The following is a 57,671-nucleotide window of genomic DNA, read 5'->3' as shown; positions in this document are numbered from 1 at the left end:
GAGACGATCTCCGTGCGCCACCACGGCGGGCTGCTCGGCCGGTTGATGGAGAAGCTCCGGCAGGCCGCGGACCTGGAGCACTGGGCGGCGTTCGGGCAGTCCTTCGAACGGCTCGGCGCCACGCTGCTCGCCGCCGGCCGGGGTGAGTACGGGACGCCGCCGGCGACCGCGCTCGTGCTGTCCGGCGACGTCCACCACGCCTACGCCGCGGAGCTGGTCAGCCCGGAGGACGTGGACACCCGGGTGCACCAGCTGACCGTCTCCCCGCTGCACAACGCCGCGCCGCACGCGATCGAGATCGGCTTCAAGGTCGGCTGGAGCCGGCCCGCCCGCGCCCTGACCGGCCTGCTCCGGCGGCTGGGCCGGGTGGAGCCGAGCGAGCTGGCGTGGCACAAGCAGTCCGGGCCGTTCTTCGGCAACGAGCTCGGCGAGCTGGTGCTCCACGACCGGGACGCCCGGTTCCTGCTGTGGGCCACGAGCCGGGAACAGGACGGCACGCCGCGCTTCACGCAGGTGCTGGACACTCGTCTCTCGTGAGCTCGGTACGGCTGGTCACCTTCAACATCCACCACGGCGTCGGGGACGACGGGCGGCACGACCTGCCCCGGCTGGCCCGGCTGCTCGCCGACGCCGACGCCGACGTCATCTGCCTGCAGGAGGTCGACCGGCACTTCGGGGACCGCAGCGAGGACGTCGACCAGGCCCTCCTGCTCGCCCGGGGGCTGGACATGGAGCTGGTCTGGGCCCCGTCGATCGACCGGCCGCACGCCGACCCCGCGACGGGCCGGCGCCAGTACGGCAACGCGGTGCTGTCCCGGCTGCCCGTGCTCGTCAACACGGTCCACCCGCTGCCCGGCGAGGGTGAGCCGCGCACCGCGCTGCGGGCGCTCGTGGCCCTGGACGGCGCCCCGCTGTGGGTGACCACCACCCACCTGTCCAGCCGGTCCGCGGCCGACCGGGCGGCGCAGGCAGCGGCGGTCGCGGCGCTCCACCCCGGGCCGGAGGAGCCGGGCGTGGTCGTGGGCGACCTCAACGCCGACGCCGACGCCCCGGAGCTCGGTCCGCTGCGCGAGCGGTTCACCGACGCCTGGCTGGCGGCGTCCGCGCGGACCGACCAGGCCGGCACCTTCTCGCTGCACCGGGACGCGGGGCTCACGCACCCGGCCCGCCGTCCCCGGGCGCGGATCGACCAGGTGTGGGTCAGCCCCGGGGTGGCCGTCCGGGACGCCGCCGTGCTGGACGGCGCGGGGACGTCGGACCACCACCCGCTGCTGGTCGACCTCGACGTGAGCTTCAGCCCCCCGCGGGGCTAGGAAGCGCGGAGCTCGCGGAGGCGCTGGCTGATCACGCCGGTGATGCCGTCGCCGCGCATGCTGACCCCGTAGAGGGCGTCGGCGATCTCCATCGTCCGCTTCTGGTGGGTGATGACGATCAGCTGCGAGGTGTTCCGCAGCTGCTCCACCAGGGTCAGCAGCCGGCCCAGGTTGACGTCGTCCAGCGCCGCCTCGACCTCGTCGAGCACGTAGAACGGCGAGGGCCGGGCCCGGAAGATCGCCACCAGCAGGGCGACGGCGGTCAGCGACCGCTCACCGCCGGACAGCAGGGACAGCCGCTTCACCTTCTTGCCCGGCGGACGGGCCTCCAGCTCGACGCCGGTGGTGAGCAGGTCCGCCGGGTCGGTCAGGAAGATCCGCCCCTCCCCGCCGGGGAACAGCATGCTGAAGACCTCCGCGAACTCCCGCTGCGTGTCGGCGAACGCCGCGGCGAACACCTCGTGGATGCGCGCGTCGACCTCGCGGACGACGGTGAGCAGGTCGCGGCGGGTGGCCTTGAGGTCCTCGAGCTGGGTGGCCAGGAACGTGTGCCGCTCCTCCAGCGCCGCGAACTCCTCCAGCGCGAGCGGGTTGACCTTGCCCAGCGCGGCGAGGTCGCGCTCGGCCCGGGCGGCCCGTCGCTCCTGGGTCGCCCGGTCGTAGGGCACCGGCTGCGGCTCGGGCTCCCCCGCCGCCTCCGCGGCGGCGATCTCGACCTGGGTCGGGGGTACCGGGGCGGCCGGCCCGTACTCCGCCAGCAGGGTGGGCAGGTCGACGCCGTACTCCTCGGCGGCCCGCGCCTCCAGCGCCTCGATCCGCAGCCGCTGCTCGGCGCGCGCCACCTCGTCGCGATGCACCTCGTCGGTGAGCCTGTCGAGCTCGGCGGTGTGCCCGCGGACGGTCACCCGGACGGCGAGCAGCTCGGCCTCCCGGCCGGTGCGGGCCTCGGCGAGCGCGTCCCGCTCCGCGGCGGCGCGGGCCAGCGACGTCGCCAGGTGGGTCAGCGCCTCCTCCGCGCCGGCGCGCACGCGGGCGGCGACCCGGGCCCCCTGCGCGCGGGCGAGCCGGGCAGCGGCGGCCCGTTCCCGGGCGGCCCGCTCCTGCCGGGCCTGCCGGCGCAGCGACTCCGCGCGTCCGGTCAGCGACCGGGCCCGCTCCTCCGCGGTGCGCACCGCGAGCCGGGCCTCGGTCTCGGTCTGCCGGGCGTTCGCGGCCTCGGCGCGCAGCCGGTCCCGCTCCTCGGTGGCGGGCTCCTCCTCCACCGGCGCCGCCTCCGCGGCGGCCAGCCGCTCCTCGAGCTCGGCGAGACCGGCCCCCGCCTGCTCCAGCGCCTGCTCGGCGCGCACCCGGGCGGCGTCCAGGCGCTCGGCCTCGGCGACGGCCGAGCGGGCCGCGGCACCGAGCTCGGCCAGCTGCGCGGCCGCGGCCGAGCGCGCCCGGTCGCCGGCCTGCCGCGCCGACAGGGCGGCGTCCACCTCGGCGGAGCGCCGGGTGGCCACCTCACGGCCGCGGGCGAGGTCGTCGGCGAGGGCGGCGGCGGCGGCGGTCGCGCGCTCCAGCTCCCCGGCCGCCTCCTCCACCCGCGCGCGCACCTCCAGGCCCGACGGCGCGTTCGCCTGGCCGCCGCCGGCCCAGTCGGCGCCGAGCAGGTCACCGGCGTCGGTCACCGCGCGGACCCGCGGGTGGGTGCGGACCAGCGTGACGGCGGCCGGCAGGTCGGGGACGACGGCGACCCGCTCCAGCGCCCGGGCCAGCGCCGGCCCGAGCTCGGCGGGGGCCTCGACCAGGTCCAGCGCCCAGCGCACGCCCTCGGGCAGCTCCGGCCAGCCATCCCGGGCCACCGGGGGCAGGCCGCCGGTGACCAGCAGCCCGACCCGGCCGCCCTGCTCCGCGGCGAGGCGGGTGAGGACGGCGGCCGCCTCGGCCACGCCCTCGACCACGACGGCGTCGGCCATCCCGCCGAGCGCGGCGGCCAGCGCGACCTCCGCCCCCGGGGCGACGCTCAGCCGGTCGGCGACCGGGCCGAGCACGCCCGGCAGGTCGATGGCCAGCACGGCGGCGGCGCCGTCGGCGGGGGCCAGCCCCAGGGCGAGCGCGTCGCGGCGCGCCTGCCAGCCGGCCCGGTCGCGCTCGGCGGCCCGCTCCGCGGCGGCGAGCTCGTTGACCGTCCGCACGGCCTCGCGGTGCGCGGTGACGGCTGCGGCGTGCGCGGCCGCGAGGTCGGTGTCGTCGCCGGCGTCACCGGCCAGCTGGGTGCGCCGCACCTCCAGCCGTTCCGCGGCCGCCTCCGCGCGGGCGGTCGCCTCCCCGGCGGCCACGGTGAGCCGCTCGATCTCCGCCTGCCCCGCCGCGGCGCGGGACCGCCCGGCGGCGACCTGCCCGGAGAGCCGGGCCAGCTGCTCGCGCCGGTCGGCGAGTGCCCGGGCGGCGGCCACCAGCGCCTTCTCGGCCGCGGCCAGCTCGGCCTCCAGCTCGGTGCGCTCGGCGACCGCCGCGGCCAGGCGGGCGCGCTCGGCCTCCAGCGAGGAGGCCAGCTCCCGCTCGGTGGCCTCGATCCGGTCGGCCTCGGCCTCCAGCTGCTCCGGGTCACGCCCGGGAGGGCCGGCCGGCGGGGCGGCGGACAGGTGCCGGTACCGCTCGGCCGCCAGCTGGCCGACGCTGCGGAACCGCTCGGCGAGCGTGGAGAGCCGGTACCAGCTGTCCTGGGCGGCGGCGAGGGCGGGCGCGTCGACGGCGAGCTGCCGCTCGAGGGCGGACTCGGTGCGGGACGCCTGGGCCAGCGCGGCCTCCACGACGGCGCGCCGGGCCCGCGCGGCGGTCTCGTCCGCGACGTCCTTGTCCAGGGCGTCGCGGAGCCCGACCAGGTCGTCGGCGAGCAGGCGCAGCCGGGCGTCGCGCAGGTCGGCCTGCACGCCGGCCGCCCGGCGGGCGACCTCGGCCTGCTTGCCCAGCGGCTTGAGCTGGCGGCGCAGCTCGGTGGTGAGGTCGGCCAGCCGGTCCAGGTTGGCCTGCATCGCCTCGAGCTTGCGGAGCGCCTTCTCCTTGCGCTTGCGGTGCTTGAGGACGCCGGCGGCCTCCTCGATGAACGCCCGCCGGTCCTCCGGCCGCCCGGACAGGACGGCGTCGAGCTGCCCCTGGCCGACGATGACGTGCATCTCGCGGCCGATCCCGGAGTCGCTGAGCAGCTCCTGGACGTCGAGCAGCCGGACCTTGTCCCCGTTGATCTCGTACTCGCTCTCGCCGGAGCGGTACATCCGCCGGGTGATCGACACCTCGGTGTAGTCGATCGGCAGGGCGCCGTCGGTGTTGTCGATGGTCAGCGTCACCTCGGCCCGGCCCAGCGCCGGACGGCCGGCGGTGCCGGCGAAGATGACGTCCTCCATCTTGCCGCCGCGCAGGCTCTTCGCGCCCTGCTCGCCGAGCACCCAGGCGATCGCGTCGACGACGTTGGACTTGCCCGAGCCGTTCGGGCCGACGACGGCGGTGATGCCCGGCTCCAGGCGCAGCGTCGTCGGCGACGCGAAGGACTTGAAGCCCTTCAACGTCAAGCTGGACAGATGCACAGGACCTCAGAGACGAGCGTCGCCACGTCGGCCGCCCTGCAGGGACCCGCCGCGAGCTGGCGAGCGGTGGGGGGCAGGGAGGTCCTTTTCAGGCCAGGGCGGGGGTGGCCGAGTCGTCGGCCAGGGTGAGGAGCTCGCGCGCGATCGCGGCGTCGCGCTCCTCGCGGAGGGCCGCCAGCTGCTCCTCCAGGCGGTGGACCTTGGCACGCAGCGCGGCGTTCTCCTCCGCTACTCGAAGCTCGTGGGGAGCGACGACGGAACCGAACAGGGCCTTGGCCATGGCTCAGCGGCCTTTCGACTGCAGGAGTGGGTCGTCCCGGCGCACCGCGGGGGGCGGTCTGCGCGGGCTGGTGAGTTCAGGGTGACACCCCTCGCGACCTGGGTCAACGTCTCGGGCGGCCCTGTCGGGTGTCGGTGGCGTGTCGTCTTGGTCACCCCACGGTGAACCCCGACGTCCCCTGCGCCCCGTCCTCCCGCGACTCGACCCCGGTCACCGTGCCGGGTGCCCGCCGGCCGGACAGCTCGGCGAGCACCGCGCGCACGTCCTCCGCCGGCCCCTCCAGCACCACCTCGACCCGCCCGTCGGACAGGTTGGTGGCCGATCCGGCCAGCCCCCGGGCCGCGGCGGCGCGGGAGACGAACCAGCGGTAGCCGACCCCCTGCACCATGCCGGAGACCAGCGCGACGACGCGCACCACGGCGCTCACGACCGGCGGGCCCGCGGCCGGGGCTGGCAGGCCGGGCAGCTGTAGCTGGAGCGGTTCATGAAGGACTCCCGCACGATCGGGGTGCCGCACCGCGGACAGGGCCGGTCCTCCTGCCCGTAGACGGCCAGGTGCCGGGAGAAGTAGCCGCTCTGGCCGTTCACGTCGACGTAGAGCGAGTCGAACGACGTCCCGCCCTGGGCCAGGCTCTCGCCGAGCACGTCGCGCACGCCGTCGAGCAGCGCGGCGACCTGCGGGCGGGTGAGCCTGTCGGTGGGGCGGGCGCCGTGCAGGCGGGCGCGCCACAGCGACTCGTCGGCGTAGATGTTGCCGACCCCGCCGATCAGCGTCTGGTCCAGCAGCGCCCGCTTCACCTCGGTCCGCCGGCGGCGCAGCGCCGCGCTGAAGGCGTCGGCGTCGAAGGAGCTGTCCAGCGGGTCGATGGCGATGTGCGCCAGCCGGGACGGCAGACCCTCCCCCTCGGCCTCTTCCACGGCGAGACCGCCGAAGGTGCGCTGGTCGACGAAACGCAGCTCCCGGCCGCCGTCGGTGAACCGGAACCGGGCCCGCAGGTGCACCTCGTCGGGCTCGGCGGGCTTCTCGACCAGCAGCTGCCCGCTCATGCCCAGGTGCGCCACCAGGGCACGGCCCGACGGCGTGCCGTCGGGCTCGGCCAGGGGCAGCCACAGGTACTTGCCGCGCCGGTGCGCGTCGGTGAGGGTCCGCCCGGTCAGCGCCTGCACGAAGTGCTCGGCGCCCTCCAGGTGCCGGCGCACGGCCCGGGGGTGGCGCACCTCGACCTCGCGGACGGTGCGTCCGGCGACCCACTGCGCCAGCCCGCGCCGCACCACCTCGACCTCGGGGAGCTCGGGCACGGTCAGGCCTCCTGGGGGGCGTCCTCGTCGGCCGCCCCGGACAGCGCCCGCCAGGCGGCCTCGGCTGCCTCCTGCTCGGCGGCCTTCTTCGTGCGGCCGGCGCCCCGGCCGTACGGCTTCCCGGCGAGCAGGACGACGGCGGTGAAGGTCTTGGCGTGGTCGGGGCCGTCGTCCTCGACCGCGTACACGGGGGCGCCCAGCGACCGGGCCGCCCCCAGCTCCTGCAGGCTGGTCTTCCAGTCCAGGCCGGCCCCGCGGGTGGCGGACTCGGCCAGCAGCGGGTCGAACAGGCGGTGCACGATGGCCGCCGCCGTCGGCAGGCCACGGCCGAGGTGGATCGCGCCGATCAGGGCCTCGAGCGCGTCGGCGAGGATCGACTCCTTCTCCTGGCCGCCGGTGGCCTGCTCACCGCGGCCCAGCAGCAGGTGCGGGCCGATGCCGCCGTCCCCGAGCGCCCGGGCGACCCGGGCCAGCGAGGTCATGTTCACCACGCTGGCCCGCAGCTTCGCCAGCTGCCCCTCGGGCAGGTCGGGGTGGCTGCGGTACAGCTCGTCGGTGACCACCAGACCGAGCACCGAATCCCCGAGGAACTCCAGGCGCTCGTTGGTGGGCAGGCCGCCGTTCTCGTAGGCGTAGGACCGGTGGGTCAGCGCCAGGGCCAGCAACCCGTCGGGCAGCTCCACGCCGAGCGCGTCGGCCAGCCACCGGGCGGCCGTCTCGGCGTGCTGCGGCCCGGCGGGTGAACGACGACCGGCGTCCCCGCCGGCCGGCTCCGGAGAGCCGGTCGGCGGGGACGCCGGTGCGGTGCCCGACCGCGTCACGCCGGGGAGCGCGCTGCCGGGGTCAGACCGCGACGGTCTGACGGCCGTCGTACTGGCCGCAGGTCGGGCAGGCGATGTGCGGGGGCTTGAGCTCGCCGCAGGCCTTGTTCGGGCACGGGGCCAGGGTGGGCGCGCTGGCCTTCCACTGCGACCGGCGAGCGCGGGTGTTCGCGCGGGACATGCGCCGCTTCGGGACCGCCATGATCAGTTCTCCTCGGTGTTGGTGCTCCCGGGGCCCTGCTGGGCTCCGTCGGCGCTGTCGGTCAGGTCGGCGAGGCGCGCGGCCAGCCCGGCGAACCGGGGGTCGATCACCTCGTGCGAGTGGTCGGGCGGGAGGTCGTCGAGTCGCTCGCCGCAGTCCACGCACAGCCCGGCGCAGTCGGGCGTGCAGGTGGGCGACAGCGGCAGGGCGAGGACGACGGCGTCCCGGACCAGCGGCGCGAGGTCGATGCTGTCGCCCTCGATCCGGCGCACCTCGTCCTCTCCGCTGGTGGCCTCGGTGGTGCTGCCCTCGTAGGCGTACAGCTCCTGGACGTCGAGCTCGAGGGTGTCCTCGACCGGCTCGAGGCAGCGGGCGCACTGGCCGGTGACGGGGGCCTCGACCTCGCCGGAGACCAGCACGCCCTCCATGACCGACTCCAGCCGCAGGTGCAGCTGGACCGGCGCGCCCTCGGGGACGGCGACCATGTCGACACCCCAGCGCTCGAGCGCGGGCACGGTCTTCTCCCACTCGCGCATCGAGCCGGCCCGGCGGCCCAGCTCACGGAGGTCGACCTTCCAGGCTCGGGGCCCCGTCTTCCCCGCGGGGTCGCCGGAGCGACGCCGGGCGTCGGTGGACGCGGCGCCGGAGGAGGGCGTGGAGGCAGCAGGCATGTCAGTACTCGTCGTCGTCTCGTGTGGGGTGACCGGGCGGAGGACCCCGCGCCGGGCGGCACGGAGCGGCCAGCGGGCCGGACAGACGTCCAGCCTACCCGATCCCGCGGGTGCCCCTCCGGCCCAGGTCGGGTCAGGGGGTACGCAGATTCGTGCGGGCCTTCTCCACCGAGCGCATCATGTGCGCCAGCGTGTTCCCGAAGTCGGCGAGCCGGGAGTCGACGTACTCGTCGACCTCGGCCCGCATCCGGGCCACCTCGGCCGCGGTCTGCGCGCCGAGCTCGTCGGCCCGGCTGACCGCGGTGCGGTAGACCGCGGTCTCGGTGAGCAGCCGCTCGTGCTCGGCCTCGCCCGCAGCGACCAGCCGGGCCTGCTCCGCCTGGCCGTCGGCGACGAGCTGGTCGCGCAGCCGGCGGGCCTCCGCGACCACCACCTCCGCCTCGGCCTCGGCCTGCGCGAGCACGTCGTCGGCCTGCTGCTGGGCCTCGGTGATGATCTCGTCGCGCTGGCGGCGGGCGGTGCCGATGAGCTCCTCGCGCTGCCGCCGGGCGGCGGCCACCACCTGGTCGCTCTCGGTGCGGGTGCGGCCGGTGAGCCGCTCGGCCTCGGCCTGCGCCTGCTGCAGGATCTGGGTGCGCTGCTCGACGATCGCGCCGGCCGCCTGCACCTCCTCGGGCAGCGACTCCCGCAGCTCGTCGAGCAGGTCGAGCAGGTGGTCGCGGGGCACCATGCAGGACTGCGACATCGGGACGCTGCGGGCGTTCTCGATGACGGTGGTCAGCTCGTCGACGGTCTCGTACAGCCGGTAGACCACGTCGGTCATGTGCCCTCACCCCCCTGCGCCTTGGCCACCAGCCGGTCGTTGACCGCCTTGGGGACCAGCGACGACACGTCCCCGCCGAAGCGGGCGATCTGCTTGACCAGGCTGGAGGACAGGTGGCCGACCTGCGGGGCCGTGGGCACGAACAGCGTCTCGACGCCGGCCAGCTCACGGTTCATCTGGGCCATCTGCAGCTCGTACTCGAAGTCGCCGACCGCGCGCAGGCCCTTCACCACCACCGGGATCCCCTGCCTGCGGCAGTAGTCGACCAGCAGGCCGGAGAAGTTGTCGACGACGACGTTCGGCAGGTCGACGACCGCCTCGTGGAGCATCGCCATGCGCTCCCCGAGGTCGAACAGGCCCGCCTTGCCGGGATTCACCAGCACTGCGACGACCAGTTCGTCGTACAGGGCGGCGGCACGCGTGATGACGTCGACATGGCCGTTGGTGACCGGGTCGAACGAGCCGGGGCAGACCGCGCGCCTCACGACAAGCGACCGTACCGGAGCACTGCCTCCCCGTACCGCCGATCACGGAGACCCGCCAGGGGTGTCGGCCACTCCCACGGCTCCTCCCGGCTGGACCGCTCGACCACGACCACGGCGTCCGCGGCCAGCCAGCCGCCCCCGGACAGCGCGCGGAGCACGTCCACGACCTCCTCGGCCGGGACCGCGTACGGCGGGTCGGCGAGCACCAGGTCGAAGGCGGCCGGGGCGGGACCGGCGACGACGGCCGGCACCGACCCGGCCACCACCCGGGCGCCGGGCAGGCCCACCGCGGCGACGTTGGCGCGCAGCACCGGCAGCACCTTCGGCCCGGACTCCACGAGGACCACCTCGGCCGCGCCCCGGGACAGCGCCTCCAGCCCCAGCGCCCCGGACCCGGCGTAGAGGTCCAGCACCCGGGCGCCGTCGAGGTCGAGCAGCGTGCCGAGGGAGTTGAACAGCCCCTCCCGGGCGCGGTCCCCGGTGGGGCGCACGCCCGCCGGGGGCACCTTGAGCCGTCGCCCGCCGGCGAGCCCGGAGATCAGCCGGGTCATGCTGTCGGCCCCGTCCAGAGGCTCGCCCCGAGCGTGCGAGGGGTGAGGAGGACGGGGTCCTTCGTCACGCCTTCTCCAGGTACTCGGCCCGCTCGTCGAGGCTCAGCGCCGCGACGGCCGCCGCCAGCTCGGGATGGTCGGCCAGCCCGCGCCCCGCCTCGACCAGCCGGGTGGCCTCCACCCGCGCCTCGGCGATGAGCTGCTCGTCGTCCAGGAGCGACAGCAGCCGCACGCCCGAGCGCCGGCCGGACTGGGCGGCGCCGAGCACGTCGCCCTCGCGCCGGGTCTCCAGGTCCAGCCGGGCGAGCTCGAAGCCGTCGGTGGTCGCGGCCACCGCGGTGAGCCGCTGGCCGGTGGCCGAGCTGGTGGGCGCCTCGGTGACCAGCAGGCACAGCCCGGCGTGCTGGCCGCGGGCCACCCGGCCGCGCAGCTGGTGGAGCTGGCTGACCCCGAAGCGGTCCGCGTCCATCACCACCATCACCGTCGCGTTGGGGACGTCGACGCCGACCTCGACCACGGTGGTGGCGACCAGGACGTCGACCTCACCGGCGGCGAAGGCGCGCATCCGCGCCTCCTTGTCCTCCGGCGCCATCCGGCCGTGCAGCACCTCGACCCGCAGCGACGACAGCGGGCCGGCCCGCAGCGCCTCGGCGACGTCCAGGACGGCCAGCGGCGGACGGCGGTCGGAGCTGCCACCGGTCTCCGGCGGCGGCGCGTCGGCGTCGTCCGGGCCGTCCTCGTCCTTGCCGCTGCCGCCCTCGACGTCCCCGATCCGCGGGCAGACGACGTAGGCCTGCCGCCCGGCGGCGACCTCCTCGCGCACCCGCTGCCAGGCCCGGTCCAGCCACGCGGGCTTCTCCCCCGCCGGCACCACCGCGCTGGACACCCCGCCGCGGCCGGCGGGCAGCTGGCGCAGCGTGGAGGTCTCCAGGTCGCCGTAGACGGTCATCGCGACCGTGCGCGGGATCGGGGTGGCGGTCATCACCAGCACGTGCGGCGGCCGGGCGCCCTTCGCGCGCAGCGCGTCGCGCTGCTCGACGCCGAAGCGGTGCTGCTCGTCGACGACGACCAGGCCGAGATCGGCGAACTCCACGTCCTCCTGCAGCAGCGCGTGCGTGCCGACCACGATCCCCGCGCTCCCGTCGGCCACCGCGGCGCGGGCCTCCCGGCGGGCGGCGGCCTTCTGCGACCCGGTGAGCAGCACGACCCGGGTGCCGGCCGGGTCGCCGTCCAGCTCCCCGGCCCGGCCCAGCGGGCCCAGGATCGCCGCGAGGCTGCGGGCGTGCTGGGCGGCGAGCACCTCGGTGGGCGCCAGCAGCGCGGCCTGCCCCCCGGCGTCGACGACCTGCGCCATGGCGCGCAGCGCCACCACGGTCTTGCCCGAGCCGACCTCGCCCTGCAGCAGCCGGTTCATCGGCTGCTCCTCGGACAGCTCGGCGGCGAGCTCCTCGCCGACGTCCCGCTGGCCCCCGGTCAGCGAGAACGGCAGCGCGGCGTCGACCGCGTCGAGCAGGCCGCCGCTGCGCCGGGGCCGGGCGATGCCGGGCTCCAGCGCCGCGGCCCGCCGCCGGGCGGCCAGCGTGGCCTGCAGGACCAGCGCCTCGTCCCACTTGAGCCGCTCGTCGGCGAACTCGACCTGCGCCGCGGACTCCGGCCGGTGCTTGTAGAGCAGCGCGGTGGCCAGCGCCACCAGCCCGTGCCGGTCGCGCACCGGCTCGGGGATCGGGTCGTCGAGCGCCTCCGCGAGCGAGCGGGGGTCGTCCATCAGCAGCTTGACCGATTTCTGGATCACCCAGCTCGAGACGTCCTTGCTCGCCGGGTAGATCGGCACCAGGGCGCGGGCCCAGTCGTCGTCGTCCCCGGTGATCACGTGGCAGTCGGGATGGGTGAACTGCAGGTCGCCATGCCACTTGCCGACCGTGCCGGCGAACAGGCCCCACTCCCCGACCGCGAGGTGGGCGTGCTTGGAGTTGAAGAAGACCAGGCGCATGCTGCCCGCGCCGTCGCCCACGGTGACCTCGGTGAGGATGCCGCGCCGCTGCCGCATCGGGCGGCTGCTGACCTTCTTGACCTGGGCCAGCACGGTCACCCGGTCGCCGACCTCCAGGTCGCCGAGCCTGGTCATCTCCCCGCGCCGGGCGTAGCGGCGCGGATAGTGCCGCAGCAGGTCACGCACCGTGTGCAGGGCCAGCTGCTCGGCCATGACCTTCGCCGTCTTCGGCCCGACGACCCGGCTCAGCGGGGTGTCCATCGTCAGGCTCACGTCACTCCACCCCCACCAGCAGGGGCACCGCACCGGCGCCGCCCGCGTAGCGGGTGACCTCGACCGTGGGGTGCGCGGTGGCCAGGTGCGCGCAGACCGCGTCACCCAGGCCCCGGTCCTCACCCACCACCACGGTGGTCAGCTCGCCCCCGGCCGACAGCAGCCGGTCCAGCAGGTCGGTGCCGACGCTCAGCAGGTCGGCACCGATGACGACGACGTCGCCGTCCGCCGCCCCCAGCACGTCGCCCGGCCGGCAGCGGCCCGCGGAGGTGAGCGCCTCGTGCTCGGCGACGGTGACCTCGCCCCAGCGGGTCGCGGCGGCGGCCTCGGCCATCGCGACGACGTCGTCCCCGAACCGGCGGCTGGGATCGGCGACGGCGAGCGCCGCCAGGCCCTGCACCGCGGCCCGGGTGGGGACGACGACCACGTCGCGCCCCTCCTCCCGCGCCCGCTCGGCGGCCCGGGCGGTGACCGTGAGCACGCCGGAGTGGTTGGGCAGGAGCACGACCTGCTCGGCGCCGGTGCTCAGCAGAGCCGCGAGCACGGCGTCCTCGGTGATCGCGCCGACCGGGGTGGCGACCACGGTGACCCCCTCGCCGGCGAACAGCTGCCCGAGACCCGCGGAGCAGGCCAGGGCGACGACGGCGCGGACGCCGGGGGTGGCCGCTGCCGCCCGCACCGGCGCGAGGGGGGTGACCGAGATGCGGTGCGGCCGGCCCGCCTCGATGCCGGCCTCGATGGCCGCGCCGACGTCGGCGACGTGCACGTGCACGTTCCACTCGCGCCCCCCGGGGGTGTCGACGCCGACGACGACCAGGCAGTCGCCCAGCTCGGCCAGCCGGCGCTGCAGCCGGGCGACGGCGTCCTCGTCGGAGTCGGCGAGCAGGAACTGGACCTCGCTGCCGGGGCCGGGCGCCGGCGCGGCCGGCGGGAGGGCCCGGACCCGGCCGTGCGGCGCGGGACGCGGACGCAGCGGCGGGCGGTCCGGCTGCTCGCCGGTGACCGTGCCGACCAGCGCGTCGAGCACCAGGCACCACCCGGCGCCACCGGCGTCCACGACGCCGGCCTCGCGGAGCGCGGCGAGCTGGTCCTGGGTGGCCTGCAGGGCGGCCAGCGCGCCCTCGGCGGCGGCCCGGACGACGTCGGCCAGCGCGGCGCGTCCCTGCTCCACCGCGGCCACCGCGGACTCGGCCCCGGCGCGGGCGACGGTGAGGAAGGTGCCCTCCTCCGGATCGGCGACCGCGCCGTAGGCCGTGCGGGCCGCGCCGGCCAGCGCCCGGGCGAACACCCGGCCGTCGACGCGGGCGACGCCGGCCAGGTCGTCGGCCAGTCCGCGCAGCAGCTGGGCGAGGATCGCCCCGGAGTTGCCCCGGGCGCCCAGCACCGCGCCGCGGGCGAGCACCACCCACGGCGACTCGGCCGAGCCGTCCGCGGTCGCCAGCGCGGCGTCCCCGGCCTCCGCGGTGAGGAGCAGGTTCGTGCCCGTGTCCCCGTCGGGCACGGGGAACACGTTGAGCTCGTCGAGGCGGGGACGAGCCCGGGTCAGGGTGTCGACGACGGCGCGGCTCCAGCGGCCCACCGCGGCCTCGTCCAGCGCCACCAGCACGTGCCGGAGGGTACCTGCGGGCACCGACACGACCGCCGTCGCGCACGTCACACCAGGGCGCCGTCGTCCGGGCGGTCTGACAGCCGCCCGGACGACGGGTTACAGTGTTCCCGAGCCTGCGCGGAGGCACTGGTGTGCCTTGTGTCGACCGACCGCGCGGCCGACGACTTCAGTTGAACGACTTCTGGGAGTGATCCACCGTGGCTGCCGTGTGCGATGTCTGTGGCAAGGGCCCCGGTTTCGGTATGTCGGTGTCGCACTCTCACCGACGCACGCCGCGCCGGTGGAACCCGAACATCCAGTCCGTGCGGGCGGTGCTCGCCGGTGGCGGCCGCCAGCGGATGAACGTGTGCACGTCGTGCATCCGCGCGGGCAAGGTCGCGCGGGCGTAGCACCCGCGCACTGATCTCCACCCGGCCACGGCCGGGTCCGGGACCCCGGAGACCTGACGGTCTCCGGGGTCCCGTGCGTGCGCCCCCGGCGCGTCCCGGTCGACGCGGTGGGGTCAGAAGGCGCCGATCCCCCGGGCGCGGGCGGCGATGACGATCAGCTCCACCACCACGTCCCGCGGCAGCGCCGTGCTGTCGGCCACGAGGTGGTAGTGCCGCGACTCGGCGGGGTCGCAGCGGTAGAAGTGCCGCACGTAGGCCATCCGCGCGGCGTCGGCGGCCTCCTGCTCCCGGCGCAGCTCCGCCTCCGGCCGGCCGGTGTGGGCCGCGGCGGCGGCCAGCCGCCGGTCCTTCGGGCCGTCGAGCCGGACGTGCAGCACGTCCGGCCGGTCGCGCAGCACCATCGCCGCGGCCCGGCCGAGCACCACCCCGCCCGGCCCGGCGGCGATCTCGGCCAGCACCCGCTCGGTCTGCACCCGGTAGGCCCGTTCGTCGGGCAGCGTGCTGGTGGGCAGCACCCCGCCGACCGGGTCCGGCATGGTGCCCAGCGAGGTCACCAGGCGCCACAGGCCCCGGGTGACCGTCTCGTCGTTGGCCTCCGCCTCGGGCAGCGGCACTCCCAGCCGGGCCGCCACTTGGGCCGGGATGACCCGGTCGTGGAAGGGCAGGCCGAGTCGCTCGGCGACGGCGGGGGCGATCTCCGCCCCACCCGCGCCGAAGGACGCCGACACCGTCACGACGCCCATGCGTCCTCCTCGTTCCCGGCGGCCGCGCCGCCACTCGGCAGGTCCCGGCCCAGGAACACCGCACCGGGCGCCTCGGCGTAGACGCCGTACCCGGCCACCGGGGTGTAGCCCCTGCGCACGTAGAGCGCCAGGGCCTCCGGCTGCCGGTCCCCGGAGTTGAGCACCAGGTGCCGGTGGCCGGCGGCCGCCGCGCTGCGCTCCAGGGCGCTCAGCACCAGGCCGGCAACCCCGCGCCGCCGGAAGGCCGGCTCCACGTACATCCGCTTGAGCTCCACGACCCCTCGCCCGGCGTCGTGCACCCGCCAGCCGCCGCAGCCGGCCGGTACGCCGTCCACCTCGGCCACGACGAACAGCCCCAGCGGCGGGGTGAACTCGGCCGGGTCGACGGCGGAGGCGTCCCGCCCGCCGTAGCGGACGACGTACTCCTGCTGCACCCGCTCGACCAGGTGCTGCGCGACCGGGTCGGCGTAGCCCACCTGCCGCAGCCGGACCGGGCCCAGCTCCGGCGCGCCCGGCACGGACCCGTCAGCCGAAGTGGACATGCCCGGTCGCCTCCCCCAGCTCCGCCGCCACCTGCCGGGCGGGCACGTCGTCGACGCGCACACCGGGCTCGCCGTCCTGCACCTGCCCGATCATGGTCCATCCCTCCGGGAGCTCCGCGCGGGACGGGAAGGTGGCGACCAGCGCGTGGTCCTCGCCGCCGGTGAGCACCCACGCCAGCGGGTCACCGCCGAGCGCCGCGGCCACCTGGGGCAACGGCCCGGTGACGAAGGCGCCGGCCAGCGCCGCGCGGCGGAGGTCGATGCGCACCCCGGAGTCGGCGGCCAGGTGGCCCACGTCGGCCAGCAGGCCGTCGCTGACGTCGCACATCGCGGTGGCGCCGGCGTCCGCGGCCGCGGGCCCGGCGGCGTAGGGCGGGGTCGGCCGGCGGTGCGCGCCCACCGCCGCGGCCGGCGAGGTGAACCCGCGGCGCAGCACCGCCAGGCCGCACGCCGACCAGCCCAGCCGGCCCACCACCGCCACGACGTCCCCGGGCCGCGCGCCGCTCCGGGTCACCGGCGCCCGCCCGCCCAGGTCCCCGAGGGCGGTGACCGACAGCACGACGGCGCCCGAGTCGGCCGCGCTGGCGACGGTGTCGCCGCCGACCACGGCGGCGCCGAACGGCGCGCACTCGGCGGCCATGCCCGCCGCCACGCCCTCCAGCCACGACGCCGGGGTGCCCGCCGGGCAGGCCAGCCCGACCAGCAGGGCGGTCGGGACCGCGCCCATCGCGGCCACGTCGGCGAGGTTCGCCGCCGCGGCCTTGTGTCCGACGTCCTCGGCGGAGGACCAGTCGCGGCGGAAGTGCCGGCCCTCGACCAGCACGTCGGTGCAGGCGACCACCCGACCGTCGGGGGTCCGCAGCACCGCCGCGTCGTCACCGGGGCCCACCTCGGCCAGCCGCGCGGTGCCCGCCTTCGCGGTCACCCGGGCGATGAGGCCGAACTCGCCGACGACGCCGACGGTGTCCGCCGGGTCGGGCCGGGGCACCAGGGGCCGGGGCCGACTCACCGGGCGCCCCCGGTCGCTGCGGTACGTTGCCGGTCGCACACGGAGCCGTCGCCCGTGTGACGACGCCCGAGGAAGGTCAGCCCGTGGTCCACGCCTACATCCTGATCCAGACCGAAGTCGGCAAGGCAGCCGCGGTCGCCGCGAGCATCAGCGAGATCGCCGGCGTGACGAGGGCGGAGGACGTCACCGGCCCCTACGACGTCATCGTGCGCGCCGAGGCGAGCACCGTCGACGAGCTGGGCCGGCTGGTGGTGGCCCGCGTCCAGTCGGTCGACGGGATCACCCGCACGCTGACCTGCCCCGTCGTCAACATCTGAGCTCCTGAGCACGCACGCCCCGGGGACGACCGATCCGGCACCGGGCCGCGACCCGCTCCGGCGGGCCGCGCTGATCGCGGTCGCGGTGCTGGTGCCGGTCGTCGTCGCCCTGCTGGTCCTGGTCAACGTCCTGCGCCCGGACACCGGTGACGGGACCGGCCCGGTGGCCGACGTCGCCGGCACGCCGTCCGCCGGGCGCGAGGACCTGCCGACCCTGGACGTCGACACCCCCGAGGTGACGCCGACGGCCGAGCTGGCCTGCCCGGTCCTCATGCAGCAGCTCCCGCCCGAGCTCGCCGGGGAGCCCTCGCGGATGGTGCGCTCTGACTCCCCCTACGCCTACGCGTGGGGGGACCCGGCGATCGTCCTCATCTGCGGGGTGGCACCGCCGGCCGGCTACGCGGTCGGCGCCGGGACGATCGTCGTCTCCGGCGTCGAGTGGTACGTCGACACCACCGACCCCGAGGACGTCGTGTGGACGACGGTCGACCGGGTCGTGCCGGTGGAGGTCCGCGTCCCCCTGGACCAGGACAGCGCCGGCCCCACCGCGCTGAGCCCGGTCATCGCGACCGCGCTGCCCTACACCGAACCCACGCCCGCCGGCGGCTGACCGGCTCAGGGCGCGGGCAGCCGGTCCAGCTGCTCCGCGACGACGGTCGCCACCTCGGCGCGCGCGTCCTCCACCCCGGGCCGCACGGCCGCCACCGACACCGTGAACACCCCGCGGCCGCACCAGGCGAACACCGCCGGGCCGTCCATGCCGTGCCCGGGGTCGGGCTGCTCCACGGTCATCAGCACGCAGTCCCCCGGCAGCCCGGCCGGGGAGCGGTCCAGCTGCCCGCCGTAGAACTCCGCGTCGTTGCGGGCGAGGTCCTCGGCGTAGGTGGCGGCCCCGGCCGGGTCGTCGAACTGGTCGACGAAGACGGTGGTGAGCGCGCCGTCCCCGCGCCAGAAGCGCTCCCAGCCGCGCTGGTAGCCGTACTGGCCGAGGACCTCCTCCTGGTGCGCGGCGTCCTCGGCGTAGGCGGCGACGTCGTCGGCGCCCTTCTCCCCCGCCGGCGGGTCCAGCTCGTCGTCGGCCACCCGGGGCAGCCCGGAGGGCACGTCGTCGAGCAGCAGCTCCTCCAGCTCACCGGCGCTGGTCGGCAGCGCCGCCGTCGCCGTGCTGTGGACCGCCGGCTCGGCGGGTTCCGCGGCGGACGTGCACCCGGCGCACGCCAGCGCCAGCAGCACCGCCACGGCACCGAGCCGGGGTGTCACCCCGCGGCCGGGACGACGCCGTCGAGCGCGCTGGCCACCAGCCGGTCCACCAGCTCCGGGTAGCTCACCCCCGACGCCGCCCACATGCGCGGGAACATCGAGATCGGCGTGAAGCCGGGCATCGTGTTGACCTCGTTGACCACCCACCGGTCGGCGCCGGTCCGCGGGTCGGTGCCGAGGAAGAAGTCGACCCGGGCGAGGCCCCGGCAGTCCAGCGCGAGGAAGGCCCGCCGGGAGATCTCCTGCACCGCCGCGGTCTGCTCGGGCGTGAGCCCGGCCGGCACGTCGAAGTCGACGGCGTCGTCGAGGTACTTGGCGTCGAAGTCGTACCAGTCGGTGCCCGGGCGCAGCCGGATCTCCGCGGGCAGGCTGGCGTCGGGGACGGCAGCGCCGGGCCGGGCCAGCACGCCGCACTCCACCTCCCGGCCGGGGACGGCGGCCTCCACGACCACCTTGCGGTCGACCGCGGCGGCGGTGGCCACCGCGGCGGGGAACTGCGCCCAGTCGGTGACCCGGCTGATGCCGATGCTCGACCCCGCCCGGGAGGGCTTGACGAACACCGGCAGGCCCAGCCGCTCGCGGGCGGCCCGGTCGAGCACCGCGGGGTCGGGGCACAGGGCGCCGCTCGCGTCCCGCAGCACGACGTGGTCGCCCTGCGGGATGCCCGCGGTGGCCAGGAGCTTCTTGGTGAACTCCTTGTCCATCGACGCGGCGCTGGAGAACACCCCGGAGCCGACGTAGGGCAGCCCGGACATCTCCAGCAGGCCCTGGATGGTGCCGTCCTCGCCGTAGGCGCCGTGCAGCACCGGGAAGACGACGTCGACCTCGGTGAGCCGGCCGATCGCCGAGCCGGGCCCGAGTTCGGCGAGCCCGCGGCCGGCCGGGTCGCCGACCAGGGAGACCGGGGTGCCCTCGGTGACCTCGGGCAGCACGCCGTCGGTGATCGCCAGCCGCTGCGGGTCGCCGTCGGTGAGCAGCCAGCGCCCGTCGCGGGTGATGCCCACCGGCACGACGTCGTACTTCTCCGGGTCCAGGGCGGCGAGCACGCTGCCGGCCGACACGCACGAGATGGCGTGCTCGGCGCTCCGCCCCCCGAAGACGACCGCCACCCTGGTCCTGCGCGTAGTCCCCGTCATCGCCGCGAACCCTAGCCGAGCGCCGCGAGGGCCCGCTCCAGGTCGGCGACCAGGTCGGCGGTGTCCTCGATGCCGCAGGAGAACCGGACGAAGCCGGCCGGCACGGCGTCCCCGCCCCACTGCGCCCGGCGGTCGACGGTGGTGTGGATGCCGCCGAAGCTGGTCGCCGCGACGAACAACCGGCTGGCCCGCACGAACCGTCCGACGGCGTCGGAGTCGGCGAGCTCCGCGGAGACCACGCCGTTCTGCCGCAGCATCTGCCGCTGGGCCAGCGCGTAGGACGGGTCCTCCGGCCGGCCCGGCCAGCGCACCCCGCGCACGGCCGCCGACCCGGCCAGGACCTCGGCCACGGCGGCGGCGTTGGCCGCCTGGCGGGCCAGCCGGAGGTCCAGCGTGCCCATCGACCGGTGGGCCAGCCACGCCTCGAACGGCCCGGGCGGGTTGCCGGTGGTCTTGCGCCAGGCGGCGATGCGCGGAGCCAGCTCCCGGCCGCGCTCGGTGCGCGCGGTGCTGACGTGGCCCAGCAGCACGTCGCTGTGCCCGGTCAGCGCCTTGGTGTCCGCGGCCACGACCAGGTCCGCGCCCAGCTCCAGCGGGCGCTGCCCGATCGGGGTGGCGGTGGTGTTGTCCACGGCGAGCACCGCCCCGGCGGCGTGCGTGGCGCGGGCGACGGCGGCGATGTCGCACACGTCCAGCTGCGGGTTGCTCGGCGTCTCCAGCATCACCAGCCGGGCGCCGTCGAGGTCGCCACGGGCGGCCACCGCCTCGATCTCCAGGGTGGGCACCAGCTCCACCCGCAGGCCGAAGCGCTCCAGCTCGTCGCGGGCCAGCACCCGGGTCGTGTAGTAGCCGTCCGAGGGCAGCACCACCCGGTCACCGGGGCCGGCGACGGCCAGCACCGCGGAGCTGATCGCGGCCATGCCGGTGGCGAAGGTCAGGCAGTCCCCGCCGTCCAGCTCGCCGAGCGCCCGCTCCAGCACCCGCAGCGTCGGGTTGTCCGGCCGCGCGTAGGAGTTGAGCCCCGGCGGCTCGTCGCCGAGGTGGTAGGGGGCGGCGAAGACCGGGGAGGGGCGCAGCGGGGTGCCCGGGACGACGGGCTCGTCGCCGGCGTGCACCAGGCGGGTCCCGTCGCCCAGCGGCACGGTCGGGTCAGCGGTGGTCACGCGGCCTCCTGTCGGTCCGGCGGCCTCACTCCGGCTTGGCCTCCCGGGACATGATCTCCCGGACCATCTGCGCCGCCGACTCGCCCTCGTGGCAGACCCGCACCACGGCCTCGGTGATCGGCACGTAGACGTCGTGCGCCCGCGCGAGGTCCAGCACCGACCGGCAGGTCTTCACGCCCTCGGCGGTCTGCCGGGTGGTCTGCTGCACCTCGGCCACGGTCATCCCGCGGCCCAGCTTCTCGCCGAAGGTGCGGTTGCGGGACAGCGGGGAGGAGCAGGTGGCGACCAGGTCGCCGAGCCCGGCCAGGCCGGCGAAGGTGCTCGGCTCCGCGCCCAGCGCGACCCCCAGCCGCGCGGTCTCGGCGAGCCCGCGGGTGATCAGGGAGGCGCGGGTGTTGTCGCCGTACCCCAGCCCCTCGGCGATCCCGGCAGCCAGCGCGATGACGTTCTTCAGCGCCCCGCCCAGCTCGCAGCCGACCAGGTCGGGGTTGGTGTACGGCCGGAAGTAGCGGGTGTGGCAGGCCGCCTGCAGCGCCTCGGCCCGGTCGGTGTCGGTGCAGGCGATCACCGTCGCGGCGGGCTGCTCGTCGGCGATCTCGCGGGCCAGGTTCGGCCCGGACAGCGCCGCCACCCGGCCGGCGCCGGCGCCGGTGACCTCGCGGATCACCTCGCTCATCCGCTTGGTGGTGCCCAGCTCCACGCCCTTCATCAGCGACAGCAGGGTCGCGTCCGGGGGCAGCAGCGGCGCCCAGCCGGTGAGGTTCTCCCGCAGCGTCTGGCTCGGCACCGCGAGGACCACCACGTCGGCGTCCTCGAGCGCCTCCCCGGCGTCGCCGGTCGGCCGGACGGCGTCGGGCAGCCGCACCCCCGGCAGGTACTCGCCGTTCTCCCGGGTCGCCACCATCGCGGTGACCAGCTCCGGGCGGCGGGCGTGCAGGGTCACCGTGCAGCCGGCGTCGGCGAGCACCTTGGCGAAGGTGGTCCCCCAGGAGCCCGCCCCCAGGACGGCCGCCCGGGTCACGAGGCCTCCCCGGCGGGGCGCGACCGGGGCTGCGGCAGCTGCCGCGCCGGGCGGGGGTGGAAGGCCGCCGGCGGCTGCTCGCCCCGCAGCTCGGCCAGCTGGTCGCGCACCCGGGTCATGATCAGGTCGGTCACCTCGCGCAGCAGCTCGTTGGTCACCGGCGCCCCGGCCCGCACCCGGGCGCTGTGCGCGGACAGGTCGACCGGCTCGCCGACCAGGAGCTCGGCGGGCGCGCGCAGCCCCGGGTGCCATGCCCGGGCGTGGTAGTCGTGCACCCGCTGCGGGCCCCACTGTGCGACGGGGAGCACCACCGCGTCGCTGGTCAGCGCCATCCGGGCGACCCCGGTGTGGGCCTGCATCGGCCACCAGTCCGGATCGCGGGTCACCGTGCCCTCCGGGTAGATGACCACGAGGTGCCCCGCCTCCAGCGCCTCCCGGGCCGCGGACACCGAGGTGCTGGCCGTGCTCGACCCGCGGGACACCGGGATCTGCCCGGCCGCCCGCAGCACCGTGCCCGCGGGCCCCCGGAAGACGGCGTCCTTGGCCAGGAAGTGCGGGGCGCGGCCGGCGTCCCAGACCAGCCGGGCGCAGGCCAGCGGGTCGAGCACCGAGACGTGGTTGGCCACGAGCAGCACCGGACCGGTGGCCGGGATCCGCTCGGCGTGCCGGTAGCGCAGCCGGAAGAGCAGCACGGTCACCGGGTAGATCACCAGGACGCAGGACCACAGCGCCAGGGACACCGGGCGCCGGGTCTGCCGGTGCGGCGGGCGCCGGGTCGGCACCTCCCCGGCTCCCGGCCCGGGAGCCCGGACGGGTGGCACGTCGTGCGGCACCTGGCACCTCGTCTCGTCGGAGCGCGGCCCCGCCCGACGCGGGTCACCCGGGCCATGATCGTGCCCCCCGCCCCCGGCCGGCCCGCGCGCGCCCCCGGTCAGCGCAGTGCCGCCGTCCGGTGGGTCCAGCGACCGGCGACCAGCGTGCCGAGGACCTCGGTGGCCCGCAGCCCGGCGGCGCCGTCGCGGGCCAGCACGTCGGCCGGGGGCTCCGGGACGACGACGAGGTCGGCGACGTCCCCCACCCGGACCGCCCGACGTCCGCCGCTGGCCGCCGCGAGCGCGACCTCGAGGCGCAGGTGGTGCTCCGGGTGCCAGGCCCCCCGCTCGTCCAGCGAGCGGTGGACGGCGCTGGCGACGGCGTCCCACGGGTCCAGCGGCGCCACCGGGGCGTCCGAGCCGAGCACCACCTCCGCGCCCGCGGCGACGAGCGCCCCGTAGGGGAAGGCGTGCTCGGTGGCGCCGGCCCAGTGCCGGTCGGCGGCGTCCCGGTCGTCGATCGCGTGCCGCGGCTGGACGCTCGCCACCACCCCCAGCTCGGCGAAGCGCGGCAGGTCCGCCGGGCGCACCTGCTGGGCGTGCTCGATCCGCCCGGTGCACGCCGCGGCGGCGAAGCCGTCCAGCGCGATCGCCGTCGCCCGGTCGCCGATGGCGTGCACCGCCAGGTCCAGGCCGTGCGCGCCGGCCCGGCGCAGCAGCTCCTCCAGCCGGTCCGGGGACGTGCGGAGCACGCCGTGGGCCTCCGGGCCGGCCACCCCGGGGTAGGGCTGGTGGCAGTAGGCGGTGCGGGTGCCCAGGGAGCCGTCGACGAAGAGCTTCAGCGGCCCGAGGCGCACCCGGTCGGCGGCCACCGGGTCGGGGACGCCGGGCAGCGGGTCCCCGCTGCGCAGGCCGGTGGCCAGGACCTGCTCCAGGCGGTTCTCCCAGAAGCCGGCGCGCACCCGCACCGCGGGGCCGCCGTCCTGCCGGCGAGCCCGGCGGGCCCAGGCGCCGAGCAGGTCGTCGTTCTCCAGGTCGACCACGGCGGTCACCCCGCGGGCCGCCGCCGCGGCAGCCGCCTCGAGCACCCAGCCGTCGAGCACGTCGGTGCCGACCTGCCCGGCCCGGGCGTACACCGCCATCGCCTCCTGCTCGCGGAGCACGCCGGAGTCCTGGGGCAACCCCAGCCGCCGCAGCGCGGGCGTGCTGCACCAGGCGGTGTGCAGGTCGGCGCTGACCAGGACCACCGGCCGGCCGGGCAGCGCCGCGTCGAGGACCGCGACGTCGGGGGCCTCCGTCCACAGCGCGTCCCGGAAGCCCTGGGCGACGACGAAGCTCCCGGGCTCACCCGGGTCCTCCCGCAGCGCGGCGGCCACCAGCGCGGCGGCCTCCCCCGGCGACCGGGCCGCCGTCACGTCGATCCGCCGGCGGGTCGCGGCCCACTGCTGGAGGTGGACGTGCTCGTCGCGCAGCCCGGGGAGCAGGGTGCCGCCGTCCAGGTCGACCACCGTCGTCCCACCCGACAGGCCGTCCAGCCCCCGCGCGGTCGGCAGGTCGTCGGCGACGGCGACCACCCGCCCGCCGGCGATCAGCACGTCGCGGACGGCGGCGCCCAGGCGGGCGCGGCGCAGCAGCAGCGCGGTCACCGGGGCAGCCCGGCGACCTGCCCGGCCCGCCGGGCGAGGAACGCGTCGACCGGCCAGGTGGTGAGGCCGCCGAACCGCACCTCGGTCGCCGTGCCGTCGGGGCCCCACGTGTACTCGACGGCCTCCCCCGGCGACCCGAACCCGGCGGCCGCCTCCTGGCGCAGCGTGGACCCGTCCTCGACCGTCAGCTCCAGCCAGTCCTCGGCCGGGGTCGGCAGGCTCGGGTGCAGCAGCACCAGCCGGCCGCCGAGCAGGGCGACGTCGAGCACGCCCCACAGGCTCGCCCACCGCCCGGTGAACCGCGCCGGGTCCGCCGGATCCGGTGCCGTCTCGGCGCGCTCCGGGGCGGCCTCTGCGCGCTCCGGTGCGGCCAGCGCCAGGTCGAGCAGCGCGAGCAGGCCGCGGGCCAGCACGTCGGCCGGGCCGTCGACGCAGTTGGTCAGCACGCTGACCACCACCTGGGCGTCCGGGTCGAACCACGTGCGGGTGATGTGGCCGGGGTACCCGCCGCTGTGCCCGACCAGCCGGCGCTCCCCGACGGTGTCCAGGTCGAACCCGAGGCCGTAGTGCCGCGGCTCCGTGCCGTGCGCCCGCACCTCCGACTCCGGCCGCCGCAGAAGCCGTTTCGCCGCGTCGGACAGCAGCGTCCCGTCGCCGGTGAAGTGCGCGGCGCCGTAGGTGGTCAGGTCCCGGGCGGTCGAGTAGAAGCCGGTCGCCGCCGCCATGGCCCGGGTGTCGACGTGCGGGATGCGCAGCCGGGTGACCTCCCCGTCGAGCAGGGCGGTGTGCCCGGCCGCGTACTCGGCGGCCCGGGCGGGGGCCCACTCCGGCCCGGTGTCGGCGAGGCCCAGCCGGTCGATCACCGCGTGCCGCAGGTGCTCCGCGTACCGCGTCCCGGTCACCGCCTCGATCGCGAGGCCGAGCAGCGAGTAGCCGACGTTCGAGTACTTGAAGTGCTCGTTGCGCCCGAAGGTCAGCGCGTCCCCGGCCGTGGCGGTGGCCAGCAGCCCCTGCTCGTCCGGGAACGGGTGCAGCAGCTGCCAGAAGTCGTTGTCCCCGCCGTCCCGGACGATCCCGGCCTGGTGGCCGAGCAGCTCGCGGACGGTGACCGCGGCGACCGCCGGCGCACCCTCGGCCAGCGCCGGCACCCACTGGCCGATCGGGTCGTCGAGCCGCATCCGGCCCTCCTCGACCAGCTGCAGGACCGCGGTGGCGGTGAAGGTCTTGGAGTGGGAGGCGATCCGGAACAGGTGCCCGGTGGTCAGCTCCTCACCGGTGGTCTCGTCGGCCAGACCCAGCGCGGTGTCGAGCACCACGCGGTCCCCCACCCGGACGGCGGCCTGCACCCCGGGGACGCGCATCCGCCGCCGCTGGTGCTCCAGCCAGGACTCCAGGTACGGCGCGGCCTGGGCCGCCACGTCGGCGACCTGGTCGGGGGTGCGGGGCATCGGCGGACAGCTCCTCGTCGCTCGGGCAGGGCACCGCGATCCTCACGTGCCGCCCGACGGGCCCCGACCCCGGCCCGGAGCGGGTGTGCTGAGGTCCAGGGGTGGAGTGGTGGGTCGTCGTCCCGGCGAAGCGGCTCGCGGCGGCCAAGACCCGGCTCACGCCGGTGACGGCCGGGCTGGGGCCGGCCGCGGCCGGGCGGCACCGCGAGCTGGTCCTGGCGCTGCTCGCCGACACCGTCGCCGCGGCGGTGGCCTGCCCGGCGGTGGCCGGGGTCCTGGTGGTCACCGACGAGCCGCCCGCCGCCGCCGTCGTCACCGCCCTGGGGGCCCGCACGGTCGGCGACGAGCCCGACGCCGGGCTCAACCCCGCGCTGGCGCACGGCGCCCGGGCGGCCCGCGCCGCCGGCGCGGACGCGGTGGCCGCCCTGAACTCCGACCTGCCCGCGCTCCGGCCGGCGGAGCTGGCCGAGGCCCTCGCCGCCGCCGCGGGACACCGGCGCAGCTTCGTGGCCGACGCCGACGGCACCGGGACGACGCTGTTGTGCGTGACGGCCGGCGAGCTGGACCCGCGCTACGGTCCGCGCTCCGCCGAGTCCCACGCGGCCGGGGGGGCTGTCCCGCTGGCCGGGAACTGGCCAGGGCTGCGCCGCGACGTGGACACGCCGTCCGACCTGCGCACCGCCGCCGGCCTCGGCGTCGGGCCGCGCACCGGGCAGCTCCTCGATGTCACCTGCCGGACACCTGGGTGAGGCAGGATCGACGCGTGCCCGAAGCAACCGCGCCGCTGCCTGCCGACCGGTTCCTGAACCGGGAGGTCTCCTGGCTCGACTTCAACGCCCGGGTCCTGGAACTGGCCGAGGACGACACCCTGCCGCTGCTCGAGCGGGTCAAGTTCCTGTCGATCTTCGCCAGCAACCTCGACGAGTTCTTCATGGTGCGGATCGCCGGTCTCAAGCGCCGGCAGAGCACCGGCCTGACCGTGCGCTCCCCCGACGGGCTGACCATCCGGGAGCAGCTCGCCCGGGTCACCGAGCGCACCCAGGACCTGGTGCACCGGCACGCCAACGTCTTCGAGAAGGACGTCGTCCCCCGGCTCGAGGAGCACGGGATCCGGTTGGTCCACTGGGCCGACCTGGACGACGTCGCGGCCGCGCGACTGCGCGAGTACTTCCGGGACCAGGTCTTCCCGGTGCTCACCCCGCTGGCCGTCGACCCGGCGCACCCTTTCCCCTACATCAGCGGGCTGTCGCTGAACCTCGCCGTCTCGGTGCGCGACCCGGAGACCGGCGCCCCGCGCTTCGCCCGGGTGAAGGTGCCCAACAACGTGCCGCGGTTCATCCCGGTGGGGCCGATCGACTCGCAGGCGGTGTTCCTGCCGCTCGAGGACCTGATGGCCGCCCACCTGCAGCAGCTGTTCCCCGGCCTGGACGTGCTGGACCACCACCTGTTCCGGGTCACCCGCAACGCCGACATGGAGGTCGAGGAGGACCGCGACGAGGACCTCCTGCAGGCGCTGGAGCGCGAGCTGGCCCGGCGGCGGTTCGGGCCGGCGGTGCGCCTGGAGGTCACCGAGTCGATCGACCCGCAGATCCTCGACGTCCTCGTCTCGGAGCTGGAGATCCACCGCGGCGACGTGGTCTCCGTCCCCGGCCTGCTCGACCTCGGCTCGCTCATGGCGCTCTACGACCTCGACCGTCCCGAGCTCAAGGATGAGCCGTTCGTGCCGGCCACCCACCCGCGGCTGTCCGAGGGCGAAACGCCCAAGAGCGTGTTCGCCACGCTGCGCGAGGGCGACGTGCTCGTGCACCACCCTTACGACTCGTTCGCCACCAGCGTGCAGCGCTTCATCGAGCAGGCCGCCGCCGACCCGGGCGTGCTGGCGATCAAGCAGACGCTGTACCGCACCTCCGGCGACTCCCCCATCGTGAACGCGCTCATCGACGCGGCCGAGGCCGGCAAGCAGGTCGTCGTGCTCGTGGAGATCAAGGCGCGGTTCGACGAGGAGGCCAACATCAGCTGGGCCCGCTCGCTGGAGCGCGCCGGCTGCCACGTCGTCTACGGCCTCGTGGGACTCAAGACGCACTGCAAGACGGCACTCGTCGTCCGCATGGAGCACGGGATGCTCCGCCGCTACTGCCACATCGGCACCGGGAACTACAACCCCAAGACCGCCCGCATCTACGAGGACCTCGGTGTCCTCACCGCCGACGCGCGGGTCGGTGCCGACCTCACCGACCTGTTCAACACCCTCACCGGCTACTCGCGGCAGACCACCTACCGGTCGCTGCTGGTGGCGCCGCACGGCGTCCGCACCGGCCTGATCGAGCGGATCCGCCGGGAGGCCCGGCACGCCGGTGAGGACCGCCCCTCCGGCATCCGGATCAAGGTGAACTCCCTGGTCGACGAGGAGATCATCGACGCGCTGTACGAGGCGTCCCGGGCCGGCGTCCCGATCGAGCTGCTCATCCGCGGCATCTGTGCCCTGAAGCCGGGCGTGCCGGGGTTGTCGGAGACGATCCGGGCGCGGTCGATCGTCGGCCGGTTCCTGGAGCACTCGCGGGTCATGAACTTCGCCAACGCCGGGACGCCGGAGTGGTGGCTGGGCAGCGCAGACCTCATGCACCGCAACCTCGACCGTCGGGTCGAGGTGCTGCTGCGGGTGACCGACCCGGTCGCCCAGCGGCAGCTGCAGCACACCTTCGACGCGGCCCTGGCGCCGGACGTGCGCAGCTGGCAGCTGGCCGGCGACGGCACCTGGACCCGCACCGGGGACCGCGACTACCACCGCGAGCAGATCGCGCACCGCGGGGACACCGGTGCCTGAGCTGATCCCGGCCGGCGGCGGGGTGCTGTGGCGCACCCGGGACGACGGCACGCTGGAGACCGCGGTGGTCCACCGCCCCAAGTACGACGACTGGTCGCTGCCCAAGGGCAAGCTCGACGCCGGGGAGCACGCGCTGCCCGCGGCGGTGCGCGAGGTGCGCGAGGAGACCGGCCTGGAGGCGGTCGTGGGCCGGCGCAGCGTGCAGACCCGCTATCCGGTCCAGGACGGGGTCAAGCGGGTCGACTACTGGCTGATGCAGGTCGTCGGAGGCGCCTTCGTGCCGAACAGCGAGGTCGACGAGCTGCGCTGGCTGCCGGTGCCGGAGGCCACCGCGCTGGTCACCCACGAGCACGACCGGGTGGTGCTGGCGGACCTCGCCCGGACCGACGTGCCCCGGGCGCCCCGGCTGCTGCTGGTGCGGCACGCCTCGGCCGGGGACCGCCGCGACTGGAACGGCCCGGACGACGAGCGCCCGCTGGACCGCCGCGGCCGCGAGCAGGTGGCGACGCTGACCCGGGTGCTCCCGCTGTTCGGGCCGGCCCGGCTGCTCACCGCGCCACCGACCCGCTGCCGGGCGACCCTCGAGCCGCTCGCGGAGGACCTGGGGCTGCCGGTCGGGGAGGTGCCCGAGCTCGGCGAGGAGGGCTTCACCGCCGATCCGCAGGCCGGGATGGCCCTGGCGGAGGAGCTGCTGCTCGGTGACGGCGCCGGCCCGGTCGTCGTCTCCAGCCAGGGCGGCACGATCCCGTCGGTGCTCATGGCGCTGGGGTTGCGCTGGCAGGGCACCGCCGGGAAGCTGCGGCCGCCGGCGGCGAAGGGCAGCGTGTGGACGCTCGGCGGGCGTCCGGGCGCGCTGGCCGCCGACTACTACCGCGACTTCGCGCCCGACCCGGCCGCCCCGGCCGACGGGGTCAGGAGGGCAGGCCAGCAGGCCGGGGCAGCGGCCCCCCGCTGAAGGGGTCCTTCCTCAGGCGGGGAGGGCGGGGAGCGCCTTCGGCAGCCAGGCCGGACGCTGCGCCTCGAACGCCGCGACGTCGTCCAGGTGCCGCTCGGTGAGGCCGACGTCGTCGAGCCCCTCGAGCAGCCGCCAGCGGACGTAGTCGTCGATCTCGAACGGCACGGCCGTGCTGCCGTACCGGACCTCCTTCGCCTGCAGGTCGACCGTCACCGGCAGGGCGGGGTCGGCCTCGATCGCGGTCCACAGCGCCTCGACCTGGTCCTGCGGGAGGATCACCGTCAGCAGGCCGGACTTGGTCGAGTTGTTGCGGAAGATGTCGGCGAACCGGGAGCTGATGACCACCCGGAAGCCGCCGTCGAGCAGGGCCCAGTTGGCGTGCTCACGGGAGGAGCCGGTGCCGAAGTCCGGGCCGGCGACCAGGATCGAGGCGTCGGCGTACTGCGGCTGGTTGAGCACGAAGTCCGGCTCGTTGGTGCGCCAGGCGACGAACAGCCCGTCCTCGAAGCCGGTGCGGGTGATCCGCTTGAGGTACTCGGCCGGGATGATCTGGTCGGTGTCGACGTTGCTGCGCCGCAGGGGGGCGGCGGTGCCGGTGTGCGTGGTGAAGGCGTCCATCGGTCTCAGACTCCAGCGGTCGCTCGGACGTCGGTCAGGTCGGAGGGCGCGGTCAGCCGCCCGGTCAGCGCGGTCGCCGCGGCCACCGCCGGGGAGACGAGGTGGGTGCGCCCGCCCTTGCCCTGCCGGCCCTGGAAGTTGCGGTTGCTGGTCGACGCCGAGCGCTCGCCCGGCTTGAGCTGGTCGGGGTTCATGCCCAGGCACATCGAGCAGCCGGCACCGCGCCACTCGGCCCCGGCCTCGAGGAACACCCGGTCCAGGCCCTCGGCCTCGGCCTGCTGCTTGACCCCCACCGAGCCCGGGACGACGAGCATCCGGGTGTGCGGGTCGATGGTCCTCCCGCGCAGCATCTCGGCCGCGACCCGCAGGTCCTCGATCCGGCCGTTGGTGCACGAGCCGAGGAAGACGGTGTCCACCTCGATCTCGCGCAGCGGGGTGCCCGGGGTCAGGCCCATGTAGGCCAGCGCGGACTCCGCGGCCCGGCGCTCGCTCTCGTCGGCGATCTGCGCCGGGTCCGGCACCCGCTCACCGATCGGGAGGCCCTGGCCGGGGTTCGTGCCCCAGGTGACGTACGGCGTCAGGGACGCGGCGTCGATGTGCACCTCGCGGTCGAACACGGCGTCGTCGTCCGAGCGCAGGGTGCGCCAGTGCGCCACGGCGGCGTCCCAGTCGGCGCCCTGCGGGGCGTGCGGGCGGCCCTGCAGGAAGTCGAAGGTCGTCTGGTCCGGGGCGATCAGCCCGGCCCGGGCGCCGGCCTCGATCGACATGTTGCAGATGGTCATCCGGGCCTCCATCGACAGCGCCTCGATCGCGCTCCCGCGGTACTCGATGACGTGCCCCTGGCCGCCGCCGGTCCCGATCTCGGCGATGACCGCCAGGATGATGTCCTTCGCCGAGACGCCGCGGGGCAGCTTCCCGTCGACGGTGACCGCCATCTGCTTGGCCGGGTGCTGCGGCAGCGTCTGGGTGGCCAGCACGTGCTCGACCTCGCTGGTGCCGATGCCGAAGGCCAGCGCGCCGAACGCGCCGTGCGTGGAGGTGTGGCTGTCGCCGCAGACGATCGTCATGCCCGGCTGGGTGAGGCCCAACTGCGGGCCGATGACGTGCACGATGCCCTGGTCGCGGTCGCCCATCGGGGCCAGCCGGATACCGAACTCGGCGGTGTTGCGCCGCAGCGCCTCGACCTGCGCCCGGCTGACCGGGTCGGCGATCGGCTTGAGGATGTCCAGCGTCGGGACGTTGTGGTCCTCGGTCGCCATCGTCAGGTCCGGGCGGCGGACCGTGCGCCCGGCGGCGCGCAGCCCGTCGAAGGCCTGCGGGCTGGTGACCTCGTGCACGAGGTGCAGGTCGATGTAGAGCAGGTCGGGCTCCCCCGCCGTCCGCCGGACGACGTGCTGCTCGTACACCTTCTGCGCCAGGGTCCTGCCCACGGCTGTCCTCCTCGAGTCCGGCCCATCTCGTTTGCTGTCTCAGACAGTGGGATGAGAGTATTGCAGCGTGGGACAGCCTAACCCCGTTGCCGTGCTGGACAAAGCCGTGGCCATCCTCCGCGCGGTGGCCGACGAGCCGGCCAGCCTTGCCGAGCTGGTGGTCCGCACCGGACTGCCCCGGGCCACGGCCCACCGCCTGGCCACCGCGCTGGAGGGTCACCGGCTGCTCCGGCGCACCGCCGCCGGCGCCTGGGCGCCCGGGCCGGGCCTGGCCGAGCTGGGCCGGGGGGGCGCGGACCTCGCCGAGCTCGCCGGCCGGCACCTGCCCACCCTGCGGGACGCCACCGGCGAGAGCGCCCAGTTCTACGTGCGCGACGGCGGCAGCCGGGTCTGCATCGCCGCCGCCGAGCGGGCCCACGGCCTGCGCGACACCGTCCCGGTGGGCGCGCGGCTGCCGCTGACCGCGGGGTCCGCGGCGCACGCCCTGCTGGCGTTCGCCCCCGCCGACGAGGTCACCGGCATGCTCCCCTCGGCGAGCTTCACCGCCCGGACGCTGCTCGACGTCCGCCGGCGCGGCTGGGCGCACAGCATCGCCGAGCGCGAGCCCGGGGTCGCCTCGCTGTCCGCCCCGGTCCGGGACGGATCGGGCGGGGTGCTGGGCGCGGTGTCCATCTCCGGGCCGGTCGAGCGGCTGGGGCGGCGACCGAGCCCGGAGGTGGTGAGCGCGGTCCTGGAGGCCGCCGTCGCCATCTCCCGCGCGGCCCGCTGAAGAGGGACCCCCTTTCAGGGCCGCCGGGCCACACTGCACCCATGACCGCCACGGAGACCGACCGGGGCCGGGCGCGCGTCGCCGACCCGGGTGAGGGCATCGGGCTGGACGAGCTGGCCCTGGCCACCCGCAACCACGGGCTGCCGCTCGAGGCCCTGCGCTACGACGTCACCCCGCCGGGCCTGCACTACGTGCTGACGCACTTCGACATCCCCGCCGTCGACCCGGCGACCTGGACGCTGGAGGTCACCGGCGCCGTCGCGCGGCCGCTGCGGCTGACCCTGGCCGACCTGCGGGCGCGACCGGCCGCGTCGGCCCGGGTGCTGCTGGAGTGCGCCGGCAACGGCCGCGCCCGCTACGAGCCCCGGCCGGTCAGCCAGCCGTGGCTGCTCGAGGCGGTGGGGACGGCGGAGTGGGGCGGCACGCCGCTGGCCCCGCTGCTGGAGGAGGCCGGGATCTCCTCCGACGCCGTCGACGTGGCCTTCACCGGCACCGACCACGGGGTCGAGCGGGGCGTCGAGCAGGACTACGCGCGCGGTCTCCCGGTGGCCGAGGCCATGCGCCCGGACGTCCTGCTCGCCTGGTCGATGAACGGCGCCCCGCTGCCGCCACAGCACGGGGCGCCGCTGCGGCTGGTCGTCCCCGGCTGGTACGGCATGGCGCACGTGAAGTGGCTGACCCGCATCGAGGTCCTCGAGCAGCCGTTCACCGGCTACCAGAACGCCACCGCGTACCGGATCACGGCCGACGCCGGCGACCCCGGTGAGCCGGTCACCCGGATCCGGCCGCGAGCGCTGATGAGCCCGCCGGGCTGGCCGGACTTCATGACCCGCGAGCGGTTCGTACGGGCCGGGGCCGTCGCACTGTCCGGGCGGGCGTGGTCGGGGCAGGCGCCGGTCACCCGGGTGGAGGTCAGCACGGACGGCGGCACGACCTGGGCCGACGCGGACCTCGCCCCCGCCGATCCGGGGCACCCGTTCGCCTGGCGCGCCTGGACCGCCTCCTGGGACGCGCGGCCCGGGCAGGCGGAGCTGTTGGTCCGAGCCACCGACGCCACCGGCGAGGCCCAGCCCGTGGCGCAGGAGTGGAACCGGCAGGGCATGGCCAACACGTTGGTGCAGCGGGTGCCGGTCACCGTCCTGGAGCGGTGACCGGGGCCCGGCGGTCGCCGGGTCAGGGCCCGGTGGTGTCCGACACTGCGATCGGGGCGGGAACGACGAGAGCCCCCGGCCGGATGGCCGGGGGCTCTGCCACGGGTAGCCCCGAAGGGATTCGAACCCTCGCTACCGCCGTGAGAGGGCGGCGTCCTGGGCCGCTAGACGACGGGGCCGTGCGTGCGCGTCGATGATGCCATGACCCGTCCGTCCGGGTGGACCGGGGGTGGAGCCGCCCGGACGTCGGGTGAGCCGTGGCAGGGCGCGGCTCCCGGGTCGCCCGGGCGGCCCATCCCCCGGCGTCCCGCCGCCGCCGGGCCGGCCACGTGCCGGGCCCGGGAACGGCGAGAGCCCCCGGCCGGATGGGCCGGGGGCTCTCGCATCGCGTAGCCCCGAAGGGATTCGAACCCTCGCTACCGCCGTGAGAGGGCGGCGTCCTGGGCCGCTAGACGACGGGGCCGTGCGCTGCGCCGGAGCGCAGGTCGTGCTGGAGGAGATGGTGCTTCCTCGCTGGGGTACCAGGACTCGAACCTAGACTAACGGAACCAGAAACCGTCGGGCTGCCAATTACCCCATACCCCAAGGGCCGTGCTGCACCTCGCGGCGCTGAGTCAGAACTGTACCTGATGCCCGGAGAGCACCCGCGCGGGGGGTCCGCCGCGCGCCTCACTCCTCCCGGCCGGGGGCGCCGCGGCGGCTCCACCGCTCGTCCGGCGGCGGCGGGCCCGTCGGCTCCGGCACGTGCCAGGCCCCCGACGGCCGGGCGTACGGGGATCCCGCCGGAGGCGCACCGGCGTACCCGACGGCGTACGTCGTCGACGGCCCGATGGCACCCTGCGCACCGCTCGGCGGCCCCGCCGGGAGGGCGCCCCGCAGGTCGACGGCGGGACTGCGCAGCTCCGGCTGGACCCGGGACCGGGACCGCGCCACCACCGCGACGTAGGCCCCCATCGCGACCACGTCCAGCAGCACGACCAGCAGGCCCTCCAGTCCGGTCAGGGTCGCGTCGGTGTCGGCGCCGTCCCCGAGCAGGCCGGCGATCACGAAGACCAGCACGTTGTTGACCGCGTGCAGCACGATGGCCGCCTCGAGCCCGCCGGTCAGCGACACGACCGCGGAGGCGGCCAGCCCGAACACGAACCGGTCGAAGAAGGTCAGGAAGTCCGGGGGGAGGTGCGCCGAGGAGAACAGCGCCGCGGTGACCACGGCGGCGACCACCGGCCCCGCCCGCGGTGCGCGGATCCAGGCGGCGATGGCCTGGCTGAGGTAGCCACGGAACAGGTACTCCTCGGCCGCCGATTGCAACGGGGTGGTGAGGAACACCACCAGCAGCAGCCAACCGAGCGCGGGCACCGGTCCGGAGATCAACTCGTCGGTCAGCAGCGAGAGCGCCACCGAGAGGGCGATCGCGGCCCCCAGCGTGGCCACCGCGCGCCAGGTGTACGGCAGGAACAGGCGCCAGCGCAGCCGGCCCAGCACCGACGACGACCAGCCGATCCGCAGGCCGTGCGGCACCGCCCAGCACAGCCACACGATGGGGATCGCCACGATCAGGGAGAGGTTGGTGACCAGCAGCACCCAGGGGTCGGTGAGGTCGACGAACCCCAGGTCCGGCCCGGTGCCGGTGACGAAGGCCACCAGCACGACCACGACCGAGGCCACCGTGTACACGACGCCGAACAGCAGCAGGCCCAGCGCCGGCCGCCACCACGCCCAGTCCCGGGCCCGCATGAGGAACGGGTAGGACTGCGGGGCGTCGAATGGCGGTGCCCCGGGCGGCGTCACCGGCCGGGGTGCCCGCCGTCCGCGGCCGCCGGGCGCAGGCGGCCCGGGGACGGCGACGGCGCCGGGCGGTGGCCCGGCCGGCATCCCGATCGGCACCTGAGGGGGCGCCCCGTAGCGGCCGGTCGCCGGCGGGCCGGCGTACGACGGTCCGGTATCCGGCCGACCGGCGTCCGGCTGCCCCGCGTTCGGCTGCGCGGCGTACGGCTGGCCTGCGTACGGCGGGCCGCCCCAGGCCACCCCCGCGCCGTTCGCCGGCCGGCCGGTCCACGGGCCGGGCCAGCCTGCTCCGGTCACGCGCTCGCGGTCCCGCGGGCGGCCGCCAGGCGGGCGAGCGTGCGCTCCCGGCCGAGCAGCTCCATGGACTCGTACAGCGGCGGGGAGACCGTACGGCCACTGACCGCCACGCGCACCGGCCCGAAGGCCTGCCGCGGCTTGCGCCCGAGCCCCTCGACCAGCGCATGCTTCAGCGCCGACTCGATGGCCGGGGTGGACCAGTCGGGGAGCTCGGTGAGCGCCGTGGTGGCGGCGTCGAGCACCTCGACGGCGCCGGGGCCGAGCTGCTTCTCCGCGGCGGCCGGGTCGATCTCCACCTCGTCGGTGAAGAGGAAGCCGAGCAGCCCGACGGCGTCGGACAGCACGATCATCCGCTCCTGCGCGAGCGGCGCGATCGTGGTGAGCACCGCGGCCTGCTCGGGGGTCGGCGGGTCGGTGACCAGCCCGGCGCCGGCCAGGAAGGGCACGACCCGGCGGATGAACTCCGCCACCGGCAGCGCGCGCAGGTGGGTGGCGTTGATCGCCTCGGCCTTCTTCAGGTCGAAGCGCGCCGGGTTGGCGCTGACCCGGGTGACGTCGAAGGCCTCGACCATCTCCTGGACGCTGAACACGTCCCGGTCCTCCGCGATCGCCCAGCCCAGCAGCGCCAGGTAGTTGGTCAGCCCCTCGGGCAGGAAACCGCGCTCGGGGTAGACGTCGAAGTTCGCCTGCGGGTCGCGCTTGGACAGCTTCTTGCTGCCCTCGCCCATGACGTAGGGCAGGTGACCGAACCGCGGGGTGCCCGCCGCCACACCGATGTCGGTGAGTGCGGCGTAGAGGGCGAGCTGGCGGGGGGTCGAGGGCAGCAGGTCCTCGCCGCGGAGCACGTCGGTGATGCCCATGAGCGCGTCGTCGACCGGGTTGACGAAGGGGTACAGCGGCACGCCGTTGCCGCGCACGAGGACGAAGTCCGGCACCGACCCGGCCGCGAACCGCACCTCGCCGCGCACCAGGTCGGTCCAGGCGAGGTCCTCATCGGGCATCCGCAGCCGCAGCACCGGCAGCCGGCCCTCGTCCCGGAAGGCGGCCTTCTGCGCGTCGGTGAGGAACCGGTCGGCGTTGTCGTAGCCGAGCTTGGGGTCCTGCCCGGCGGCGAGCCGGCGGGCGTCGACCTCCTGGTTGGTGGAGAAGGACTCGTAGGCGTGGCCGGACTCCAGCAGCCGCGCGGCGACGTCCTGGTAGACGTCGTGCCGCTCGGACTGCCGGTAGGGCCCGTGCGGTCCGCCCACCTCGGGGCCCTCGTCCCAGTCGATCCCGAGCCAGCGAAGGCTGGCCAGCAGGTGCTGGTAGGACTCCTCGGAGTCGCGGGAGGCGTCGGTGTCCTCGATGCGGAACACCAGCTGACCGCCGCAGTGCCGGGCGTGGGCCCAGTTGAACAGCGCCGTCCGCAGCAGGCCGACGTGCACCATCCCGGTCGGGGACGGGCAGAACCGGGTGCGGACGACGGGCGCCGCCGGCTCGCTCATCGGCTGCCGCCCGCGGTGGAGGTGGGGTCGGCGCCGGACACGGTGTTGGCCAGCGTCCCCAGTCCCTCGATCGTGCACTCGACCCGCTGCCCCGGTGCGATCGGGCCGACGCCCGCCGGGGTGCCGGTCAGGATGACGTCGCCGGGCAGCAGGGTCATCACCTGGGAGATGTAGGAGATGAGCATCGGCAGGCCGAAGATCAGCTGGCTCGTCCGGCCGGACTGGCGCGGCTCGCCGTCCACGGTGCAGGAGATCGCCAGGTCCGCCGGGTCCTTGCCCAGGCCGGCCAGGTCCGTCTCGATCCACGGGCCGAGCGGGCAGAAGGAGTCGAAGCCCTTGGCTCGGGTCCACTGGCCGTCGCTGACCTGCATGTCGCGCTCGGAGACGTCGTTGCCGATCGTGTAGCCGAAGACGCTGGCCATCGCCTGCTCCTCGGTGACCGACCGGGCGCCGCGCGCCCCGATGACGACGGCGAGCTCGACCTCGTGGTGCACGTTGGTGCTGCCGGGCGGGATGCGGATCGCGTCGCCGGGACCGATCACCGACGTCGAGGGCTTGAGGAAGATCAGCGGCGCCTTCGGCGCGTCCCCGGTGAGGGCGGCCATCTCCGCGACGTGGTCGGCGTAGTTCTTGCCGATGCAGACGACCTTGCTGGGCAGGATCGGCGAGAGCAGCCGGACGTCGGCGGCGGCGAACCGCTGACCGGTGAAGGAGATCTGCCCGAAGGGGTGGCCCTCGATCTGGGCGACCTGGCCGTCCCCGTCGAGGACCCCGAAGGACATGCCGGCTGGGTGGGCGAAGCGGACGATGCGCACGATGGAAGGTTAGCCGCGCTCCGGACGGCGGCTACGGTGCGGCATGGCCTGCCGGATCACCGAACTCGCCGTCGACTCCCGGGACCCTGTCGCGCTGGCCGCCTGGTGGGCGGAGGTGCTGGGCTACGAGGTGCTCGGCACCGACGACGACGGTGCCGTCGAGATCGGCCCGCCCGGCCAGGAGCCGAAGGGCCCCGTGCCGACGATCGTCTTCGCGCCGGTCCCCGACCCGACGCCGGGCAAGCGGCGCCTGCACTTGGACCTCAACGCCACCGACCGGGACCAGGACGCCGAGCTCCAGCGGCTGCTCGGCCTCGGCGCGACGCCGGTCGACGTCGGTCAGGGCCCGCTCAGCGACACCATGACGTGGCACGTGCTGGCCGACCCGGAGGGCAACGAGTTCTGCCTCCTGGCCAGCCGGGTCGCTCCGCTCACGAACGGTGGCGGACCGCGTAGGTGAGCGCATCGACGAGCGCGTGCCAGGACGCCTCGACGATGTTGTCGTGGACGCCGACGGTGGTCCACTCCCCCGCGCCGTCCCTGCTGTCGACGAGCACCCGGGTGGTCGCGCTGGTGCCGCCCTTCCAGCCGAGGATGCGCACCTTGTAGTCGGCCAGCGAGACCCCGGCGAGCACCGGGTACCGGCTGACGAGCGCCTCCCGCAGCGCGTTGTCCAGCGCGTTGACCGGGCCGTTGCCCTCGGCGGTGCGGATCACCCGCTCGGCCCCGCCGTCCTCGGTGGGGACGTGCACCTTGACGGTCGCCTCGCTCACCACCACCCCGTTGCCCCAGTGCTCCACGGTGGTGCGGTAGCTCTCGAGCTCGAACAGCGGCGCGGGCGCACCGGGCAGCTGGGCGCGCAGCAGCAGCTCGAAGGACGCGTCGGCCGCCTCGAACGACCAGCCGTCGGCCTCGAGCACCTTCACCTGGTCGACCACCCGGCCGATCGCGTCCGCCTGGCCGGCCAGGTCGACACCGAGCTCCCGGCCCTTGAGCTCGACCGACGCCCGCCCGGCCATCTCGGTGACCAGGATGCGCATGTCGTTGCCCACCACGGCCGGGTCCAGGTGGTTGTACAGCTCCGGGCTGATCTTGATGGCGCTGGCGTGCAGTCCCGCCTTGTGCGCGAAGGCCGAGACACCCACGTAGGGCTGGTGGTCGTCGGGCGCGATGTTCGCCAGCTCGGCGATCGCGGAGCTGACCCGGCTGAGCTCGGCCAGGCACCCCTCGGGCACCACCGGAAGCCCCATCTTGGTGACCAGGTTCGCGATCAGGGCGAAGGTGTCGGCGTTGCCGGCCCGCTCCCCGTAGCCGTTGGCGGTGCCCTGCACGTGGGTGACGCCGGCCTCCACCGCGGCAAGGCTGTTGGCCACCGCGCAGCCGGTGTCGTCCTGGCAGTGGATCCCCAGCCGCCCGGAGGTGCGTGCCCGCACGTCGGTGACCACCCGGTGGACGCCCATCGGCAGCATCCCGCCGTTGGTGTCGCACATGACCCCGACCTCGGCGCCGGCGGCGAACGCCGTCTCCAGCACCCGCACCCCGTACTCGGGGTCGGCGGCGTACCCGTCGAAGAAGTGCTCGCAGTCCACGAAGACCCGCCGTCCGGCGGCGACCAGGAAGGCCACCGTGTCGGCGACCATCGCGAGGTTCTCCTCCAGCGTGGTGCGCAGCGCCTCGCGCACGTGCCGCGGGTCGGACTTGGCCACCACGCAGACCACCGGCGCACCGGCGTCCACCAGCGCCCGCACCTGCGGGTCGTCCTCCACGCGCACCCCCGCCTTGCGGGTCGCCCCGAAGGCCACCAGCTGGGCGTGCCGCAGGCGCAGCTCGGTGCGCGCCCGGGCGAAGAACTCGGTGTCCTTGGGCAGGGCGCCGGGCCAGCCGCCCTCGATGAAGCCGACCCCCACCTCGTCCAGCAGGCGGGCGACGGCGAGCTTGTCGGCGACCGAGTAGCTGACCCCCTCGCGCTGGGCGCCGTCGCGGAGGGTCGTGTCGAAGACGTGGAAGTCGACCTCCGCGCGGTCGGCGCGGGAGAGGTCGGGGGGAACGGTGACCACGGGAGCTCCTGGGTGCGGTGTTTCCGACCCCGAACACGAAGAAGACCCCCCGGGTACGGGAGGTCTGCGCGCAGTCGGGGAGTGACTGCGCGCTAGCTGATGATGATCGTGCGAGGGGTGCGCATCCCCGTCAGTGAAGCACGCAGGTGGCCGTTCGTGGAACAGGTCGTCCAGACGGTGGAACGACGGGCCCAGGAAACCGGGTGACCCGGTCCGCTCCACCGGGCATCATCACCGGCCGACCGAGAGGCAGGCTGCGCGTGATCCCCCACGGATGGGACGTCGTCCACCGACCCGACGACGGTGAGACCGTCGGCTACCTGGCACCCGTGCCGGGGTCCGACGACCTCGTGGTGCCCACCACCCTGACCGGCACGCCGGTGGGCCCGGCCGGGGAGCCGTCGGCGGCGAGGGCGGTGCTGGTCTCCTCCGGGCTGGCCCAGCTGGCGCGCCGCTGGTGGTGCCGGCTGCCGAGCCCGTTGCCCCGGGGGCCTGACGGACGCCGCAGTCCCGCACGCCGCCTGGGAGTGGCGCCCGGTGGTGCTGGTGGAGGTCTCCCCCACCGGCTGCCGGCTGCGGCCGGAGATGCCCGCGCCGGAGGAGCTGGGCGCACAGGCCACCCTGCCCGTGCCGGTCGGCCACCTGCTGGCCGAGCACCCTCGGTGACGTGCTGCAACCGCCCCCCCTTGCCGGGTCCCGGCGCGAGCTCGCGAGTGCCCGGGGGCAAGCGGATCCTCGAGGGCCCTTCCGCCTTCGTCAGCCGCCGGCAAGTGCGGCCAGCCGGTCGCCGACCTCGGCGGTGCGCACCTGGCCGCGCGGGTCCCGGGTGGACACGTCGAACGAGACCGCCGCGTTGACCTTCTTGGCCAGCTCGGTGCGGCCGAGGTGCTCCAGCAGGAGCCCGACCGACAGCACGGTCGCGGTCGGGTCGGCGACGCCGGTGCCGGCGATGTCGGGGGCCGAGCCGTGCACGGGCTCGAACATGCTCGGGTTGGTGCCGGAGACGTCCAGGTTGCCGCTGGCCGCCAGCCCGATGCCGCCGGTGACCGCGGCGGCGATGTCGGTGACGATGTCGCCGAAGAGGTTGTCGGTGACGATGACGTCGTAGCGGGCCGGGTCGGTGATGAAGAACATCGCGGCCGCGTCCACGTGCTGGTAATCCACGGTGACCTCCGGGAACTCCGCGGAGACCTCCTCCACCGTGCGCGACCACAGCGACCCGGCGTGGGTCAGCACGTTGGTCTTGTGGATCAGCGTGAGGTGGCGGCGCGGGCGGGCGGTGGCCCGCTCGAAGGCGTAGCGGACGACGCGCTCGACGCCGAACGCGGTGTTCAGGCTGACCTCGGTGGCCACCTCGTGGGGGGTGTCGCGCCGGAGCACGCCGCCGTTGCCCACGTAGGGCCCCTCGGTGCCCTCGCGCACGCAGAGCATGTCGATCACGCCGGGGTCGGCCAGCGGGCTCCGGACGCCGTCGAAGAGCCGCGCCGGGCGGAGGTTCACGTGGTGGTCGAGCTCGAAGCGGAGCTTGAGCAGCAGACCCCGCTCCAGGATGCCGCTGGGCACGCTCGGGTCGCCGACCGCCCCGAGCAGGATGGCGTCGTGCTGGCGCAGCTCGTCGAGCACGGAGTCCGGCAGCAGCTCGCCGGTGCGCTGCCAGCGCGCCGCTCCCAGGTCGTAGTGCGTGCTCTCCACGTCGGGGGCGACCGCGTTGAGGACCTTGAGGCCCTCGGCCACCACCTCGGGACCGATGCCGTCTCCGGGGACCACTGCCAGGCGCATGAGGTCAGAGGCTATCGGGCGCTCCCGGTCCGGCCGCCACCGCACGCGCGGACGCCCCCCGCGAGGGGGTGCTCGCGGGGGCGTCCGGGTGCTGCGGTGCGGTGCCGGTCAGCCGGCCGGGGCGGCCGCCGGGTCGTCGGCGGCCACGGCGGGCGGCAGTTGCCCGGCCTCGGCACCCTCGAGGACCGGGACGCCCACCGACTGCGCCCGGCCGGTCGCGCCGTCGTTGTGCTGGAACAGCACCAGCGCGCCCTTGTCCCCGCCGATCGCCACGTCGGCCGCGTAGGAGGCCGGGTCCTGGGTGATCGTGAGGACGTCACCCCCGGCGGCCGGCACGAGCACCGCCGGCCCCGACTGGGCCGGGGTGAAGCTCAGGCCCGGGGTCATCGGGTCGAAGCTCATCCGCTCCGTCGCGAGCTCCGGCAGACCGGCCGACGAGGTGCCCGTGCCGAGGTCGTCCACGGTGCCGTAGGCGCTGAACGACTGCACCCCGAACCCGATCCGACCGGTGATCAGCGGCATCACCGACATCGGCGCGGCCAGGATCTGGACGTCGGAGTCGAAGGTGTTGGTGTCGATCGTGCCGTTCGCGACGTTCAGGTACCCGATGTAGGGCGCCTCCGCGGGCAGCAGGGTGAAGGCGGAGTCGGTCACCACGACCAGCGGGGCGTCGTAGCCCGGGAGCCGGACGGTGGTGATCTGGTAGTCCCACACGCCGTCGCCCGTGGCGTCGATGAAGACGCCGTGGTTGGTCACCGTCTGCGGCGAGGTGGCCTTGCCGTGGGACGCGACCCCGAAGTACAGACCCCCGAGCCCGTCGGTGGTCACCCCGACCCGCGCGAGGTCGACCGACCGCTCCAGCTCGGACTTGTAGCAGCTCTCCAGCAGCTCGGTGGTGCACGGGGGCAGCTCGGGGCTGGTGCCCAGCTGCTCCATGCCGGTGACCAGCGAGGTGTAGGAGGTCGGCTCGTAGGCCGGACCGTTGGCCACACCCTGACCGGCCAGCGTGATCGAGCCGCCGTCCGGCGCCACCTCGGCCGTGAGCGTCGAGGCGGGCTTTGGGTTGGCGTGCACGGGGACCCGCAGCTCGCCGCCCTGGCCGCCGGCCGGGGTGAGCACCACGCGGCCGCTGGCCTCGCCGAGGAACTGCCGCCCCAGGTCCACCCCGCTCTGCGAGACGGTCGGGTCACCGGCCTTGAGGAGCTGGTCCTGGACGGCGGTCATCGTGACCGTGAAGGTGCTGGTCTGACCCGGCGCCACCGTGACCTGGTCGGCGGAGAACGTGTAGGTCACCCCGGGCTGCTCGGCCGCGGCCTCGTAGCCGATGCCGTAGGTCGCGGCGCCGTCACCCTTGTTGGCCACCGTGATCGTCCTGGTGGCCTGGACCTCCTCCTGGGCGACCTCGACGACCCCGAAGGACGCCGACACGACCCCGGACCCCGCCTCGGCGTAGGCCAGCACGGTGTTCCCCACCGCGGCCAGCGCGTCGAGTCGCCCGGCGCCGACCCGGTTCGGGCCGTACTCGAGGCCGGTCTGGCCCATCCCGGTGAAGACGTCGTGGGCGGCGGTGTTCATCAGGTCGGCCTTGACCTCCTCCGTCGTCCAGTCCGGGTGTGCCGCCCGGACGAGGGCGGTGACCCCGGCCGTCGCCGGCGAGGCCATCGACGTCCCGGAGATGCTCACGCCCCGGGTCCCGGTGCCCACCGCCGCGGAGTAGAGCGTGACCCCCGGCGCCGCGAGGTCCGGCTTGACGCCGTTCTCCTGCCGCGTCCCGCGGGAGCTGAACGTCGCCACCAGGTCGACCTGCTCGGCCACGTCGAAGACGGCGGCGTCCTTGAGCCCCGGCCCGAAGGTGACCGTCACCGTCTGACCGGCGGCCACGGCGTCGGTCAGGACCTGCCCGTCGCCGGCGGTCACGAGGATGCCGGGGATGTCCGCGACACCGGTGATGCCAGTCTCCAGCAGGTCGTCGTCGGAGACGATCAGGAAGCCGGCCGCGCCGGCGGCCACCGCGTTGGCGCCCTTGACGACCGATCCGCAGGCGAACCCGGCGGCGTCGATCAGCAGGATCCGCCCGGCCGCGTACCCGGCCGGGAGCGGCTCGCACGCGGCCTCGTTGCCCGCGGGCGCGGCGATGAGGTCACCGACCACGTCGGGCTTGGTCGCACCGGCGGCGTCCGTGTCGCTGTAGGCGACCGACCGCAGCCCGGGCCGGACGCCCGGGACCAGGTCCGCCGGGGCGGTGACCTGCCAGCCGTCGAAGACGCCGAAGCCGTCGTTGGTCGCCGCGACCGCGATGCTGCGCGGCGCGTTGCCCGGGGAGCCAGCGATGTCGTAGCTGTCCCCCGCATTGCCCGCGGAGAGGACGGTCAGCATGCCGAGCTCCATGGCGCGCTCGACCGCCATGGCGTCGGCGTCGTCGGCCAGGCCGTAGTCCGAGCCCAGCGACAGGTTGATGACGTCGAGGTGGTCCTCGGGGCTGCCGTCACCGTTGGGGTCCAGCGCCCACTCGATCGCCTGCAGGGTGAGCTCGGTCGACCCCTGGCAGCCGAAGACCTTCAGCGCGTAGAGGTCGGCCTCCGGGGCCATGCCGGGACCGACGCTGAGCGTCTTGGGGTCCAGCGTCGCGTAGCCGCCGCGGTAGGTCGACCCGTCGGTGTTGACGCCGTAGCCCGCGGCCGTGCCCGCGACGTGCGAGCCGTGGCCGTTGCAGTCCAGCGGGTTGTCGTCCGGGGCGGCGACGGGGTTTAGCTCGCCGTCGTAGGCGTCGCCGGCGAAGTCCCGCCCGCCGCGCACCTTCGCGTTGGGGAAGACCCCGGCCGGCGCGGGCTGCGCCTCGGCCGCCTGCAGGGCGTCGAACTCGGCCACGCTGCCGGAGCCGCCGAAGTCGGCGTGGGTGTAGTCGATCCCGGTGTCGATGATCCCGATGGAGACGCCGCTGCCGGTGTTCCCCAGGTCCTGCCAGGCCTGCACCGCCTGCACCACCGTGGCGGCGCCGGCGTTCCCGACCTTCTTCGGGACGATCGGGTGCACCGCGGACACCCCGGCCAGCTGCTCGAGCACGTCCTGGTCGGCGGCGTCGGCGCGCACGGCCACGCCGGACAGCACGGTGCTGGTCTCGTAGAGGACCGAGGCCTCGGGAACGGCGGCCGGCAGCTGGCCGATGACCTGGTCGGCCGCGGCGGTGACCTCGCCCTTGGCGGCGCTGGCGGCGGCCCCCGCGGCTGCCGGACCGGCGGTGGCCAGGGTGTCGCGGTAGACCTGGGAGGTCGCCGGGGCGGCCAGCTCGATGAAGAAGGTCGCCGGACCGCTCTCGGGTGGCTCGGTGGTCCCGGCCCCCGTCCGCGCGGCCTGCGCCGCGACCTCCCGCAGCTGCGCGGCGGTCAGCGGCGCCTGGTCGAGGGAGGACGCCGTCCCCACCGCGGGGGCGGCGCTGGCGACGCCGGAGCCTGCGGCGGCGGTGAGGGCCGCCGCCACGGCGACGATCCCCGTCCGGACGGCGAGCCCTCTGCCGCCCGTCCGGGTCGAACTCCATGCGGTCGCTCCCACGTGCACCCCTGTCAGCTGTTCCGGTCGGACACCCGCTCGGGCAAGGGGAGGCCGTGCCCCCGTACCGGCAGGCCGCCGACCCCGCGCGCGGGCAGGGTCGACGGCCTCGAGCGAGATGACCGTGTCGTCCGGGAGGTTAGGGGGCCAAGGGGCCGTTCGGCGCAGCCGGACGGGTGGGGCGAGGCAACGGACCCCGATGTACCGGATATGTGTGACGGACCGGTACCGACCAAGCGCGGAGGGTGGCTGTCAGCACCCGTTCGGCCCAGGCCACCGCGGCAGATGCCGCGGGCCCGCGCTCGGCGGCACTCTGGAACGGGACGGGGCCGCGCCGTCCGGAGTGGACGGCGCGGCCCCGGCGGGACGCTCGCTACAGGATCAGAAGGGGTTCAGGTCCGCCGAGCGGGCCTGCCGGGCGCCGATGCGCGTGGCGATGTCGGCGAGCAGCTCCCCGCTGACCGGGCTGTCGACGGTGATCGCCATCAGCGCCTCGCCGCCCTGGGTGGTGCGGCTGACCTGGGCACCGGCGATGTTCACCCCGGCCTCGCCGAGCGCGGCCCCGACGGCGCCCACGACGCCGGGCCGGTCGGTGTAGACGAAGAAGAGCAGGTAGCCGTCGGCGGTGAGGTCCAGGTCGAACCCGCCGACCTCGGTCAGCTTGGGCACCTGGTTCTTGCCGTAGAGCGTGCCCGAGACGGTGACCCCGGTGCCGTCGGCCATCGCGCCGCGCACGGTGATCAGGTTGCGGTAGTCCGGGCTCTCGGTGCTGCTGCCCAGGGTGACGTCCAGCCCCCGCTGGTCAGCGAGCAGCGGGGCGTTGACGTAGGTCACCGGCTCCTCGACGACGTCCGCGAAGACGCCGCGCAGCACGGCGAGCTGGATGACCGAGACGTCGAACTCGGCGATCTTGCCCTGGACGTCGACGTGCACCGACTGCGCCAGCCCGCCGGCCACCGCGGTGAACACCCGGCCGAGCTTCTCCGCCAGCGGCAGGCCCGGCCGCACGTCCTCGGCGACGACACCGCCGGCCTGGACGTTGACCGCGTCGGGGACGAAGTCGCCCTGCAGGGCCAGGCGCACGCTGCGGGCCACCGCCTTGCCCGCCTTGTCCTGCGCCTCGGCGGTCGAGGCGCCCAGGTGCGGGGTGACGACGACGTTGGTCAGCTCGAACAGCGGGCTGTCCGTGCAGGGCTCCTTGGCGTACACGTCGATGCCGGCGGCGGCGACCTGCCCGGAGCGCAGGGCGTCGGCGAGGGCGGCCTCGTCGACCAGGCCGCCCCGCGCCGCGTTGACGACGATGACGCCGCGCTTGGTGGCCGCCAGCTGCTCGGCGCCGATCAGCCCCAGGGTCTCCGGGGTCTTGGGCAGGTGGACGGTGATGAAGTCCGACTCCCGCAGCAGCTCGTCCAGGGTCACCAGGCGCACGCCCAGCTGGGCGGCCCGGCCGGGCTGGATGTAGGGGTCGTAGGCGATCAGGTTGACCCCGAAGGCGGCCAGGCGCTGCGCCACGAGGACGCCGATCCGCCCCAGGCCGACCACGCCGACGGTCTTCTCGGTCACCTCTACGCCGGAGAACTTCGATCGCTTCCACTGCCCCTGGCGCAGGGACGCGTCGGCGGCCGGGATGTGGCGGGCCGCGGCCAGCAGGAGCGCGATGGCGTGCTCGGCCGCGCTGACGATGTTCGAGGTGGGGGCGTTCACCACCAGCACGCCGCGCTCGGTCGCGGCGGGGACGTCGACGTTGTCCAGCCCGATCCCGGCGCGGGCGACGACCTTGAGCTGCGGCGCCGCGGACAGCGCCTCGGCGTCGATCTGGGTGGCCGAGCGGATGAGCACCGCGGAGGCATCGGCCAGGGCCGGCAGCAGTGCGCTCCGGTCGGCGCCGTCGACGTGCCGGATCTCGACGTCGCCGCCGAGCACCTCCAGCACGCTGGGGGCCAGCTCTTCGGCGATGAGGACGACGGGCAGGGTCGTGGTCACGGGTCCACAGCTTAGAAGCGCCCTACCCGAAATGGGACGACGGGGCCCGATCGTCCCACTGGATGGACCGCGCCCCGGAGGGTGGTGCTCCTTGCCCGACGCCACCGGCCCGGCCATCCTGACTGCTCAGCACCGGTGCGCCGGCCCCGTACGGAGGAGACCATGAGCAGCGACCGGGACGACGACCAGAGCCGCCAGGATCCCCCGGGCCGCCAGGAGACGACGCCGTTCTGGCCACCGGCCCCGGGCGGTGGACAACCGCAGCAGCCCGACCCGCCGGCCTGGGGGCAGGGGCAGCGCGACCAGCAGTACGGCGGGTCACCGGCGTGGGGACAGCAGCCCGCGTGGGGTCAGCAGCCGGCACAGGACCAGTACGGGCACGGCCAGCACGGGGCCTTACCCTACGGCCAGCCGCAGTACGGCGCGGGTCAGTACGGCCAGCCGCAGCCCGGGCAGTGGTCGCCCGGCGGGTACGGCTTCGGGCAGGACGCCGCGCCGGCGCGGCCGGGCGGGGTCGTCACCTCCGCCGTCCTGGGCTTCGTCTTCGGCGCGCTCGGCGTCCTGGTCAGCGTGCTGTTCCTGGCCGGCGGCGCGCTGATCGACGACCTGTTCGACACGATCGAGGAGAGCGACCCCTCGCTGGGCGGCGGCCTCGGCTCGGAGGAGCTGGACTCGGTGCGCGGCTTCTTCATCGTGCTCGCCGTCCTGGCCCTGGCCTGGACGGTGCTGATGGTCTGGGGCAGCGCGCTCGCCGTCCGCGGTCGCACCCGGGTGCCCCTGCTGGTCGGCGCCTCGATCACCGTCGCCTTCACCGGGCTGATGTTCGTGGTCGCTCTGTTCGGCGCCGCGTCCGGAACAGGTCAGGGGGGCGAGGCGGGCGGCGTGGTGCTGTTCCTGCTGACGTTCGCCGCGGCGCTGGCGATGCTCGTGCTGCTGTGCCTGCGGCCGGCCGCCCAGTACTTCAGCGCCCACCGGCAACGGCGTCGCTGATGAAGGACCCTCCTGCCCCACCGCTCGCACGCTCGCGGCGGGACCCTGCAGGAGGGCAGACGCCACGACCCCCGCAGCGAGCGCTGCGGGGGCCGTGGCGTCTGGTCAGCGGGCGGCGGTGCCGGTGTAGTCGTCGCTCGCGGAGACCCAGCTCATGAGGCCGCGGAGCTGGCGACCGGTCTCCTCGATCGGGTGCGCCTCGGCGGCGGCGCGCTTGGCCTTGAAGTCCGGCGCGCCGGCGTCCTGGTCGGCGATGAAGCCGGCGGCCCAGGAGCCGTCCTGGATCGCGGCCAGGACCTCCTTCATCGTCTCCTTGACGCGCGCGTCGATGACCTTGGGGCCGGAGGTGTAGTCGCCGTACTCGGCGGTGTCGCTGACCGACCAGCGCTGCTTGGCGATGCCGCCCTCGTACATGAGGTCGACGATCAGCTTCAGCTCGTGCAGGCACTCGAAGTAGGCGATCTCGGGCTGGTACCCGGCCTCGGTGAGGGTCTCGAAGCCGGCGGTGACCAGCGCGGACATGCCGCCGCAGAGCACGGCCTGCTCCCCGAAGAGGTCGGTCTCGGTCTCCTCGGCGAACGTCGTCTTGATGACACCGGCGCGGGTGCCACCGATCCCCTTGGCGTAGGAGAGCGCGAGGGCCTGGGCCGAGCCGCTGGCGTCCTGCTCCACGGCGATCAGGCAGGGCACGCCCTTGCCGTCGCTGAACTCGCGGCGCACCAGGTGACCGGGGCCCTTGGGGGCGACCATCGCGACGTCCACGCCGGCCGGGGGCTTGATGTAGCCGAAGCGGATGTTGAAACCGTGGCCGAAGAAGAGCGCGTCGCCCTCCTGCAGGTTGGGCTCCACCGACTCTGCGTACAGCTTCCGCTGCACGTGGTCCGGCGCCAGGATCATGATCAGGTCGGCCTCGGCGGCCGCCTCGGCGGGCGTGACCACGCGCAGGCCCTCGGCCTCGGCCTTGGGCCGGCTCTTCGAGCCCTCGGGCAGGCCGACGCGGACGTCGACGCCGGAGTCGCGCAGCGACAGCGCGTGGGCGTGGCCCTGGCTGCCGTAGCCCAGGACGGCGACGGTGCGCCCCTGGATGATCGAGAGGTCGGCGTCGTCGTCGTAGAAGATCTCGGCGGCCATGCGGTGGTTCGTCCCTTCGTCTGGTGCTTTATCGGGATAAAGCCCGGTGGTGGATGGTGGGGTCTAGGCGGAGCGCTCGACCGGGCGCAAGGTACCGGCGCCGCTCATCGCCCGCGGTCCGCGGGCCAGGGCGACGGTGCCGGACTGGGCCATCTCCTTGATCCCCAGCGGTGTGAGCACGGCGAGCAGGGCCTGCAGCTTGTCCGGCGTCCCCGTCGCCTCGAGGGTGACGGTGTCGGTGTTGACGTCGATGACCCGGGCGCGGAACAGCTCGGCGGTCTGCAGCACCTGCGACCGGTCGGTCATCGGCGCGCGGACCTTGACCAGCAGGAGCTCGCGCTGGACGGCGGCATCGCCGTCGAGCTCGACGATCTTGATCACCTCGATGAGCTTGTTCAGCTGCTTGGTGATCTGCTCCAGCGGCGCGGCCTCCGCGTCGGCGACGATCGTCATCCGCGAGAGTTCCGGGTTCTCCGTCGGCCCGACGGCGAGCGACTCGATGTTGAAGCCCCGCCGGCTGAACAGCGCGGAGACGCGGGCGAGGACACCGGACTTGTTCTCGACCAGGACCGAGAAGGTGTGACGTGGCATGACCGACTTTCCTTTCGTATGCCAACTGGCACCGTGACGGCCCCCTCTTAGGGGCCCGCCCCGAGCGTGCGAGGGGTGGGGGGAGAGGGGGTCCTACACCTGTCCGTCGCCGAAGACCGGGCGCACGTCGCGCGCGGCCAGGATCTCGTCGTTGCTCGACCCCGCGGCCACCATCGGCCACACCTGGGCGTCGCAGCCGACGATGAAGTCGATGACCACCGGGGCGTCGTTGATCGCCATCGCCTTCTCGATGACCGAGTCGACGTCGTCCTTGCTCTCACAGCGCAGGCCCACGCAGCCCAGCGCCTCGGAGAGGGTCACGAAGTCGGGGATGCGGACCCGGCGGGGCGCGTCCGGGGTGTCCTCGGCGCCGTGCGTGCCCAGCTCCGTGTTGGAGTAACGGCCCTGGTAGAAGAGGGTCTGCCACTGCCGGACCATGCCCAGGTTGCCGTTGTTGATGATGGCCACCTTGATCGGGATCCCCTCGATCGCGCAGGTGGCCAGCTCCTGGTTGGTCATCTGGAAGCAGCCGTCGCCGTCGATCGCCCACACCGTGGCGTCCGGGCGGCCGTACTTCGCGCCCATCGCGGCCGGGACGGCGTAGCCCATGGTCCCCAGGCCGCCGGAGTTGAGCCAGGTCATCGGCTTCTCGTACTTGATGAACTGCGCGGCCCACATCTGGTGCTGGCCGACCCCGGAGGCGTAGATCGCGTCGGGCCCGGCGATCGCGCCCAGCCGCTCGATGACGTACTGCGGGGACAGCATCCCGTCCTCGGGCCAGTCGTAGCCCAGCGGGTAACGCGTGCGCCAGTCGTCCAGCTGCGTCCACCAATCGCCCAGCTCGGGCGTGTTCCCGGCGGCGTGCTCGGCCCGCAGCGCGGCGACAAGCTCGATGATCGTCGCCTTGGCGTCGCCCACGATCGGGACGTCGGCCCGGCGGTTCTTCCCGATCTCCGCCGGGTCGATGTCGGCGTGCACGATCTGCGCCTCGGGCGCGAAGCTCGACAGCTTGCCGGTGACCCGGTCGTCGAACCGGGCGCCGAGCGCCACCAGGAGGTCGGCCTTCTGCAGCGCGGTCACCGCGGCGACGGTGCCGTGCATGCCCGGCATGCCCAGGTGCTGGGGGTGGCTGTCCGGGAAGGCGCCGCGGGCCATCAGCGTGGTGACCACCGGGGCGCCGGTGAGCTCGGCGAGCTCGGCCAGCTGCTCGGTCGCGTGCGCCTTCAGCACGCCGCCGCCGACGTAGAGCACCGGGCGCCGGGCGGCGGCGATGAGCGCCGCGGCCTCCCGGACCTGCTTGCCGTGCGGCCGGGTGGTGGGCTTGTAGCCGGGCAGGTCCAGCCGCGGCGGCCAGGCGAAATCGGTGGTGGCCTGCAGCGCGTCCTTGGCGATGTCCACCAGCACCGGGCCGGGCCGGCCGGTGGACGCCAGGTGGAAGGCCTCGGCGATCGCCTGCGGGATCTCCGCGGCGTCGGTGATCAGGAAGTTGTGCTTGGTGATCGGCATGGTGATGCCGCGGATGTCGGCCTCCTGGAAGGCGTCCGTGCCGATCGCGGCGCTGGGCACCTGGCCGGTGATGGCGACCATCGGCACCGAGTCCATATAGGCGTCGGCCAGCGGGGTGACCAGGTTGGTCGCGCCCGGGCCGGAGGTCGCCATGCAGACGCCGACCTTGCCGGTGGCCTGGGCGTACCCGGTGGCCGCGTGCCCGGCGCCCTGCTCGTGGCGCACCAGGACGTGCCGGACGGCGGAGTCGAACAGCGGGTCGTACGCCGGCAGGATCGCGCCGCCGGGGATCCCGAAGATCACCTCCACGCCGACCGCCTCGAGGGAGCGGACCAGGCTCTGCGCGCCGGTGATGCCGGTGGCCGGGCGCGGGGTGGCCGGGGTGGCGCGGGCGGCGGTCTCCACCCCCAGGGTCGCCGCCGCGGCGGCCTCGGTCGGCGGGACCGGGGTGGCCGGGGCGGGCCCGGCACCGGGGGCCGCGACCGCCGGGGGGCGGGACGGAGCGGTGGGGCCGGGTGCGGCGGGGCGGCCGGTGCTGCTGGTGGTGCTCATCTCGGACGATCTCCCTGGGCGCGGGGTGAGGTGCTGGCGGACGCCTGTCGCGGTGCCGGTTGGCCGGTCAGGCGTTCCCGGCCAACAAAAAACCCCTCGTGCCGCTGGCACGGAGGGGTGGCGCGTCGGTCGGGAGAGACCGGCGCGCTAGGCGATCGCTACGAGCTGGCGAGTGCTGGGCACCCCGACACTGTGCGCCTCACACGCCGCCGGCGTCAACCACAGCGTCTCACAGGCTGGGAAGCCGGTGTCCCGTTCCTGGGACGGCGGGCTCAGGGCTGCCGCGGCGCCGGGACGACGGGCGCTGCGGCGGACGGCTGGCCGCCGTCCAGCAGCCCGGCGTCGAACGCGTCGATGAGCGCGGGCAGGTCCGCCGGCGGGGTCGGCCGGCCCAGCAGGTAGCCCTGCAGGAAGCGGCAGCCCAGGTCCCGCAGGACGGCGAGCTGCCCCGCGGTCTCCACGCCCTCGGCCACGACGTCGAACGACAACCGGCGGCCCAGCTCGATCACGCTGTGCACCAGCGCCGCGCTGCGCGGGTCGTCCTCGATGCCGGCCAGGAACTCGCGGTCCATCTTCAGCACGTCCACGGGCAGCCGGGCCAGCAGGGCGAAGCTCGAGTAGCCCCGCCCGAAGTCGTCCAGCGAGATGACGCAGCCCAAGTCGTGCAGCGTCTGCAGGTCGCTGTCGGCGCGGTCGGGCTCGGACAGGAACAGCGACTCGGTGACCTCCAGCATCAGCCGGCCCGGCGGCAGTCCCGCCCGGCCCAGGGCCGCGGCGACGTCGGGGGCCAGGGTGCCCGACTGCAGGTGGCGCACGCTGACGTTGATGCCGAGCTGGAGGTCCAGACCGCGCCGCAGCAGGCCGGCGAGCTCCGCGGTCGCCTGCTCCAGCACCCAGCGCTCCAGCGGCACGATGAGGCCGTCGTCCTCGGCCAGCGGCACGAACTCCTCCGGGGACACCTCCCCGAGCACGGGGTGGTCCCAGCGCACCAGCGCCTCCACCCCCAGGACCCGGCGCTCGACCACGCCCACGACCGGTTGGTAGACCAGCCGCAGCTCGCCCCGGGAGAGGGCGTCGGGCAGGTCGCGCGCCAGCCGGGTGCGCCGGCCGGTGGCGCTGTCGGCCGCCTCCCCGTGCCGGCGCACGCAGCCCTTGCCGGCCGCCTTGGCCGCGCGCAGCGCGAGGTCGGCGTGCCGGATCGTGGTGGGGACGTCGTCGGTCGGGTGCAGCTCGGCGAGCCCGATGCTGCACGAGACGTCGAACACCAGGTCCGGGTCGGCGCCGGGCGTGGGCACCGAGCGGTGCACGCCGGCGAGGTCGGACACGATCCGCTCGGCCAGGGCGCCGGCCTCCGCCACCCCGGCGCGCACGAGCACCGTGAACTCGTCCCCGCCCAGCCGGGCCACCAGGTCCCGGTCGCGCACCGAGGCGCGCAGCCGGTCGGCGACCTCGACCAGCAGGAGGTCCCCCGCCTCGTGGCCGGCGATGTCGTTGACGGCCTTGAAGCCGTCGAGGTCCAGCAGCAGCAGGCAGGCCGGATCACCGTCGCCCGTCCGGGCGCGGGCGGCCCCCAGCGCGGCCATCAGCCGCGCCCGGTTGGGCAGGTTGGTCAGGTAGTCGGTGTAGGCCAGCCGCTCCAGCTCCCGCGCGCTGGCCCGCTTGTCGTCGGCGTCGCGCAGGTGCAGGACGAGTCCGTCGCCGCCGCGCGGGGTCGCCGCGGGCTCGCCGGGCGTCTGGAGGGCTCCGACGGGGACGACGCGCACCGTCTCGTAGGCCCGCCAGCCGCCGTCCTTGGCGCGCAGCCGGAAGGTCCGCCCGCGGGACTCCTCCGGGTCGGCGGCCGGGTCGACGGCGGCCAGCAGCTCCGCCCGGTCGTCCCGGTGCACGAAGTCCTCGAGCGGCCGGCCCTCCAGGTCGCGAGCCGACCAGCCGTGCGGGTGGCTGCCCGCGCCGGAGTCCCAGGTGATCCGGCTCCGGTGGTCGAGCACGATCGTGATGTCCGCGGCGCTGTGCACCAGCGAGCGGAAGAAGTCCTCGGCGCGCAGCACCTGCCGGGTGAGCCGCGCGCCGTCGGCGGCCCAGACCAGGGTGCGCACGAAGGTGAGCACCAGGAGCAGCGCGACGGCCACCGCCTCGACCGGGTGGATCGGCCGGCCGGCCATCCGGGTGGCGAGCAGCACGAGCACCACCCCGTAGGCGGCGCAGTAGCCGATGACGACGCCCAGCAGCGGCACCGTCCGCCGGTCGCCGTCCTCGGCCGGGCCCTGCCCGGGGTCGGCGGCCACCGCGAGCGTGCCGGAGGCGAGCATCGCCAGCCAGGCCAGGCCGGTGAGGACGTCGAGCAGGGCGCTGGGCTGCACCGCGGAGATCGCGCCGCTGACCGTGACGACCGCGACGGAGGCGAAGCACGCCAGCAGCCAGCCGGCGGCGGCCCGCCGGGCGTTGCCGACCCCCGCGAAGGTGACCAGGCCGACCGAGCACAGCAGCACGCCGGCGGCCGGGTAGCCGAGCAGCATCAGCGAGTCGGCCGACGAGGTCAGCGGGCCGACCGCGGCGGTGAGGACGACGTGCAGCAGCGCGGCGAGCGCCACCAGGGCGACGACGGCGTCCAGCACCACGCGGGTGCCGATCCGCCCGACCGAGCGGATCAGCCGCAGGCAGCCGAACACCGCGAACGGCAGGGCGGTCACGAGGGCGACGTCCTGCGGCCCGGCCTCCGCCGCGTTGACCCCGTTGCCGAGGACGGCGGCGAGCCCCTCCCCCACGGCGAGCAGTGCGGTGAGGACGGCGAAGGACCGCCACGGCCGGGCGGACAGCGGGTCGACGCGACGGCTGTGCCGCAGCACGAGGACGAAGATCGCCAGCGACGCCGCGGCGAGCAGCGCCGGACCGGTGTACCGGGACGCCGCCGGCCACGCGACCTCGGCGACGACGAGCGCGACCCCCAGGGCGCCGAGCAGTCCGAGGACCGCCCGCCGCGGCCAGCGGACCGCGGGCACGGAGAGCAGCGCGGTCGCCGGGACCGCAGCCGTGGTCATCGGACCTGCGCCCCGTCCAGCACCGGAGTGCGCCCGGCCGGCGTCCCGCCGACCGCGCCGGGCCACAGCGTGCCCTCGCCGGAGCGGAGCAGCTCCACCAGCACGGGCAGCGGGATCGGCCGGGACAGCAGGAAGCCCTGGGCGTACCCGCAGCCCATCGCCCGCAGGACGGCGAGCTGCCCGGCCGTCTCCACCCCCTCGGCGACGACGTCGACGCGCAACGCGGCCCCGAGCCCGACGACCGCCTCGCAGACCGCCCGGGCGTGCCGGTCGCGGTCGACCCGCGCCAGCAGCGAGCGGTCCAGCTTGATGATGTCGACCGGCAGCCCGCCCGCGCGGGACAGCGTGGGCCGGCTCCCGCCGAGGTCGTCGAGGGCCAGGCGCACGCCCATCAGCCGCAGCGCCGCGACGTCGTCGGTCGCGCGCGGGAGCTCGAACGCCTCCTCCGGCAGCTCGATCACCAGCCGGTCCGCCGGGAGCCGGCCCTCGGCGAGCGCCGCCGCGACGTCGTCCACCAGGGTGCCGGCCGCCACGTGGGCGGGAGCGGCGTTGACCGCGATGTTGATCCCCGGGGCGTGCACGGAGAGCTGGGCCGACGCGGCGATCGCCTCGCGCAGCACCCAGCGGTGCAGGGCGACGACCAGCCCGGCCCGCTCGGCGACGGCCAGCACCTCGTCCGGCGCCACGTCGCCGAGGACCGGGTGCCGCCAGCGCAGCAGCGCCTCGACGCCGTTCACCCGGTGGTCCTCCAGCGCGACCACCGGCTGCCAGAGCACCGTGAGCTCGCGCCGGTCCAGCGCGCCGGCCAGGTCGCCGCGCAGCTGGTCCCGGCGGTCCCGCACCGCGCCGAGCTCGGCCCGGTAGCGGCGCACCGAGCCCTCCCCCGCCGCGCGGGCGTCGGCGACGGCCAGCTCGGCGCGGTCGATCACCTGCTCCTCGGTGAGGTCCCCGGTGAGCGGCACCAGTGCGACGACCGCGGTCAGGTCGACGAACGCCGTCCCCGTGGCGATCGGCGTCTCGATGATGGACAGCAGGCGGTCGGCGAGCCGGTCCGGCTCGTCGCCGGTGCCGGTGGCCAGGACGGTGAACTGCTCGGGGCCGGTGCAGGCGACGTGGTCGTCGGCGCGCACCGTGGCCCGCAGCCGCCGGGCGACCTCGGTCAGGGCGGCGTCGGCGCCCGCCCGGCCCAGGGCCTCCCGCGCCTCGCCGATCCCGTGCAGCTCCAGCTGCAGCAGCGTGACGTCCGGCCGCTGGGCGGCGAGCAGCTCGCGCAGCGCCGCCCGCTGGGCGGCGCAGTTCGGAAGCCCGGTCAGGGAGTCGGTGTAGGCCAGCGCGCGCAGCTCGTGCTCGCGGTCGGCCCGGTCGGTGACGTCGCGGCAGTGCAGCACCAGGCCACGGACGTCGGCGTCCTCGCGCAGGTCGCTCACCCCGGCCTCGAGCACGCGCCAGGAGCCGGCCGCGGCCGGGATCCGGAAGCCGTGCAGCCCGGTGGGCGCGCCGGCGGCCGCGTCGTGGAGCCAGTGGACGAGCTCGTCTGCGTCGTCCGGGTGGACGACGTCGACGAGCAGCTGCCCGGCCAGCGGGGGCCGCCCGGGGCCGGCCGGCGGCTCCAGGGCCGGCGCGACGCCGGTGACGCGCAGTTCCCCGTCGACGACCAGTGCTGCGTCGTTGCTGGAGCTCGCCAGCGCGCGGTAGTGGGCTTCGCTGCGGCGCAGCCGTTCGGCCGCCCGCGCCTCGGCCCGCCAGACCACGGCGAGGCCCGCGACGAGCCCGACCAGGACGGCGGGGACGGCGGCCGGCCACAGCGGCGGCTGCGCCGGGGCGTTCCCGGGGGCGAGGAGGAGGTCGGCGGCGAGCGGACCGGCCGCACCCGCGGCCCCGGTCAGCACCGGAACGGCGAGCAGCCAGCCCGCGCGGCGCCACCGGCGGTTCCACTCCACACCGCAAGAGTCGGCGGTGCGGACGCGGAACTGCAGCCTCACCCGGGGAGGGATCACCCGTTCGGGCGGTGCCCTCCCCGGGGCGGTCCGGTGGTGCGGGTCAGCCGCAGACGGCGCCCGAGGCCGCGGAACCGACCAGCTTGGCGTACTTGCCGAGCACGCCCTTGGTGTACCGCGGCGCCGGCGGCGCCCAGCCCTCGTGGCGGCGCGCCAGCTCGTCCTCGTCGACCAGCAGCTCGAGGGTGCGGGCGGCGAGGTCCAGCCGGATCGGGTCGCCGTCCCGGACGAATGCGATCGGGCCGCCGTCGGCCGCCTCCGGCGCGATGTGCCCCACGCACAGGCCGGTGGTGCCGCCGGAGAACCGGCCGTCGGTGAGCAGGAGGACGTCCTTGCCCAGGCCCGCGCCCTTGATCGCGCCGGTCACGGCGAGCATCTCGCGCATGCCCGGGCCGCCCCTGGGGCCCTCGTAGCGGATGACGACGACGTCGCCCCGCGTGAGGGTGCCCTCGGTGACGGCGTCCATCGCGCCCTGCTCGCCGTCGAAGACCCGTGCGGTGCCGTCGAAGACGTCGGCGTCGAAGCCGGCCGACTTCACCACGGCGCCCTCGGGGGCCAGCGACCCGCGCAGGATGGTCAGCCCACCGGTCTTGTGGATCGGGTCGTTCATCGCGTGGATGATCGCGCCGTCGGGGTCCGGCGGGGCGATCTCGGCCAGGTTCTCGGCCAGCGTCCGGCCGGTGACGGTGAGCACGTCGCCGTGCAGCAGCCCGGCGTCCAGCAGCGCCCGCATGACGACCGGCACGCCGCCGATCCGGTCGACGTCGGTCATCACGTACCGGCCGAACGGCTTCACGTCGGCCAGGTGCGGGGTGCGGTCGCCGATCCGGTTGAAGTCCTCGAGGGTCAGCTCGACCTCGGCCTCGTGCGCGATCGCCATGAGGTGCAGGACGGCGTTGGTGGAGCCACCGAGGGCCATCGCGACGGTGATGGCGTTCTCGAACGCCTCCTTGGTCATGATCTGCCGGGCGGTGATGCCCTTGCGCAGCAGGTTCACCACGGCCTCG

General features: G+C 75.4%; 50 protein-coding genes and 3 tRNA genes (2 of these 53 cut by a window edge). 13 read left to right on the top strand and 40 right to left on the bottom strand.

Features of this window, described 5'->3' with window-relative positions; genetic code table 11:
• Positions 1 to 537 carry the final stretch of an alkaline phosphatase D family protein gene (locus tag HK417_RS08380; protein WP_222265286.1) on the top strand. 1,119 nt of this gene lie to the left of the window's left edge, so only the last 537 of its 1,656 coding nucleotides appear in the window; its start codon lies beyond the left edge, outside the window; its stop codon occupies positions 535 to 537.
• Positions 534 to 1,313 (top strand): endonuclease/exonuclease/phosphatase family protein, encoded by a 780-nt coding sequence (locus HK417_RS08375; RefSeq protein ID WP_222265285.1) that lies wholly within the window; start codon positions 534 to 536, stop codon positions 1,311 to 1,313. The genes HK417_RS08380 and HK417_RS08375 overlap by 4 nt, the downstream gene beginning before the upstream one ends.
• On the opposite strand, the gene smc is transcribed toward HK417_RS08375, so the two are convergent.
• The 12 genes from smc to HK417_RS08315 all read right to left on the bottom strand — a co-directional run bounded on the left by smc (position 1,310) and on the right by HK417_RS08315 (position 13,901).
• Positions 1,310 to 4,861: a chromosome segregation protein SMC gene (smc, locus tag HK417_RS08370; RefSeq protein ID WP_261326132.1), complete on the bottom strand. Its 3,552-nt coding sequence runs from the start codon at positions 4,859 to 4,861 to the stop codon at positions 1,310 to 1,312. The genes HK417_RS08375 and smc overlap by 4 nt on opposite strands.
• A 103-nt stretch (positions 4,862 to 4,964) precedes the next feature.
• On the bottom strand, positions 4,965 to 5,156 hold the full coding sequence (locus HK417_RS08365) for a hypothetical protein (RefSeq protein ID WP_222265280.1): 192 nt from the start codon (positions 5,154 to 5,156) through the stop codon (positions 4,965 to 4,967).
• Positions 5,157 to 5,307: 151 nt separating this feature from the next.
• A complete protein-coding gene (locus HK417_RS08360; RefSeq protein WP_308123451.1) occupies positions 5,308 to 5,583 on the bottom strand; it encodes an acylphosphatase in 276 nt (91 codons plus the stop codon).
• Positions 5,580 to 6,455, bottom strand: a complete 876-nt coding sequence (mutM, locus tag HK417_RS08355; RefSeq protein WP_222265278.1) for a bifunctional DNA-formamidopyrimidine glycosylase/DNA-(apurinic or apyrimidinic site) lyase — start codon at positions 6,453 to 6,455, stop codon at positions 5,580 to 5,582. Before mutM ends, HK417_RS08360 begins: the two co-directional genes overlap by 4 nt.
• Before the next feature lie 2 nt (positions 6,456 to 6,457).
• Positions 6,458 to 7,276 carry a ribonuclease III gene (gene rnc / locus HK417_RS08350; protein ID WP_222265276.1) on the bottom strand — a complete coding sequence of 273 codons (819 nt, stop codon included), beginning with the start codon at positions 7,274 to 7,276 and terminating at the stop codon, positions 6,458 to 6,460.
• Between the two features lie 22 nt (positions 7,277 to 7,298).
• The gene (gene rpmF, locus HK417_RS08345; protein WP_222265273.1) at positions 7,299 to 7,478 is read right to left on the bottom strand and encodes a 50S ribosomal protein L32; all 180 of its coding nucleotides are present in this window, start codon (positions 7,476 to 7,478) and stop codon (positions 7,299 to 7,301) included.
• 2 nt (positions 7,479 to 7,480) lie between these two features.
• The gene (locus HK417_RS08340) at positions 7,481 to 8,149 is read right to left on the bottom strand and encodes a YceD family protein (protein WP_222265271.1); all 669 of its coding nucleotides are present in this window, start codon (positions 8,147 to 8,149) and stop codon (positions 7,481 to 7,483) included.
• A 133-nt stretch (positions 8,150 to 8,282) separates the two neighbouring features.
• Positions 8,283 to 8,972, bottom strand: coding sequence for a hypothetical protein (locus tag HK417_RS08335; RefSeq protein ID WP_222265270.1), 690 nt, complete (start codon positions 8,970 to 8,972; stop codon positions 8,283 to 8,285).
• The gene (gene coaD, locus HK417_RS08330; RefSeq protein WP_222265268.1) at positions 8,969 to 9,457 is read right to left on the bottom strand and encodes a pantetheine-phosphate adenylyltransferase; all 489 of its coding nucleotides are present in this window, start codon (positions 9,455 to 9,457) and stop codon (positions 8,969 to 8,971) included. The genes HK417_RS08335 and coaD overlap by 4 nt, the downstream gene beginning before the upstream one ends.
• Complete coding sequence (rsmD, locus tag HK417_RS08325; protein ID WP_222265265.1) at positions 9,454 to 10,008, bottom strand: 16S rRNA (guanine(966)-N(2))-methyltransferase RsmD; 555 nt, start codon at positions 10,006 to 10,008, stop codon at positions 9,454 to 9,456. The genes coaD and rsmD overlap by 4 nt, the downstream gene beginning before the upstream one ends.
• A 64-nt stretch (positions 10,009 to 10,072) precedes the next feature.
• On the bottom strand, positions 10,073 to 12,271 hold the full coding sequence (gene recG / locus HK417_RS08320; protein ID WP_222265263.1) for an ATP-dependent DNA helicase RecG: 2,199 nt from the start codon (positions 12,269 to 12,271) through the stop codon (positions 10,073 to 10,075).
• 1 nt (position 12,272) lies between these two features.
• A complete protein-coding gene (locus HK417_RS08315) occupies positions 12,273 to 13,901 on the bottom strand; it encodes a DAK2 domain-containing protein (RefSeq protein WP_308123450.1) in 1,629 nt (542 codons plus the stop codon).
• Between the two features lie 176 nt (positions 13,902 to 14,077).
• On the opposite strand from HK417_RS08315, the gene rpmB reads away from it, so the two are divergent.
• Complete coding sequence (gene rpmB / locus HK417_RS08310) at positions 14,078 to 14,269, top strand: 50S ribosomal protein L28 (RefSeq protein ID WP_222265261.1); 192 nt, start codon at positions 14,078 to 14,080, stop codon at positions 14,267 to 14,269.
• Positions 14,270 to 14,382: 113 nt separating this feature from the next.
• On the opposite strand, the gene HK417_RS08305 is transcribed toward rpmB, so the two are convergent.
• Genes HK417_RS08305 through HK417_RS08295 form a run of 3 tightly spaced genes read right to left on the bottom strand, consistent with a single transcriptional unit; the run spans position 14,383 to position 16,563 of the window.
• The gene (locus HK417_RS08305) at positions 14,383 to 15,012 is read right to left on the bottom strand and encodes an AAA family ATPase (RefSeq protein ID WP_222265259.1); all 630 of its coding nucleotides are present in this window, start codon (positions 15,010 to 15,012) and stop codon (positions 14,383 to 14,385) included.
• Positions 15,000 to 15,554: a GNAT family N-acetyltransferase gene (locus HK417_RS08300; RefSeq protein ID WP_222265257.1), complete on the bottom strand. Its 555-nt coding sequence runs from the start codon at positions 15,552 to 15,554 to the stop codon at positions 15,000 to 15,002. Before HK417_RS08300 ends, HK417_RS08305 begins: the two co-directional genes overlap by 13 nt.
• Positions 15,538 to 16,563, bottom strand: a complete 1,026-nt coding sequence (locus tag HK417_RS08295) for a thiamine-phosphate kinase (RefSeq protein ID WP_222265255.1) — start codon at positions 16,561 to 16,563, stop codon at positions 15,538 to 15,540. The genes HK417_RS08300 and HK417_RS08295 overlap by 17 nt, the downstream gene beginning before the upstream one ends.
• A 56-nt stretch (positions 16,564 to 16,619) precedes the next feature.
• On the opposite strand from HK417_RS08295, the gene HK417_RS08290 reads away from it, so the two are divergent.
• Together HK417_RS08290 and HK417_RS08285 are read left to right on the top strand one after the other, a co-directional pair.
• Complete coding sequence (locus tag HK417_RS08290; RefSeq protein WP_439957910.1) at positions 16,620 to 16,880, top strand: Lrp/AsnC family transcriptional regulator; 261 nt, start codon at positions 16,620 to 16,622, stop codon at positions 16,878 to 16,880.
• An 85-nt stretch (positions 16,881 to 16,965) separates the two neighbouring features.
• Positions 16,966 to 17,490, top strand: coding sequence for a DUF3515 family protein (locus HK417_RS08285; protein ID WP_308123449.1), 525 nt, complete (start codon positions 16,966 to 16,968; stop codon positions 17,488 to 17,490).
• 5 nt (positions 17,491 to 17,495) lie between these two features.
• On the opposite strand, the gene HK417_RS08280 is transcribed toward HK417_RS08285, so the two are convergent.
• From HK417_RS08280 to HK417_RS08250, 7 genes are all read right to left on the bottom strand, one after another.
• On the bottom strand, positions 17,496 to 18,119 hold the full coding sequence (locus HK417_RS08280; RefSeq protein WP_222265253.1) for a hypothetical protein: 624 nt from the start codon (positions 18,117 to 18,119) through the stop codon (positions 17,496 to 17,498).
• A gap of 17 nt (positions 18,120 to 18,136) precedes the next feature.
• A complete protein-coding gene (locus tag HK417_RS08275; RefSeq protein WP_222265252.1) occupies positions 18,137 to 19,276 on the bottom strand; it encodes a D-alanine--D-alanine ligase family protein in 1,140 nt (379 codons plus the stop codon).
• A gap of 11 nt (positions 19,277 to 19,287) precedes the next feature.
• Positions 19,288 to 20,439 carry a cystathionine gamma-lyase gene (locus HK417_RS08270; RefSeq protein WP_308123448.1) on the bottom strand — a complete coding sequence of 384 codons (1,152 nt, stop codon included), beginning with the start codon at positions 20,437 to 20,439 and terminating at the stop codon, positions 19,288 to 19,290.
• Positions 20,440 to 20,464: 25 nt separating this feature from the next.
• The gene (locus HK417_RS08265) at positions 20,465 to 21,460 is read right to left on the bottom strand and encodes an NAD(P)H-dependent glycerol-3-phosphate dehydrogenase (RefSeq protein WP_222265249.1); all 996 of its coding nucleotides are present in this window, start codon (positions 21,458 to 21,460) and stop codon (positions 20,465 to 20,467) included.
• A complete protein-coding gene (locus tag HK417_RS08260; RefSeq protein WP_308123447.1) occupies positions 21,457 to 22,293 on the bottom strand; it encodes a lysophospholipid acyltransferase family protein in 837 nt (278 codons plus the stop codon). Before HK417_RS08260 ends, HK417_RS08265 begins: the two co-directional genes overlap by 4 nt.
• A gap of 98 nt (positions 22,294 to 22,391) precedes the next feature.
• Positions 22,392 to 23,918, bottom strand: a complete 1,527-nt coding sequence (locus HK417_RS08255) for an amidohydrolase (protein ID WP_222265248.1) — start codon at positions 23,916 to 23,918, stop codon at positions 22,392 to 22,394.
• Entirely contained in the window at positions 23,915 to 25,366 is a 1,452-nt protein-coding gene (locus HK417_RS08250; protein WP_222265245.1) for a serine hydrolase domain-containing protein, read from the bottom strand. Before HK417_RS08250 ends, HK417_RS08255 begins: the two co-directional genes overlap by 4 nt.
• Before the next feature lie 101 nt (positions 25,367 to 25,467).
• Here HK417_RS08250 and cofC point away from each other — a divergent pair, with 101 nt between their 5' ends.
• The 3 genes from cofC to HK417_RS08235 are packed head-to-tail and all read left to right on the top strand — an operon-like array spanning position 25,468 to position 29,145.
• A complete protein-coding gene (cofC, locus tag HK417_RS08245; RefSeq protein ID WP_222265243.1) occupies positions 25,468 to 26,115 on the top strand; it encodes a 2-phospho-L-lactate guanylyltransferase in 648 nt (215 codons plus the stop codon).
• A gap of 14 nt (positions 26,116 to 26,129) precedes the next feature.
• On the top strand, positions 26,130 to 28,190 hold the full coding sequence (locus HK417_RS08240; RefSeq protein ID WP_222265241.1) for an RNA degradosome polyphosphate kinase: 2,061 nt from the start codon (positions 26,130 to 26,132) through the stop codon (positions 28,188 to 28,190).
• A complete protein-coding gene (locus HK417_RS08235) occupies positions 28,183 to 29,145 on the top strand; it encodes an NUDIX hydrolase (RefSeq protein WP_308123446.1) in 963 nt (320 codons plus the stop codon). The genes HK417_RS08240 and HK417_RS08235 overlap by 8 nt, the downstream gene beginning before the upstream one ends.
• Positions 29,146 to 29,157: 12 nt before the next feature.
• Here the strand turns inward: HK417_RS08235 and leuD are convergent, their stop codons facing one another.
• A complete protein-coding gene (gene leuD / locus HK417_RS08230; protein WP_222265239.1) occupies positions 29,158 to 29,763 on the bottom strand; it encodes a 3-isopropylmalate dehydratase small subunit in 606 nt (201 codons plus the stop codon).
• A 5-nt stretch (positions 29,764 to 29,768) separates the two neighbouring features.
• Entirely contained in the window at positions 29,769 to 31,193 is a 1,425-nt protein-coding gene (gene leuC, locus HK417_RS08225; protein ID WP_222265237.1) for a 3-isopropylmalate dehydratase large subunit, read from the bottom strand.
• A gap of 91 nt (positions 31,194 to 31,284) precedes the next feature.
• Here leuC and HK417_RS08220 point away from each other — a divergent pair, with 91 nt between their 5' ends.
• Complete coding sequence (locus tag HK417_RS08220; protein WP_439957909.1) at positions 31,285 to 31,962, top strand: IclR family transcriptional regulator; 678 nt, start codon at positions 31,285 to 31,287, stop codon at positions 31,960 to 31,962.
• Between the two features lie 41 nt (positions 31,963 to 32,003).
• Positions 32,004 to 33,113, top strand: a complete 1,110-nt coding sequence (locus HK417_RS08215) for a sulfite oxidase (RefSeq protein ID WP_222265232.1) — start codon at positions 32,004 to 32,006, stop codon at positions 33,111 to 33,113.
• Between the two features lie 106 nt (positions 33,114 to 33,219).
• Here the strand turns inward: HK417_RS08215 and HK417_RS08210 are convergent.
• From HK417_RS08210 to HK417_RS08185, 6 genes are all read right to left on the bottom strand, one after another.
• Positions 33,220 to 33,292, bottom strand: a tRNA-Glu gene (locus HK417_RS08210).
• 211 nt (positions 33,293 to 33,503) lie between these two features.
• Positions 33,504 to 33,576, bottom strand: a tRNA-Glu gene (locus HK417_RS08205).
• A 50-nt stretch (positions 33,577 to 33,626) separates the two neighbouring features.
• Positions 33,627 to 33,698 (bottom strand) — tRNA-Gln (locus tag HK417_RS08200).
• Positions 33,699 to 33,782: 84 nt separating this feature from the next.
• A complete protein-coding gene (locus tag HK417_RS08195) occupies positions 33,783 to 35,195 on the bottom strand; it encodes a CPBP family intramembrane glutamic endopeptidase (protein ID WP_222265230.1) in 1,413 nt (470 codons plus the stop codon).
• Complete coding sequence (gene gltX, locus HK417_RS08190) at positions 35,192 to 36,679, bottom strand: glutamate--tRNA ligase (RefSeq protein WP_222265228.1); 1,488 nt, start codon at positions 36,677 to 36,679, stop codon at positions 35,192 to 35,194. The genes HK417_RS08195 and gltX overlap by 4 nt, the downstream gene beginning before the upstream one ends.
• Positions 36,676 to 37,494, bottom strand: coding sequence for a fumarylacetoacetate hydrolase family protein (locus HK417_RS08185; protein ID WP_222265226.1), 819 nt, complete (start codon positions 37,492 to 37,494; stop codon positions 36,676 to 36,678). Before HK417_RS08185 ends, gltX begins: the two co-directional genes overlap by 4 nt.
• Before the next feature lie 43 nt (positions 37,495 to 37,537).
• On the opposite strand from HK417_RS08185, the gene HK417_RS08180 reads away from it, so the two are divergent.
• Positions 37,538 to 37,954 carry a VOC family protein gene (locus tag HK417_RS08180; protein ID WP_222265225.1) on the top strand — a complete coding sequence of 139 codons (417 nt, stop codon included), beginning with the start codon at positions 37,538 to 37,540 and terminating at the stop codon, positions 37,952 to 37,954.
• On the opposite strand, the gene cimA is transcribed toward HK417_RS08180, so the two are convergent.
• Positions 37,926 to 39,551 (bottom strand): citramalate synthase, encoded by a 1,626-nt coding sequence (cimA, locus tag HK417_RS08175; protein ID WP_222265223.1) that lies wholly within the window; start codon positions 39,549 to 39,551, stop codon positions 37,926 to 37,928. The two genes, HK417_RS08180 and cimA, sit on opposite strands and share 29 nt — an antisense overlap.
• A 537-nt stretch (positions 39,552 to 40,088) precedes the next feature.
• Here cimA and HK417_RS25185 point away from each other — a divergent pair.
• Positions 40,089 to 40,217: a hypothetical protein gene (locus HK417_RS25185; RefSeq protein WP_261326131.1), complete on the top strand. Its 129-nt coding sequence runs from the start codon at positions 40,089 to 40,091 to the stop codon at positions 40,215 to 40,217.
• Positions 40,218 to 40,307: 90 nt separating this feature from the next.
• On the opposite strand, the gene HK417_RS08170 is transcribed toward HK417_RS25185, so the two are convergent.
• The 3 genes from HK417_RS08170 to serA form a co-directional block, all read right to left on the bottom strand.
• Positions 40,308 to 41,330 (bottom strand): 3-isopropylmalate dehydrogenase, encoded by a 1,023-nt coding sequence (locus tag HK417_RS08170; protein WP_222265221.1) that lies wholly within the window; start codon positions 41,328 to 41,330, stop codon positions 40,308 to 40,310.
• A gap of 108 nt (positions 41,331 to 41,438) precedes the next feature.
• Entirely contained in the window at positions 41,439 to 44,879 is a 3,441-nt protein-coding gene (locus tag HK417_RS08165) for a S8 family peptidase (protein ID WP_222265219.1), read from the bottom strand.
• A gap of 378 nt (positions 44,880 to 45,257) precedes the next feature.
• Positions 45,258 to 46,859, bottom strand: a complete 1,602-nt coding sequence (gene serA / locus HK417_RS08160; RefSeq protein WP_222265217.1) for a phosphoglycerate dehydrogenase — start codon at positions 46,857 to 46,859, stop codon at positions 45,258 to 45,260.
• Between the two features lie 162 nt (positions 46,860 to 47,021).
• On the opposite strand from serA, the gene HK417_RS08155 reads away from it, so the two are divergent.
• Positions 47,022 to 47,849 carry a hypothetical protein gene (locus HK417_RS08155; protein WP_222265215.1) on the top strand — a complete coding sequence of 276 codons (828 nt, stop codon included), beginning with the start codon at positions 47,022 to 47,024 and terminating at the stop codon, positions 47,847 to 47,849.
• A 105-nt stretch (positions 47,850 to 47,954) separates the two neighbouring features.
• On the opposite strand, the gene ilvC is transcribed toward HK417_RS08155, so the two are convergent.
• The 6 genes from ilvC to ilvD form a co-directional block, all read right to left on the bottom strand.
• The gene (ilvC, locus tag HK417_RS08150; protein ID WP_222265213.1) at positions 47,955 to 48,980 is read right to left on the bottom strand and encodes a ketol-acid reductoisomerase; all 1,026 of its coding nucleotides are present in this window, start codon (positions 48,978 to 48,980) and stop codon (positions 47,955 to 47,957) included.
• A gap of 63 nt (positions 48,981 to 49,043) precedes the next feature.
• A complete protein-coding gene (gene ilvN / locus HK417_RS08145) occupies positions 49,044 to 49,571 on the bottom strand; it encodes an acetolactate synthase small subunit (RefSeq protein WP_222265211.1) in 528 nt (175 codons plus the stop codon).
• A gap of 93 nt (positions 49,572 to 49,664) precedes the next feature.
• Positions 49,665 to 51,629 (bottom strand): acetolactate synthase large subunit, encoded by a 1,965-nt coding sequence (locus HK417_RS08140; RefSeq protein WP_222265209.1) that lies wholly within the window; start codon positions 51,627 to 51,629, stop codon positions 49,665 to 49,667.
• Positions 51,630 to 51,901: 272 nt separating this feature from the next.
• On the bottom strand, positions 51,902 to 54,667 hold the full coding sequence (locus tag HK417_RS08135) for a putative bifunctional diguanylate cyclase/phosphodiesterase (protein ID WP_222265207.1): 2,766 nt from the start codon (positions 54,665 to 54,667) through the stop codon (positions 51,902 to 51,904).
• Positions 54,664 to 56,607, bottom strand: a complete 1,944-nt coding sequence (locus HK417_RS08130) for a putative bifunctional diguanylate cyclase/phosphodiesterase (RefSeq protein ID WP_222265205.1) — start codon at positions 56,605 to 56,607, stop codon at positions 54,664 to 54,666. The genes HK417_RS08135 and HK417_RS08130 overlap by 4 nt, the downstream gene beginning before the upstream one ends.
• Positions 56,608 to 56,707: 100 nt before the next feature.
• Positions 56,708 to 57,671 carry the 3' portion of a dihydroxy-acid dehydratase gene (gene ilvD / locus HK417_RS08125; protein WP_222265203.1) on the bottom strand. 755 nt of this gene lie beyond the right edge of the window, so only the last 964 of its 1,719 coding nucleotides appear in the window; the start codon falls outside the window, past its right edge; its stop codon occupies positions 56,708 to 56,710.

Source organism: Modestobacter marinus (assembly GCF_019799945.1).
In the GTDB taxonomy this organism is placed as follows: Bacteria; Actinomycetota; Actinomycetes; order Mycobacteriales; family Geodermatophilaceae; genus Modestobacter; species Modestobacter marinus_B.
This window is presented reverse-complemented; position numbering and strand designations above follow the sequence as displayed.

Coding starts and splice junctions, on each gene's coding strand:
- rpmF (WP_222265273.1), bottom strand. CDS start 7,478: ATGGCGGTCCCGAAGCGGCGCATGTCCCGCGCGAACACCCGCGCTCGC.
- HK417_RS08180 (WP_222265225.1), top strand. CDS start 37,538: ATGGCCTGCCGGATCACCGAACTCGCCGTCGACTCCCGGGACCCTGTC.
- gltX (WP_222265228.1), bottom strand. CDS start 36,679: ATGAGCGAGCCGGCGGCGCCCGTCGTCCGCACCCGGTTCTGCCCGTCC.
- HK417_RS08340 (WP_222265271.1), bottom strand. CDS start 8,149: ATGCCTGCTGCCTCCACGCCCTCCTCCGGCGCCGCGTCCACCGACGCC.
- HK417_RS08335 (WP_222265270.1), bottom strand. CDS start 8,972: ATGACCGACGTGGTCTACCGGCTGTACGAGACCGTCGACGAGCTGACC.
- ilvC (WP_222265213.1), bottom strand. CDS start 48,980: ATGGCCGCCGAGATCTTCTACGACGACGACGCCGACCTCTCGATCATC.
- rsmD (WP_222265265.1), bottom strand. CDS start 10,008: ATGACCCGGCTGATCTCCGGGCTCGCCGGCGGGCGACGGCTCAAGGTG.
- HK417_RS08155 (WP_222265215.1), top strand. CDS start 47,022: ATGAGCAGCGACCGGGACGACGACCAGAGCCGCCAGGATCCCCCGGGC.
- leuD (WP_222265239.1), bottom strand. CDS start 29,763: ATGGACGCCTTCACCACGCACACCGGCACCGCCGCCCCCCTGCGGCGC.
- HK417_RS08215 (WP_222265232.1), top strand. CDS start 32,004: ATGACCGCCACGGAGACCGACCGGGGCCGGGCGCGCGTCGCCGACCCG.
- HK417_RS08170 (WP_222265221.1), bottom strand. CDS start 41,330: ATGCGCCTGGCAGTGGTCCCCGGAGACGGCATCGGTCCCGAGGTGGTG.
- ilvN (WP_222265211.1), bottom strand. CDS start 49,571: ATGCCACGTCACACCTTCTCGGTCCTGGTCGAGAACAAGTCCGGTGTC.
- HK417_RS08275 (WP_222265252.1), bottom strand. CDS start 19,276: ATGACGGGGACTACGCGCAGGACCAGGGTGGCGGTCGTCTTCGGGGGG.
- HK417_RS08140 (WP_222265209.1), bottom strand. CDS start 51,629: ATGAGCACCACCAGCAGCACCGGCCGCCCCGCCGCACCCGGCCCCACC.
- HK417_RS08250 (WP_222265245.1), bottom strand. CDS start 25,366: ATGCCCCGCACCCCCGACCAGGTCGCCGACGTGGCGGCCCAGGCCGCG.
- HK417_RS08300 (WP_222265257.1), bottom strand. CDS start 15,554: ATGTCCACTTCGGCTGACGGGTCCGTGCCGGGCGCGCCGGAGCTGGGC.
- HK417_RS08305 (WP_222265259.1), bottom strand. CDS start 15,012: ATGGGCGTCGTGACGGTGTCGGCGTCCTTCGGCGCGGGTGGGGCGGAG.
- HK417_RS08135 (WP_222265207.1), bottom strand. CDS start 54,667: ATGACCACGGCTGCGGTCCCGGCGACCGCGCTGCTCTCCGTGCCCGCG.
- HK417_RS08365 (WP_222265280.1), bottom strand. CDS start 5,156: ATGGCCAAGGCCCTGTTCGGTTCCGTCGTCGCTCCCCACGAGCTTCGA.